The organism is Halopiger thermotolerans (assembly GCF_054654555.1).
Map to the genome: position 1 here is coordinate 457,463 of NZ_BAAIEU010000003.1, position 57,671 is coordinate 515,133.

Annotated in this window: 48 protein-coding genes, 1 tRNA gene and 1 pseudogene (2 of these 50 running past the window's edge); 27 read left to right on the forward strand and 23 right to left on the reverse strand. The window is 61.4% G+C overall.

Annotated features, from left to right (window positions below; genetic code table 11):
- The 6 genes from ACYQ26_RS07320 to ACYQ26_RS07345 form a co-directional block, all read right to left on the reverse strand.
- Window positions 1–318: the 5' portion of a TrmB family transcriptional regulator gene (locus ACYQ26_RS07320; RefSeq protein WP_459808218.1), read on the reverse strand. 819 nt of this gene lie to the left of the window's left edge; only the first 318 of its 1,137 coding nucleotides appear in the window; its start codon is at window positions 316–318; its stop codon lies off the left edge, out of view.
- Between the two features lie 74 nt (window positions 319–392).
- A complete protein-coding gene (locus ACYQ26_RS07325; RefSeq protein WP_459808219.1) occupies window positions 393–3,047 on the reverse strand; it encodes a glycosyl hydrolase in 2,655 nt (884 codons plus the stop codon).
- Window positions 3,048–4,079: 1,032 nt separating this feature from the next.
- A complete protein-coding gene (locus ACYQ26_RS07330; RefSeq protein ID WP_459808220.1) occupies window positions 4,080–4,229 on the reverse strand; it encodes a DUF7563 family protein in 150 nt (49 codons plus the stop codon).
- 338 nt (window positions 4,230–4,567) lie between these two features.
- Window positions 4,568–5,503, reverse strand: a complete 936-nt coding sequence (locus ACYQ26_RS07335) for an NAD-dependent epimerase/dehydratase family protein (protein WP_459808221.1) — start codon at window positions 5,501–5,503, stop codon at window positions 4,568–4,570.
- Between the two features lie 171 nt (window positions 5,504–5,674).
- A complete protein-coding gene (locus ACYQ26_RS07340; RefSeq protein WP_459808222.1) occupies window positions 5,675–6,598 on the reverse strand; it encodes an NAD-dependent epimerase/dehydratase family protein in 924 nt (307 codons plus the stop codon).
- Window positions 6,599–6,742: 144 nt separating this feature from the next.
- Window positions 6,743–6,907 (reverse strand): HVO_A0556 family zinc finger protein, encoded by a 165-nt coding sequence (locus ACYQ26_RS07345; RefSeq protein WP_459808223.1) that lies wholly within the window; start codon window positions 6,905–6,907, stop codon window positions 6,743–6,745.
- A gap of 160 nt (window positions 6,908–7,067) precedes the next feature.
- Between ACYQ26_RS07345 and ACYQ26_RS07350 the strand changes: the two genes are divergently transcribed.
- A complete protein-coding gene (locus ACYQ26_RS07350) occupies window positions 7,068–8,300 on the forward strand; it encodes a glycosyltransferase family 2 protein (protein ID WP_459808224.1) in 1,233 nt (410 codons plus the stop codon).
- Between the two features lie 541 nt (window positions 8,301–8,841).
- On the opposite strand, the pseudogene ACYQ26_RS07355 reads toward ACYQ26_RS07350, so the two are convergent.
- A pseudogene (locus tag ACYQ26_RS07355) lies at window positions 8,842–9,812 on the reverse strand (nucleotidyltransferase family protein).
- A gap of 140 nt (window positions 9,813–9,952) precedes the next feature.
- Window positions 9,953–10,381 carry an NUDIX hydrolase gene (locus ACYQ26_RS07360; protein WP_459808225.1) on the reverse strand — a complete coding sequence of 143 codons (429 nt, stop codon included), beginning with the start codon at window positions 10,379–10,381 and terminating at the stop codon, window positions 9,953–9,955.
- 418 nt (window positions 10,382–10,799) lie between these two features.
- Here ACYQ26_RS07360 and ACYQ26_RS07365 point away from each other — a divergent pair, with 418 nt between their 5' ends.
- On the forward strand, window positions 10,800–12,065 hold the full coding sequence (locus ACYQ26_RS07365) for a MarR family transcriptional regulator (RefSeq protein ID WP_459808226.1): 1,266 nt from the start codon (window positions 10,800–10,802) through the stop codon (window positions 12,063–12,065).
- Between the two features lie 245 nt (window positions 12,066–12,310).
- Here the strand turns inward: ACYQ26_RS07365 and ACYQ26_RS07370 are convergent, their stop codons facing one another.
- Window positions 12,311–13,447 (reverse strand): glycosyltransferase family 4 protein, encoded by a 1,137-nt coding sequence (locus tag ACYQ26_RS07370; RefSeq protein WP_459808228.1) that lies wholly within the window; start codon window positions 13,445–13,447, stop codon window positions 12,311–12,313.
- A 148-nt stretch (window positions 13,448–13,595) separates the two neighbouring features.
- Between ACYQ26_RS07370 and ACYQ26_RS07375 the strand changes: the two genes are divergently transcribed.
- Complete coding sequence (locus ACYQ26_RS07375) at window positions 13,596–14,882, forward strand: sulfatase (RefSeq protein WP_459808229.1); 1,287 nt, start codon at window positions 13,596–13,598, stop codon at window positions 14,880–14,882.
- Window positions 14,883–14,884: 2 nt separating this feature from the next.
- Entirely contained in the window at window positions 14,885–16,009 is a 1,125-nt protein-coding gene (locus ACYQ26_RS07380) for a glycosyltransferase family 4 protein (protein WP_459808230.1), read from the forward strand.
- A 29-nt stretch (window positions 16,010–16,038) separates the two neighbouring features.
- Here ACYQ26_RS07380 and ACYQ26_RS07385 read toward each other — a convergent pair whose 3' ends face one another.
- The gene (locus tag ACYQ26_RS07385) at window positions 16,039–17,640 is read right to left on the reverse strand and encodes an alkaline phosphatase family protein (protein ID WP_459808231.1); all 1,602 of its coding nucleotides are present in this window, start codon (window positions 17,638–17,640) and stop codon (window positions 16,039–16,041) included.
- 95 nt (window positions 17,641–17,735) lie between these two features.
- Between ACYQ26_RS07385 and ACYQ26_RS07390 the strand changes: the two genes are divergently transcribed.
- On the forward strand, window positions 17,736–18,833 hold the full coding sequence (locus tag ACYQ26_RS07390) for a glycosyltransferase family 4 protein (RefSeq protein WP_459808296.1): 1,098 nt from the start codon (window positions 17,736–17,738) through the stop codon (window positions 18,831–18,833).
- Here ACYQ26_RS07390 and ACYQ26_RS07395 read toward each other — a convergent pair.
- Window positions 18,821–20,230, reverse strand: a complete 1,410-nt coding sequence (locus ACYQ26_RS07395; protein ID WP_459808232.1) for a sulfatase — start codon at window positions 20,228–20,230, stop codon at window positions 18,821–18,823. The two genes, ACYQ26_RS07390 and ACYQ26_RS07395, sit on opposite strands and share 13 nt — an antisense overlap.
- Window positions 20,231–20,418: 188 nt before the next feature.
- On the opposite strand from ACYQ26_RS07395, the gene ACYQ26_RS07400 reads away from it, so the two are divergent.
- The 4 genes from ACYQ26_RS07400 to ACYQ26_RS07415 all read left to right on the forward strand — a co-directional run bounded on the left by ACYQ26_RS07400 (window position 20,419) and on the right by ACYQ26_RS07415 (window position 26,114).
- Window positions 20,419–22,227 (forward strand): hypothetical protein, encoded by a 1,809-nt coding sequence (locus ACYQ26_RS07400; protein WP_459808233.1) that lies wholly within the window; start codon window positions 20,419–20,421, stop codon window positions 22,225–22,227.
- A gap of 170 nt (window positions 22,228–22,397) precedes the next feature.
- The gene (locus ACYQ26_RS07405; protein WP_459808234.1) at window positions 22,398–23,837 is read left to right on the forward strand and encodes a flippase; all 1,440 of its coding nucleotides are present in this window, start codon (window positions 22,398–22,400) and stop codon (window positions 23,835–23,837) included.
- Window positions 23,838–23,952: 115 nt separating this feature from the next.
- Window positions 23,953–25,122 (forward strand): nucleotidyltransferase domain-containing protein, encoded by a 1,170-nt coding sequence (locus ACYQ26_RS07410; RefSeq protein ID WP_459808235.1) that lies wholly within the window; start codon window positions 23,953–23,955, stop codon window positions 25,120–25,122.
- 86 nt (window positions 25,123–25,208) lie between these two features.
- A complete protein-coding gene (locus tag ACYQ26_RS07415) occupies window positions 25,209–26,114 on the forward strand; it encodes a hypothetical protein (protein WP_459808236.1) in 906 nt (301 codons plus the stop codon).
- A 27-nt stretch (window positions 26,115–26,141) separates the two neighbouring features.
- On the opposite strand, the gene ACYQ26_RS07420 is transcribed toward ACYQ26_RS07415, so the two are convergent.
- The 5 genes from ACYQ26_RS07420 to ACYQ26_RS07440 all read right to left on the reverse strand — a co-directional run bounded on the left by ACYQ26_RS07420 (window position 26,142) and on the right by ACYQ26_RS07440 (window position 29,785).
- A complete protein-coding gene (locus tag ACYQ26_RS07420; protein ID WP_459808237.1) occupies window positions 26,142–26,303 on the reverse strand; it encodes a putative RiPP precursor in 162 nt (53 codons plus the stop codon).
- Window positions 26,304–26,391: 88 nt separating this feature from the next.
- Window positions 26,392–28,338 (reverse strand): asparagine synthase (glutamine-hydrolyzing), encoded by a 1,947-nt coding sequence (asnB, locus tag ACYQ26_RS07425; RefSeq protein WP_459808238.1) that lies wholly within the window; start codon window positions 28,336–28,338, stop codon window positions 26,392–26,394.
- On the reverse strand, window positions 28,335–28,781 hold the full coding sequence (locus ACYQ26_RS07430; protein WP_459808239.1) for a lasso peptide biosynthesis B2 protein: 447 nt from the start codon (window positions 28,779–28,781) through the stop codon (window positions 28,335–28,337). Before ACYQ26_RS07430 ends, asnB begins: the two co-directional genes overlap by 4 nt.
- A 7-nt stretch (window positions 28,782–28,788) precedes the next feature.
- Window positions 28,789–29,076: a PqqD family protein gene (locus ACYQ26_RS07435; RefSeq protein ID WP_459808240.1), complete on the reverse strand. Its 288-nt coding sequence runs from the start codon at window positions 29,074–29,076 to the stop codon at window positions 28,789–28,791.
- A 130-nt stretch (window positions 29,077–29,206) separates the two neighbouring features.
- The gene (locus ACYQ26_RS07440) at window positions 29,207–29,785 is read right to left on the reverse strand and encodes a metal-dependent hydrolase (RefSeq protein ID WP_459808241.1); all 579 of its coding nucleotides are present in this window, start codon (window positions 29,783–29,785) and stop codon (window positions 29,207–29,209) included.
- Between the two features lie 142 nt (window positions 29,786–29,927).
- On the opposite strand from ACYQ26_RS07440, the gene ACYQ26_RS07445 reads away from it, so the two are divergent.
- Entirely contained in the window at window positions 29,928–31,706 is a 1,779-nt protein-coding gene (locus tag ACYQ26_RS07445; RefSeq protein ID WP_459808242.1) for an ABC transporter ATP-binding protein, read from the forward strand.
- Window positions 31,707–31,786: 80 nt separating this feature from the next.
- Here the strand turns inward: ACYQ26_RS07445 and ACYQ26_RS07450 are convergent, their stop codons facing one another.
- Window positions 31,787–32,839 carry a DUF1616 domain-containing protein gene (locus ACYQ26_RS07450; RefSeq protein WP_459808243.1) on the reverse strand — a complete coding sequence of 351 codons (1,053 nt, stop codon included), beginning with the start codon at window positions 32,837–32,839 and terminating at the stop codon, window positions 31,787–31,789.
- A 304-nt stretch (window positions 32,840–33,143) separates the two neighbouring features.
- Here ACYQ26_RS07450 and ACYQ26_RS07455 point away from each other — a divergent pair, with 304 nt between their 5' ends.
- Window positions 33,144–34,040, forward strand: coding sequence for a DUF7982 domain-containing protein (locus ACYQ26_RS07455; protein ID WP_487247245.1), 897 nt, complete (start codon window positions 33,144–33,146; stop codon window positions 34,038–34,040).
- Window positions 34,041–34,110: 70 nt separating this feature from the next.
- Here ACYQ26_RS07455 and ACYQ26_RS07460 read toward each other — a convergent pair whose 3' ends face one another.
- Complete coding sequence (locus tag ACYQ26_RS07460) at window positions 34,111–34,392, reverse strand: DUF8044 family membrane protein (protein ID WP_459808245.1); 282 nt, start codon at window positions 34,390–34,392, stop codon at window positions 34,111–34,113.
- A 391-nt stretch (window positions 34,393–34,783) separates the two neighbouring features.
- Here ACYQ26_RS07460 and ACYQ26_RS07465 point away from each other — a divergent pair, with 391 nt between their 5' ends.
- The 4 genes from ACYQ26_RS07465 (at window position 34,784) to hemE (ending at window position 39,435) form a co-directional block, all read left to right on the forward strand.
- Window positions 34,784–35,341, forward strand: a complete 558-nt coding sequence (locus tag ACYQ26_RS07465) for a DUF7344 domain-containing protein (protein WP_459808246.1) — start codon at window positions 34,784–34,786, stop codon at window positions 35,339–35,341.
- Between the two features lie 267 nt (window positions 35,342–35,608).
- Window positions 35,609–35,746, forward strand: a tRNA-OTHER gene (locus ACYQ26_RS07470).
- A gap of 273 nt (window positions 35,747–36,019) precedes the next feature.
- Entirely contained in the window at window positions 36,020–36,274 is a 255-nt protein-coding gene (locus ACYQ26_RS07475; protein WP_459808247.1) for a hypothetical protein, read from the forward strand.
- Between the two features lie 2,144 nt (window positions 36,275–38,418).
- Window positions 38,419–39,435 carry a uroporphyrinogen decarboxylase gene (gene hemE / locus ACYQ26_RS07480; protein ID WP_459808248.1) on the forward strand — a complete coding sequence of 339 codons (1,017 nt, stop codon included), beginning with the start codon at window positions 38,419–38,421 and terminating at the stop codon, window positions 39,433–39,435.
- A gap of 57 nt (window positions 39,436–39,492) precedes the next feature.
- Here the strand turns inward: hemE and hemH are convergent, their stop codons facing one another.
- Both hemH and hemG read right to left on the reverse strand, forming a co-directional pair.
- On the reverse strand, window positions 39,493–40,566 hold the full coding sequence (gene hemH, locus ACYQ26_RS07485) for a ferrochelatase (RefSeq protein ID WP_459808249.1): 1,074 nt from the start codon (window positions 40,564–40,566) through the stop codon (window positions 39,493–39,495).
- Between the two features lie 144 nt (window positions 40,567–40,710).
- Window positions 40,711–41,973: a protoporphyrinogen oxidase gene (gene hemG / locus ACYQ26_RS07490; protein WP_459808250.1), complete on the reverse strand. Its 1,263-nt coding sequence runs from the start codon at window positions 41,971–41,973 to the stop codon at window positions 40,711–40,713.
- Between the two features lie 285 nt (window positions 41,974–42,258).
- On the opposite strand from hemG, the gene ACYQ26_RS07495 reads away from it, so the two are divergent.
- The 4 genes from ACYQ26_RS07495 (at window position 42,259) to ACYQ26_RS07510 (ending at window position 46,188) form a co-directional block, all read left to right on the forward strand.
- Window positions 42,259–42,624: a helix-turn-helix domain-containing protein gene (locus ACYQ26_RS07495; RefSeq protein WP_459808251.1), complete on the forward strand. Its 366-nt coding sequence runs from the start codon at window positions 42,259–42,261 to the stop codon at window positions 42,622–42,624.
- Window positions 42,625–43,980: 1,356 nt separating this feature from the next.
- Window positions 43,981–44,784, forward strand: coding sequence for an aldo/keto reductase (locus tag ACYQ26_RS07500; protein ID WP_459808252.1), 804 nt, complete (start codon window positions 43,981–43,983; stop codon window positions 44,782–44,784).
- A gap of 163 nt (window positions 44,785–44,947) precedes the next feature.
- A complete protein-coding gene (locus tag ACYQ26_RS07505) occupies window positions 44,948–45,415 on the forward strand; it encodes a hypothetical protein (protein ID WP_459808253.1) in 468 nt (155 codons plus the stop codon).
- Between the two features lie 563 nt (window positions 45,416–45,978).
- On the forward strand, window positions 45,979–46,188 hold the full coding sequence (locus tag ACYQ26_RS07510; RefSeq protein WP_459808254.1) for a hypothetical protein: 210 nt from the start codon (window positions 45,979–45,981) through the stop codon (window positions 46,186–46,188).
- A gap of 79 nt (window positions 46,189–46,267) precedes the next feature.
- On the opposite strand, the gene ACYQ26_RS07515 is transcribed toward ACYQ26_RS07510, so the two are convergent.
- From ACYQ26_RS07515 to ACYQ26_RS07525, 3 genes are all read right to left on the reverse strand, one after another.
- Window positions 46,268–46,588 (reverse strand): hypothetical protein, encoded by a 321-nt coding sequence (locus ACYQ26_RS07515; RefSeq protein WP_459808255.1) that lies wholly within the window; start codon window positions 46,586–46,588, stop codon window positions 46,268–46,270.
- 126 nt (window positions 46,589–46,714) lie between these two features.
- Window positions 46,715–47,239, reverse strand: coding sequence for a DUF6789 family protein (locus ACYQ26_RS07520; protein ID WP_459808256.1), 525 nt, complete (start codon window positions 47,237–47,239; stop codon window positions 46,715–46,717).
- A 195-nt stretch (window positions 47,240–47,434) separates the two neighbouring features.
- On the reverse strand, window positions 47,435–48,199 hold the full coding sequence (locus ACYQ26_RS07525; RefSeq protein ID WP_459808257.1) for an IclR family transcriptional regulator: 765 nt from the start codon (window positions 48,197–48,199) through the stop codon (window positions 47,435–47,437).
- Between the two features lie 277 nt (window positions 48,200–48,476).
- Between ACYQ26_RS07525 and ACYQ26_RS07530 the strand changes: the two genes are divergently transcribed.
- The 8 genes from ACYQ26_RS07530 to ACYQ26_RS07565 form a co-directional block, all read left to right on the forward strand.
- Complete coding sequence (locus ACYQ26_RS07530; protein ID WP_459808258.1) at window positions 48,477–49,502, forward strand: zinc-dependent alcohol dehydrogenase family protein; 1,026 nt, start codon at window positions 48,477–48,479, stop codon at window positions 49,500–49,502.
- Window positions 49,503–49,519: 17 nt separating this feature from the next.
- Entirely contained in the window at window positions 49,520–50,923 is a 1,404-nt protein-coding gene (locus ACYQ26_RS07535) for an extracellular solute-binding protein (RefSeq protein WP_459808259.1), read from the forward strand.
- 15 nt (window positions 50,924–50,938) lie between these two features.
- Window positions 50,939–51,886: a carbohydrate ABC transporter permease gene (locus ACYQ26_RS07540; protein ID WP_459808260.1), complete on the forward strand. Its 948-nt coding sequence runs from the start codon at window positions 50,939–50,941 to the stop codon at window positions 51,884–51,886.
- The gene (locus tag ACYQ26_RS07545; RefSeq protein WP_459808297.1) at window positions 51,886–52,761 is read left to right on the forward strand and encodes a carbohydrate ABC transporter permease; all 876 of its coding nucleotides are present in this window, start codon (window positions 51,886–51,888) and stop codon (window positions 52,759–52,761) included. The genes ACYQ26_RS07540 and ACYQ26_RS07545 overlap by 1 nt, the downstream gene beginning before the upstream one ends.
- 167 nt (window positions 52,762–52,928) lie before the next feature.
- Window positions 52,929–54,101 (forward strand): ISH3 family transposase, encoded by a 1,173-nt coding sequence (locus ACYQ26_RS07550; protein ID WP_459806326.1) that lies wholly within the window; start codon window positions 52,929–52,931, stop codon window positions 54,099–54,101.
- Window positions 54,102–54,295: 194 nt separating this feature from the next.
- Complete coding sequence (locus ACYQ26_RS07555; protein ID WP_459808261.1) at window positions 54,296–55,474, forward strand: ABC transporter ATP-binding protein; 1,179 nt, start codon at window positions 54,296–54,298, stop codon at window positions 55,472–55,474.
- A 3-nt stretch (window positions 55,475–55,477) separates the two neighbouring features.
- The gene (locus tag ACYQ26_RS07560) at window positions 55,478–56,749 is read left to right on the forward strand and encodes an AGE family epimerase/isomerase (protein WP_459808262.1); all 1,272 of its coding nucleotides are present in this window, start codon (window positions 55,478–55,480) and stop codon (window positions 56,747–56,749) included.
- 10 nt (window positions 56,750–56,759) lie between these two features.
- Window positions 56,760–57,671, forward strand: the 5' portion of a protein-coding gene (locus ACYQ26_RS07565) for a mannonate dehydratase (RefSeq protein ID WP_459808298.1). Its footprint extends 33 nt past the window's final position; the window shows 912 of its 945 coding nt (coding positions 1–912); the start codon lies at window positions 56,760–56,762; its stop codon lies off the right edge, out of view.

The window sequence follows — 57,671 nt, forward strand, 5'->3', positions numbered from 1 at the left end:
GATTGCCGGTTGCTCCCACCGATCCTCGATGGCGTCTGCGGCCTTGTTCATCAGCTTTCCGCGCGAGCGGAGTTCGCTGAGGATCTCGATCGGTTCCTTGGGACGGGCGTGGAGTTTGTCCTGATCGAACGTCTCGACGTACCCTTCCCCCTCAAGTGCGCGAAGGACGTCGTAGATCTGCGATACCGGGACGGAGCACTGCTTGGCGACCTCTACGGCCGGCATCATCCCCTGCTCGAGAAGCGTGATGTAGGCGTCGGCCTGGTACGCGGTCAATCCCGCGTCCTGCAGCGCGTCTCGCAGCGGATCCCTGTCCATGCCCGCATCACTGGCGCACCGATTAATCAGTCTTTTGCAACGTCTGACTCGAGCGCCGGTGACGCTGTGAGGCGTCAGTACTGATGGGTGAACGCGTCGGAGACGTACTGGGTGCCGGCGCCGTCGTCCCAGACGAACCGGACGTCGATCGAGGCCCCGTCGTCGGAGGCGTCTCGAACGTGAGTGTGGGCGTCGCCGTCGGCCGTCATGCGGTAGCCGACCCAGCCGTTGCCGTTGTCGAACTGGATATCAGCCCACGAAGCGTCGTTGTTCGGGACGAACTCCCAGTAGCTGTCGGTGCCGTCGTCGGTAACGGTGGCGGTCCAGCCCTCACCGGCGTCGCCGGAGTAGGTCTGTTCGCCGCTGCCGCCATCGTTGCCATCGTCGCCACCGCTTCCGCCGTCACCGCCGTCGTCGCCGCCACCACCGCTGCCGGTATCGTCGCCAGTTGTCGTTGCCATCGAATTCGCAGGGACGAACAGTTCGGTACCGTCAGAGAACGTCACGGTCGTGCCGGTGTTGTCGGCGTTGTAGGCGACGTAGGTCCGCTGCGTGCCGTCGCTGAACACCTGATAGAACGGCGTATCCGCAGTGACGGTCCCGTCCGGCGATCCCATCTCGTGGAGGTTGTAGAGCCAGTGGTACGTCTGAGCGCGCGTGTGGCCAGCTTCGACCTCGTAGCTATTCTTCCGCGCTTCGAACTTGTCGACGGCGTCTTGGCTGTCCGAAAAGGCACGATACATCCACATGAGATCCGGCCAGTAATCGAACTGGTCGGTTCCCTTGTTCGCGACAAGTTCGTCGTAGTTCTCGGCGGGTCCCGCGTCGTCCCAGCCTAGATGCAAGGAGTAGCCGGCGAATGGCAGCCAGTTGATCCCGTGGATTGCCTCCTCGTCGGCGGTCCACCAGGTCGCGTAGGCGTAGCCGTTCCCCCACACCATGCCGGCGGTGTCGTAGTCCCACGAATCCGGCTGGCTGTCGTCGTCCACATCGAACCAGTACTCGTGGACGGCGTGGAGTTCGGTTGTGTAGAGGTAGACGCCGAAGTCCCGTAACTCTTGATTGCCGGTGTACTCGCCCCACTCGATGATCGCCGCGTACGCGTTGAGCGCTTCGGAGGACGACTCCTGATTGTTACCGTCGGCGAACTCGGCGCCGCCGCCCTCTGCCCAGGAGTGGCCGCAGTATGGACTGAAGTTCCGCGCGAACGGGAACATGTCGTCATCCCGGCTTGGGTTCGCGTAGTCGCGGATCAAATGTTCGACCATGCCGCCCCACTCGGCGTCGGCCGCCCAGTCAGGGTTCGTGCGCGCGATCTCGGCAGCTGCGCGGACGTAGTAGCCGTAGTGGAAGTGGTGATCGGACAGCGACGAGGCCGATCCGTGGCTCTCGGGATAGCCTAGCAGCGATCCCCAGTTGTCGTCGTAGTAGAACAATTCCTCCGAGCCGCTCTCGGCCTGGAGCCACCCCTCGAGGTGACTCCGCAGCGAGCCGGTGATCGCGTCGCGTTTGGTGGACATATCGAACTGCTCGGCCAGCGCCTTGCTCTCGACCAATCGGCCGTAGTCCTTGCCGACGTTGTACGTGTCGGGCCCCTCGATCGAAGTGTCGATTTCCTGAATGTACCCCTCGAGTTCGCCGACGTCGTAGCTCCCTTCGTCGGGCAGGTACGGCAGCATGCCACCGTAGTCGTAGGTCGTCGAGAATGACGACCCGGCGACGGCGCGCATTTCGCCCCGAGGCGACGTGTAGGTCGGCCCGAGCGTTTCGTCGTCGCTGTACTTCCACTGGTGGGGATGCAACGCGGTGATCGTCCCCGTCGCGGTGCTCTCGGGTTTGTCGTCGGTCTCGAAGGTGTAGGTCGTGTGGACCGCGGCGTTGGCCTCGTCGTACTCCCAGTCGACGCGCGTGTCGGTGACGAAGTTGTACGCGTACGATTCGGCCGTCTCGAGGAACCCGGGTTCGGGGAGGACCGCGACCGAGCAGTACCCCGCACCGCCGAGATCGTTGACGAGCGTGTCGGTGCCGACGCCCGACCAGCTCGTCCCCGACGGCGCAAAGAGCCCGTAGTGGTGGCCGTCGATCGTGACGCCGAGGACGTTCCCCTCGTCCGCCCAGACGTCGGGCGCCGCGTCGAAGGTGATCTCGGCGCCGCCGCCCGCGTACTCGCAGAACACGAACGGGGAACCCTGTGCAAACGTCGCCCGCAGCGTCGTCGCGGTTCCGTCGCCCCAGACCGCGTCGACCGACCAGTCGCCGTGATCGTCGAGACGCGCGTCGGCGAACCCGTCCGCGCCAGCGTGGCCGATCGTCAGATCGCGCCCCTGGTTGTCCATCACCGTCGTCGTACCGTCGATCCACTCGGTCGGATTCTTCACGAGGAGTCCGGCCTCCTCCGCCCGGAGCATGAGCGGCTGGGAGAACATGTTCTCCGAAAACGCGTTCCAGACCAGACTCGACCACCAGTCGTTGGTCGGAACGGGCGCGTCGCCGAAGCGCGACGTCGTCCAGATCGCGTCCTGCGGTGCCGTCGCGCCCGCGGGCAACGTCGTCGTGTAACTGCCGTTCCCGACAGAGACGTGATCGCTCGCGCTCACCGTCCCGGTCGCACCGACCGCGCCGGCGGCCGAGGCCGCGCCGATCAGTTTACAGTAGGTGCGCCGCGAGACGTCGCTCGAGTCCGGTTTACTGTCTGTTCCATCGTCGTCGGACGGGCGTTCGTCGTACATACGTATCGACCGATAGCGCCGTTGCGTGACCCGCTCGGGGACTCCCTCGTCGTCACCGTATCGCCGCGCGGAGGGGAGCCGCCGGTAACACGCTGTGAGTCGCTACCAACACACACTTTCTGGAAATATCTATTATATTTTTCTACTAGATATAATGGGTAGCTACGGCGGTAAAAGCGACTCCGACCACCGCTGTCCGTTCGACCGCCGACGGTAACAGTAGCTGAACGGCAGACTGCCGCGTCGATCCGTCAAAACGACGAACTGGCTTCGTAACCCCTCTGATTAACTACTTGATATCAGTACCTACGGAATATTATAATTCATTTTTCCGTTACCGAGAGTGAGAAATCGGAAGCCTTGGCCGGCACGAAAAAGACAATACGCTATCATGTACGGACGGAATAGACAAATAGAGTAAATGTCTCCCGCCCTAGGGGACCCAACGGATCGAGGACAAACGGATGGCTGCGGCGAGCATCGTCGGCGTCATCCCGATGGCGGTGATTCGTCCTGGTGGCCCAAGCGCATCGTCAGCGGACTCACGCAGGGGGCGCTCGAGGAGTAAGCGAGATCGAGCGATCGGTTTCGATTCGTCGGGGTCTACAAGACGGTCCAGTACGAGGACCGGAGCGCACAGAAACGTTCATCGATGATGCATCTATCGTCCGTCACGGCGTACAGCCCGCCTTCGCAGCGATACCGTTGCGAATGTTTTTACAACTGTACGTCCATAAACAACCTCGAGTGGTATCCGTCGTCATCAAACTTGTCGATCACTAGTATGAACTCGAAGCAACGTCGTTCGATATCCTTGAAGAAATAATGCTCGAGGCGCTGCGACCGCAACACGGTATTCAACGCCTAGTCACTAACTAGGACGGCAAACGGAAACGGACGAGAAAACGGCGACGGGACGAGAGTTTCAATCTGAATTCGATACCAGAGCGGACTAGACGTGTCCAGACGGACACGAGGGACTCCCTGATCGAAGCGCCCCGGTTCGTAGACGGACGGCATCAACCCGCGACGTTACTGGGAATCCGATTGAACGCCGTCGCCGGACGCTAACTCGCGATAACTCATGCAGTTGGGACAGCCGTTTATCTCCCCGCTGTTAGTCCCGAACACCCGGACGAACCGACTGGTAACGTGCGCACCGCAGCGATTACACTCGTTCATGGCCTGATCGACGGTTACTGGCAGAAATGTCACGACAGCTGTAAAAGTGTTGTTGATACGCGTCCGGGACTAGAACGACAACCCGATCGAAATCGCTCGCGATCGAAACTAGGCTCCGGGCATCGAGCGACCAAACTGAGCGATCGAGCGCCCGCCGCGAAACCGATTGCGTCTCGAGTGCGGGTCAGCAGACTGCGCTACCGTCGCGACCACAGTCGACAAACAGATCATTTGAGCGCCGATCGATACCTCGAGGGCAGAGTACGTCGGTCAAACCGTATATTTGCCTGCTGTGGGATCCGGCGAAAACGTCGCGCAAATCTCGGTGGCGCAGCGGCTCAGTCGAGAAGGTCGAGTTCCTCGAGGAGGTCCCGCGTCGCCCGTCGAACGGCGGCGTCGCTCTCGTGGGTCGGCTCCCAGCCGAGCGACTGGAGTTTCTCGATCGAGAGTCGCATCTTCGGTATGTCGCCGGTCCAGCCGCGGTCGCCGCCGGTGTACTCGTAGGTCGGATTGATTCCCATTTCCTCGCTGACGATGTCCGCGATCCTGGTCACCGACGTCGTCGTTCGCGTCCCGAGGTTGTAAATAGCGAAGGGACGCTCCTCGTTTGCGAGGACCGTCGACATCGCGTCGAGACAGTCGTCGATATGCAGGTACGACTTCTCCTGGCGCCCGTTTCCGAGGATCGTCAGCGCTTGCGGATCCGACTGCAGTTTTTCGATGAAATCCGGGATAACGGCGCCGCGCAACCGGGAGCCGACGATGTTCGCGAAGCGAAACGTCCGGACGATCAGATCGTGCGAGTGGGCGTACGTCGAGCACAGCCCCTCGTCGGCGAGTTTGCTCGCCCCGTAGACGCTGATCGGCTCGAGCGGCCCGTACTCTTCGGGCGTCGGCCGCGGCGCTTCCCCGTACACCGTCGACGTGGAGGTGTACACGAGCTCCGGGACGCCGGCGTCGTCCATCGCCTCGAGGACGTTGTAGGTCATCCGGGTGTTGGCGTCGAACTGCGCACGCGGGCGATCGCTGTTAACCGCCTTCGACGCGGCGAGATGGTAAACCCGATCGACGTCCGCCGTCAGGACCCCCTCGAGGGAGTCGGGGTCGGTGAGGTCACGCCGGACGAACGTGGCATCGTCGGGAACCCACGCTTCGCGGCCGTTCGAACAGTTATCGACGACCGTCACGGTCGCACCGTCGGAGAGCAGTCGGTCGGTCAGGTGCGATCCGATAAATCCGGCGCCGCCGGTAACGAGTACGTGCCGATCTGGCATACGTAGTCACTGTTCTGTCAACTATTAAATGGTTCGTCAACGGAACGCCCTAGACGACCGCGGTTCGATCGCCGAGTTCCCTAGACCGGGACGTTGACGAGCGGCAGCGACTAGTCTACGACCGAAAGCGAACCGGCCCGGCGAAATGAGCGCCGGGTAACGACGCCGACACTACGACGACCGATAGGGCGAGCAGACCCGTTCGATGCCGTCCGAAAGCGTAATCGTCGGCTCCCAACCGGTCTCCCGGCGCATCTTGCTAGCGTCGGCGCACGTGTCGTGGACGTAGACGTCCGTCGGAATCGGATTCTCGACGTACTCCGGTTCGATGTCGGTTCCGAGTGTCTCGTTGAGGCGGTCGACGAGTTCGTTGAAGCTACAGGACGAGCCGGTGCCGAGGTTATAGATGCCCGTCAGGTCGTGTTCGGCTGCCAGCTCGAGCCCGCGAACGACGTCGTCGACGTGCGTGAAATCGCGGGTTTGCGTTCCGTCTCCGTAGATGACGGGCGACCGGCCGTTCGCGAGGTCATCGGCGAACTGGGCGATCACGTTCGCGTACTCGCCCTTGTGGGCTTCGGCGCCTCCGTAGCCCTGGTAGACCGAGAAAAAGCGCATTCCGGCCGTGTTCATGCCGTAGTGGTTCGCGAAGTACTCGCCGTACCGTTCTCGAGCGAGTTTCGACGCTTCGTACCCGGTGTTGACGGTGACGGGCATATCCTCCGGGGACGGCTCGGTCCGGCTCCCGTAGATGGACGACGTGGACGCGTACACGACCGTCTCGCAACCGTCCGCGTGCGCCTGGTCGACGGTGTTTACGAACCCCTCGACGTTGACGCGGGCGCCCATCGTCGGATCGTCTTCGTGCATCGCGTACGAGGAGAGCGCCGCGAGATGAAAGACGACGTCAACGTCCGTGGGAAGATCGTCCGCGAGAACGCTCACGTTCTGGAACTCCACGTCGGAGTCGAGGTTCCGTTCAGTGCCGAGATACTCGTCGTCGACCGCGATAACGTCGTTGTCCGCCGCGAGGTGATTCGCCAGATTGGACCCGATGAATCCGGCACCGCCGGTGACTAGGACGCGTTTGTCCTCCATACACTCGCCTACGGATGGGTCCCATGTGAATCTACGGTCGGAACTAGGTGGTACCGTGGGAACTCGGCAGCGGGTACCAAATATTCGAGCGCGTCGTCTCGGTCAGCGACACGCGACCGACTCCGCGCTCACAGAACGACGCCGCTACCAGACTTGCGCGTTCGGAGTGTGACAGTTCTCACAGACGACGGCCGTGTTGCCTTTGTATCGCTCCTGGACGAGCTGCCCGTCGTTACAGAACGAACACTGACTTCCTTCGAGTCCTTCGATCACCGGATGACGAAGGGACGGACCTTCTTGCTGGCGCATGGCCAGTACGAATTCCTCACTCGCTCCACAATAATGTTCGTATTAGAACAACTTCCCGATATATACGATTGGAGGTCGAGATGTATTTTCTCATACTAGTGTGGAATATCGTTAAGAGGTGGCCGTTCGATATGCGTCCCGTAAGACCACACCTAGAAAGATGTCTTCCAGACATGACTCAGTCGTCGACCGGGATCTATCATCCGAAACGGGGAGTACGGTGCTCGGCGAGAAGCGATCGGCGGACGACCTCCTCGTCGATCGCGAGAGCGACCTCGAGCCGGCGATAAGTATCGTGATGCCGACCCTGAACGAAGAGGAGGGAATCAAGACGTGCATCGGTTGGGCGAAAACGGCGATCGAGGAACTGCAACTGCCGACCGAGATCATCGTCAGCGACAGCTCGACGGACCGGACGCCGGAGATCGCACGCGAATTGGGCGCGATCGTCGTCACGCCGGATCGCGGCGGGTACGGGTACGCGTATCGGTACGCGTTCGAGCGCGCGCGAGGGGAGTTCATCGCCATGGGAGACGCCGACACGACATACGATTTCAAGGCGCTTCCGCGGCTCCTCGAGGAACTCGAGGAGACCGGCGCCGATATGGTACTCGGCAGTCGGCTCGAGGGCGAGATCAAACCGGGAGCGATGCCCGCGCTACATCAATACGTGGGGAATCCGCTCCTGACCAAATTCCTGAACACCTTCTACGACGCCGGCGTGAGCGACGCCCACAGCGGGTTCCGGGTCTTTCGGCGGGACGCCCTCGAGACGATGGACCTCGAGACGACCGGGATGGAGTTCGCGAGCGAGATGATCATGGAAGCCGGCGCGAAGGACCTCGAGATCGCGGAAACGCCGATCGTCTACCACGAGCGGGAGGGCGAGGAGACGCTCGAGAGCTTCCGGGACGGCTGGCGACATGTGCGCTTCATGCTGGTCAACGCGCCCGGCTATCTGTTTTCGGTGCCGGGGCTACTGATGACCGCGCTCGGCGCGTTGATTCTCGGACTCACCTACACCGGGACGACGATCGGCGGAATCACGTTCGGCGTCCACTCGATGCTCGCGGGAAGTCTCCTCACGATCGTGGGTTATCAAACCTCATCGCTCGGGATCTTTGCGGCGGCGTCGAGCGATCCGATCCGGAAGCCGGAGGATCCGATCACGGAGTGGGCGGTGTCGTCGTTCTCGCTGGAGTACGGCGCAACGGTCGGCGTCGCGCTGTTCGGGATCGGCGGCGCATACGCCGGGAGCCTCGTGTACCGGTGGATCGCGTCCGGATTCGGCTCGGTCTCGTTCACCCTCGGGTCGATCCTCGCGTTCACCCTCATCGTGATCGGCCTGCAGACGGTGTTCTCGTCGTTCTTCCTCGGGGCAGTCACTCGGTGATCGCTCCGACGAATCGTCCGAGACGACGCCCGACGATGCGCAGTCGTCGGCTTTCGCATCGCTTCCGTACGCTGAAGGTCACCTCGATCTCGGCCGTCGGCCGGCTAGTATCCGCCAGTCGATCCCGGCGTTCCGGGACAGACGCGATTTCGAGTCCGATCGCCGGGCTGGCGATCGAAAGAGGAGACGATGAGTGACGAATCGTATCCGTCCTATGAGCAGCGTCCGTTTGGATGTAGACAGCCCGACTCTCGACGGTCGCGGTACGGTCAAAAGCCGGGTTTGATCCGTAAATCCGACGTTCCTATTACGATCGTACATTCGTAAATACAGAGGGCCGTTTCCAAATATCGAGTTTGGGACGGGTGAGACCCAGGCGACGTCGATACGGAAGCGAGGCTGTCAGCGACTCGTCCGTCGTTACGAGAGGAAAACAGCGATCGATCGCAGACCGCGGAATACGAACGTGGGTAAGCGGTGGAAGCCGCCGACTACCGTCCGACCGGCAGCGGTTGCGATCGGCGCCGATCGAGACGACCCGTCACAGCGACAGCGGCGTGAGTTCCCGCTGCCGTCCGATCATCGTCGAACGGAGATCGACCGCCTCGACGTAACTATCGCGACCGACGATCGCATCACGGATCGTCGTATCTCGAATCGTCGCGCCCGGGAAGACGACGGCGCGCTCGAGTTCCGCGTCGATCACGGTCGCATCGTCGAGAATCTGAACGCCGCCGCCGATTTCGGAATCCCGAACCGTCGCGGACTCGGCGATCGCAGACGAACCGTCTAGCTCGAACGCGACGGCGTCGAGGTAACTCTCCGGCGTGCCGATGTCGTACCACGCGCCGTCGAAGCTAAACGCGTAAGTCGGGGTGCGATTCTGGAGCCACTGGACGAACCAGCCGGGTTCGTCCGGGTTGTTCCCGTCTTCGAGGTACGTGTCGAGGAGATCGATCGACTCGGCCGGAAAGCCGTAACACGCGATCGAGACGAGCGAGCTGGCGGGCGACTCGGGCTTCTCTTCGAAATCGCAGATCCGATCGTTCTCGAGTTCCACGACGCCGTAGGACCTGGCTTTCGCTCGGGAGCCGACGTCGTAGGCGGCAACCGTCGGCTGCCTTTTTCGCGGAAGAAATCGACGAACTCGCTCACGTCGAAACTGATGTAGTTGTCGCCGGCGATGACGATCGTATCGTCGGCAATTCCCTCTCGGTCGACGAGTTGGGCGAGCGCGCTCATCACGCCGAACTTCTCGTCCTCTCCGGTCGTGTTCTCGATTGAGAGCGTGGGTTTCTCGAAGGGGGACGATGCGAGGTATCGCTCGAACGTCGCCGCGAACCGTTCGTTCGTGGAGACGTAGACGGTGTCGATCCGGTCGTCCGATTCGAGCGATCGGAAAATTGGGTCGATCACCGTCGAGCCGTCGAGCGGAAGGAACATCTTGGGACGGTCCTTCGTGATCGGCCAGAGTCGCGTTGCGTATCCGCCGGCGAGGACGATCGCATCCATAGATTTATTGACTTCTCCGAGATATTTAAATTGTGAAGTTCGTGTGAGTGGTTATCATCCAGCTATGAAGGAAAGGCGAACCCGCCACCGGTGAGAATCTCGTTCATCGCCGCTGTAGACGAGGATGTTGACGGAGACGGTTATCCAGAGACGGAGGGTTCGCGTGCCTGATCGATTCGTCGCCGATTCGCCCGGCGAACCGCAGTGGCGTTAGATTTCGCGAGCGTCGTCGTCGCCTCGGCGGACGACACCCACTTCGAGTCGGCGTGTTCCTCGCTCAGCCGCACCGGCCGGCGGTCGGTGCGACAGAGATAGTAGACGGCGAACCGACCGTCGTTCTCGTCGTTCCGCCACGCGGTCGCGTGGACGATGTCAACGACGTCGACCTCGAGGAGGGTCTCTTCGCGCAGTTCTCGCCGCAGTCCGGACACGACCGGTTCGTCCGGGCCGAGTCGGCCGCCGGGGAGCTCCCATTCGTGATCGGTCGAGCGCTGCAAGATCAAGACGTCGTCGTTCGAAAACACGACTCCGCGAACGCTGACAGTTGCCGTGAGTAACTCCTCCGTCATGGTTACCCCTGCGATAGATGTTTTCATAAATATTTGGGCGCACAAAACTTCGGTGCCGGACCCGTTCGCCGGATGCGATGACGGTCGAGACTAAGGACCGCGTTTCGTAAGTCGGCGACGATCACCGAGAGCGGCAGCTTCCGGCGACGAACGCGTAGCGGAAGCGGTCGGGGAAAGACGGTGACCACGTCAGGACGAGTGCGCCCACCGGAATTGCCTCGTTCCGTCGGGCAACGAGAGGAACGGCCCACGATCACGATCCGTCGCGGGAGTCCGGTGGGCGGCATCCCGTAGACGCGTAAATAAGCGGTAGTACTATATGCTCTCGAAAATGTTTTCTGTGTGACGGTTGAGCAGATTGGGGCGACCGGTAACGCTCCGGTCACCTCTGGGACCAGCCATCAAACCGGGGGAACACATGAGTAACTCACAGCAAACGACGAATCAGACGACGAATCGCACCGTCCCATCGTCGAGCACCGGCGTCCCGCGAGCAGTGATTCACAAGCAGATCTTAGACGTCGCGGAGTCGGCGCCCGATGCGTCGATGACCGCGATCGCCGAGGAAGTAAGCGGGGCAACCACCGAGCTCGTCGAGAAGGTTCTCGAGGAGTACGGGGATCCAGGACGGGCCGCCGACGCTACTCCCGACGAACCGATTGACCTCGAGGAGCCGCCCGACGACTCGGTAGTCCCGGCCCCGGACGACGAGTCCGACGACTCGACCGTTGACGAGCCCCCGTCCGAGTCGAACGACGATCCGTCGGACGGCTCGGTCTCGCTCGAGTTCGACTCGAGTCGGGCGACGGCCGACTGCGGGGATTCGGGCGACTCTCCGGCGCCGTCGCCCGGCGCGGAATCACCGCTTGCAAACGACGACGATGACGACGACGAGCAGGCCGCACTCGATGACGCGGAGAGCGACGGCGAGGCCGTGACCGAAACCGACTCCGAAACGGATTTGGACGACTCGGACGACCCCGACGTTCCGGATCCGTCGTCCTTCACCGAAGCGCAACTGGAGACGCTCCGAGCGGTACACGAGCGACCCGACGCGACGCAGGCGGAGCTCGCGTCGATGTTCGGTATCACCAGTGCGTCGGTCAGTCAGCGCGTCAACTCGATCGACGGGTTCGAGTGGGACGACCGACGGGCGTTTACCGCTGCGCTGTTCGGCGACGAGCCGGACGCGGGCGAGAGTCGGACCGACCCCGACGACCGGGACATGACGGGAGCCGACGGCAGACCCCGCGTCGTCGAGTCCGACTCGCCGGAAGCCTCGAGTGAAAACCATTCGGAGTCGGCGAGCGAGCGTGAGCCCGTTCGGTCCGAGCCGGGTGAAAACGACCGGACGTGCGCCGAGGCGCTCGCTGACCGACTCGCGGCGGTGACGGCGCGAGTCGATCGGCTCGAACAGCAGCTGGCGGATCAGACGCAATCGGTGGCCGAGTCCGCGTCACAGCCGGCTGCTGGATCCGTGTCCGAGTCCACGTCACAATCAGCGGACGAACCCATGTCTAATTTCGTATCACGACCGGCCGACGAATCCATGTCTGCGCTCGCCGACCCCGAACTCGCACACAAGGTCGTCCACGCGTGCATGCAGTCCGATCGGATTACCGAAGACGAAGAGTTACGGATCATCCGATCGATGATGTGCGCCGACTCTGAATCGGCACGCTGAGACGGCGTTCGCGTCGAGAGACCGCTCGCGGAGCAGCAGAAACCGACGAATGCGCCTCAAGAGCGCGAGGGTGGCACGGGAACAGCGAGGAGATCGGCGTCGATGACGACATCGACACACCCTAGGACGACTAGGCCGGCACCTAGGCTAAGCCCGGAGGCGGCGACGATGTCGGAACGCATCGTCGTGACGACGCTTCGCCCGACGGAAGACGGTCGCCGACTCCCCGACCCGAAGCCGCACGGTTACCACTCACCGTTTATCGCCCGCCGGTAGCGCCGTTCCGCCTGTTCGGTAACGGTGTCCCAGTCAAATTGTTCCGCGCGACGCGTGGGATCCGCAGCGGGTCGCTCGCCCTCGAGCGTTCGCTTCAGAACGCGAGCGACGTCGGCGGCCGTCGGTGACGCGAGAAAGCCCGCGTCGCCGATCACTTCGGCGGCCGCGGACTCGGGATGATCGGCGGCGATGACGGTACAGTCGGCGGCCATCGCCTCCGCGAACGTGATTCCGAACCCCTCGCGCGTCGACGGCGACGCGAAGACGTCCGCAGCGCGCATGTGCGCGAGTACGTCGGCGTACTCCTCGAGGAAGCCGAGCATCGTCACCCGGTCGGCGTGCTCGAGGGACCGGACCTGCCGCTCGAGGCGGTCCCGCTCCGGCCCGTCGCCGATGATCCCGAGGGTGACGTCGGGCGCCGTCGCGGCGACGCGGTCGAACGCCTCGAGCAGTAAATCGACGCGCTTGTCCTCGATGAGTCGGCCGGCGTAGAGCACGTCGAACCCGTCTCGAGCGGGGTCGGTCGTTTCGATCTGCGCGACGTCGATCCCGTTCGGGACGACTTCGATCGCGTCTCGCGACGGGCCGAGTTCCGCGAGTCGATCGGCGGTGACGCTCGAGACGGCGATCGGGTAGTGCGGCGCTCTGGCGGTGAGACGCTCGACGGCCTTTCCGAAGGGGGCGAGCCGGCCGAGGTAGTCGTCCCAGTAATCGAGCCACACCTCGTGCCAGGTCGTGATCAGCGGGGTGTCGGTCCGGAGGGTCGTTATCTTCGACGCGAGGACGGGAAAGTAGGGGAACAGCGACGCGACGACGACGTCGTGTTGCTCCGCGTTTCGACGGAGTGCCGGGAGCAGTCGCGCGGAAAACTCGAGCGCCTCCGTGATCGACCGTCGCTCGTCGGCGTAGAGGTCCCGTGGCGGCGCGACGCCGTACAGCGTGACTCCCTCGTGATCCGTCACTTGCGGGCCGTCCCAGAAGTGACGGCCGTAGACGGTGACGTCGTGTCCCGTCGCGGCGAGTCGAGTTCCGATCTCGTGGATGCGTTTTTCGGCACCGCCTTTCACGAACGGAAACACGACGTTCGAGACGAACGCGATATCCATGCCGTCACCGTCGGAACACGAACACTAATGCCCTTTTGAACTGCGGGGGCCGCTAGTATCGGCAGCTCGAGTGTGCGGGACGCTAGTCCCGAGCCGAATGTCACCGAAGAATAAAACTATAAAGAGACTGTTCCCGTCTCACACGGCGATGACAGTGAACTGTGACCACGTCATTTTACTCTCTGCGGACGCTCTCCGAGCGGATCATCTCTCGTGTTACGGCTACCACCGGGAGACGACGCCCGTCCTCGATGAGCTCGCCGCGGAAAGCCTCCGGTTCACACGGGCGTACAGCGCGAGCTCGCACACTCGCGAGGCGGTGCCGGCGTTGCTGACCGGCGAGTATCCCGATACGGCAATCGATGCCGACTATCGGCTGGCGACGGAGACGATCGCGTCGACGCTGTCCGACCGCGGGTTCGAAACGGGCGGTTTCCACTCGAATCCGTTCGTCTCGCGCGCGTACGGGTTCGACCGCGGTTTCGACGAATTCGACGACGATCTCCACTTCGGCAAACACAAACTCGTCGCGCTGGCCCAGCGCGCGTTCGATAAACTTCGGAATCGCCACTACGCTCGAGCAGAGGAGATCAACGAACGGGCGCTCGCCTGGATCGACTCGGTAGACGGAACCGATCCGTTCTTTCTGTGGAACCACTACATGGACACGCACGGGCCGTACGAACCGCCGGAACGGTACCAGCGCCGGTATCACGGCGAAGCGATTTCGGACGGGAACGCCCAGTCGCTCTACCAGCGGGCGATCGACGATCCCGACTCGATTACCGACGCGGAACGGCAGTTACTGATCGACCTGTACGACGCCGAAATCCGATACAACGACGAGCGGATCGGGGAGTTTCTCGCGTCGTTGCGGGAGCGGGACCTGCTCGAGAGATCGCTGGTGATCGTCACGGCCGACCACGGCGACGCGTTCGGCGAACACGGCTACTACGAGCATCCCCGCTATCTGCACGACGAGATCACGCACGTTCCGCTCATCGTTCGTCCGCCCGGCGGCGCGGACGGGACGGCGGTGTCAACGCCCGTGAGTACGCTGAGCGTCGCATCGACGATACAGCAATTCGTCGGACTCAGCAGCGACGGCCGATCCTTGCTGTCGACGGACGCCGACGGCGTCGAATCGGAGCGACCGGTCTTCTCGCAGGCCCGCGGCGAGGGGGACCACGACCACGTTCGGCGGTACGCGATCCGGACGGAGAACGGCGCGTGCTTCTGCGAACGGGATCGAAACACCGGCGCGCTCGAGTTCTCGGACTGTGCGGACCCGTCGCTTCGCGACGAACTGGAATCGCACGTCAAAGAGCGCGTGCAGCGAGGTGACGACGACGGAAAGACGGCGAAAGCGGACGCCAGCGGCGACGTCGACGAGGAGATCGAACACCGACTAAGTGCGCTCGGATACAAGGACTGACCATGCGAATCGCGATGATTCAGGACGACTGGTGGCCCCGAACCGGCGGGGGGCCGGTCCACGTCAAAGAGCTCTCGGTCGCGCTCGCCGAACAGTTCGATCACACGGTCGACATCTACACGCGAGCGCTCGAAAAAGACGGGCGGTCACACACGAACGCGGAAACGTTCGCCGGCGGAAACGTGAGAGTCCATCGGCTCAAGCCGTCGACGGAGTACTGGGACGCGGTCGGTCGACTGTCGTCTCTCGCCACCCCGGTTCCACACCTGGCCACGGAACGGTTCGATATCGTCCATGGGCACACGTTTTTGCCCGCGGTCCCGACCCGCGTCGGGGGAGCCCTCACCGACGCCGCGAGCGTTTTTACGGTCCACGGGACGGCGCTGACGTCCGGCGTCGGCCGGGACGAGTCCGTCCTCGCGACCGTCAAACGGCGCCTGGAACGACTGTTCGTTCTCAACTTCGACTACGACCACGTGATCTCGGTGAACACCGAGCACCTCGATCTCCTCGAGGGGTATCACGACGACGTTTCGTGCGTTCCGAACGGCGTCGATCTCGATCGGTTCGACGTGAGCGTCGATTCGCGCGACGAGATCCTGTTCCTCGGCCGGCTTGCGCCGAAAAAGCGAGTGAGCGACCTCATCGCCGCGTTCGATCGGCTCGCCGACGAGTACCCCGAGACGGACCTCGTTATCGTCGGGACCGGACCGAAGGGCGAGGCGCTACGGTCGCAGGTGAAAGACGCGGGGCTCGAGGATCGCGTCCGCTTCGAAGGTCGCGTCTCGGACGAGGCGATTCCGCGGTACTACCGTCGGGCCCGACTTTTCGTCCTGCCGTCCGTCTGGGAGGGCCACCCGTTGACGCTGCTCGAGGCCTGGGCCGCCGAAGTGCCCGTGGTAACGAGCGACGTCGAAGGGATCGCCGAATTCGTCGATCACGAGGAGACCGGATTCCTCGTCCCGCCGGAGTCGCCCGCCGAACTCGCGGACGCGATCCGGTACGGGCTCTCGAATCCGGACGAGAGCGAAGCGTGGGCCGAAAACGCGTACGAAGAAGTGAGTACCGAGTACGCCTGGGAGGGAGTTGCCGCCCGAACGAACCGCATTTACGAACGGATCGTCTGACCGGATACTGCTCGTACACCGCGGTGCCGTTACTCCATATAGCCGAGGTTCGCGAGTCGCTCCTCGACATCGGACGCGTCGTCGCCCGATCGGGCGTCCGCGTATCCGTCCGCGAGGGTATCCCAGTTCGCGCGCTCGACGGCCGCCTCCTCGTCGAGCAAGACCGTCCCGTCAGTGTCGGTATCCACGGGGATTCCTAACGCCGCGGCAACGGTGGGCGCGATATCGTAAATCGCCGCCTCGTCGCACGCGAGTTCGCGATTCGACAGCAGGATGCCGTTCGGCTTGTGATTTTTGTGGGGGTTCCGCCGGAACGTGTCGAGAATAGAGCCGCTCACGTCGTACCGGTAGTCCCGCGGAACGAGGACGATGTCGGGGGCGTCCTCGAGGCGATCGCCCTCGTAGACCTCCTCTTTCGGACGAACCGCCTCAAAGACTAACTCGCCGTCCGGATCGCGAACCCGCTCGAGGTCCTCGATAAGCGCGGCGCGTACCGCCTCATACTCGGCTCGCGGAACCTGGCCGTTCGGATCCCGTCCCTCGACGTTCAGGTGAACGCCGAGGCTGTTAAAATACAGTTGGAAGGCTTCGGACTCCGCGTGATCGACGACCTGGTTTTGGGCGGCGACGAGAGCGTCTTCGGGAAGGAACCGTTCGACCGCGTCGGCGATTCCGATCCTCGAGAGCAGGCGGTGAATGCGGTGGGGCGAGAGGCCGACGCTCGTCAAACCGCCCGCGATCGCCTCAATCGCGTTCGCCGACAGGGGACGGCCGCCGTGGCCGTCACCGTCCCGCTGGAGTTCCTTCTTCCGCTGGCGGAAATACTGCGTCTCGCCCGTCGACGTCTCGCAGTACCCGCGTGTGGCGAGCCAGGAGTTGACGTAGAACGTCCACTCGTAGTCGCCCATCCCGTGGTCGGAGACCAGAAAGACCGTCGGATCGTCCTCGCCGAGCTCGAGGATATCGCCGACGAATCCGTCGACCGTCTCCAAGACGCGGCGGACGTTCTCCGGGTCGTCGAAGTCGTGAAACACCGAATCCGTCACCTGAAACTGGACGGCCAGCAGATCCCAATCGTAGTGGGCATCGAGAAACCGAGCCGCGTCCCGTCGATGACGGGCGACGTCGACGTACTCGCTGACGGCGTCCTCGTCGGCGCCATACTCGGGATAAATCCTGTATTCGCCGTATTCGGATTCGTAGTCGTCTTTGAGGTGGCGTGGATAGAAGGCGGTATCTTCCCGAGCGAGGTAGCCGGGGACGACCGCACCGTTCTCGAGTTCCGATGGCGGATGCGTAACGGGATAGTTGACGACGATCGGCGTGCGGTTTTCCGCATCGGCTATCTCGAACAAGTACGGCGCATCGACGTCGGATCGATCGACGAGGCGCTTGTCGTATCCGTCTCGCGTGAAAAAATCGAAGACGCCGTGCTTGCCGGGATTCCGACCGGAAAGCAGCGACGGCCACGCGCACGGCGTCCACGGCGGATGGGTACTGCGCAGGTCACACGACGTGTCGTCCGCGGCTAGCCGATGAAGATTCGTCAGCGAGTGCGGCGTCAGCCATCGGTCTATTTCCGACCACCCGAGTCCGTCGAGTCCGATGAGAATGACCGAGTCACGTGCCATATTACATACGTACGCTCGAGGATATCAATGAGATTTTCGGTCGGAACCAAATGTATTTTACGTCGTAGAAAGAACCCCGGAACGGTGATCGATTCATTAGGGTATACGTACTAAGCGGGCAGCTCGGCGCCGGCGGCGTCCCGAAGGTCATCTACAACGTCGCGACGAATCTCCGGGAGAGCGTGGACGAAATCCGTATCGCGTACCTCGGCGGGAACGACGATAGCGTCGCGAGATTCCGCGACGCCGGTCTGGAAGTCGAATGCCTGGGAGAGAAGTTTCCCGACGTTCGCCATCCAGTGCGTCTGAATCGAAGCCTCCGGGAGTTCGCGCCGGACATCGTGCACACGCACATGGGCGCCGCCTCGCTTCTCGGTCGGAGCGTCGGCCGGCTTCGCGATACGGCGATCGTCTCGACGATGCACAATCTGTACCGGGAGCGGGCGGTCACAGCGCGCGCGATGGACTATCCGACGAGCCCTCTCGCGGACGCGATCGTTTCGGTATCGCGCTCGGTGCAGCGGTCGCTTCCCGACGGGTTCGGGCTCGGCGCCCGGTCCACCGTGATCCACAACTGTATCGACGTCGACGCCGTCGTCAGGCGTGGCGAAGCTACCGGCGACGACGTCGCGTGGGCGACCGATATCCCGGACGGTCCGTTGATCGCCTGCGTCGCGCGCATGAGCGAGAAAAAGGGCCAACACCACTTGATACGGGCGTTCCAAGACGTACTGGACGAGTATTCGAACGCACAGTTGGCGTTAACCGGGTGGAGCGAGTACAAGCGGAAACTCGTCGAACTGGCAAAGAACCTCGAGATAGACGATCACGTTCACTTTTTAGGGAAAGTGCCGAACCCGTATACGGTGTACAGTGCCGCGGACGTCATCGCGTTCCCGTCGAAGTTCGAAGGGTTCAGTATCGGGATGCTCGAGGCGATGGCGTTCGGCAAGCCGATCGTCGCCACGGGAATCGGCCCGTTCCGCGAAGCGCTCGGAGCGGACCACGAGTACGCGGCTCCCGAACACCCGCCCGACTTGGCCGACCTCATCGTAACGTACCTCTCCGACGACGATCTGGCCGCCGAAAGGGGACGGAAAGCGAGAGATCGCGTTCGAAATAACTTTTCAGGATCGGTCGGCGCCGAGAAACACTACCGACTCTACCGAGAACTCCGCGGTCAATCGACGTAGCCGAGCTGTTCCAGCCTGTCTTTCGCCGCCTCGCTCACGTCCGACGTCTCGTTGACGAACTCCGTGCTCTGCGTCCGGTTCGTCTCGATAACGTCGTTCATGATCGAGCGAAGGTGCGTCGCTTTCTGTGGCTCGTCTTCGATAACGTTCGTTCGTTCGTCCGGGACGCGAAAGAGGACCTCCTGTGACGATGCCAGCTGGCGAAGCAGGGAGAACACCGTCCGAGACGGTTGACTGGTGACGTCGGCCACCGAGACCGGCTCGGTATCCGTTTTGATGTATTTGTAGTCCTCCGTTCGGACGGATCGGTATCGAACGTTTCCGCCTAGCGTCGGGCTGTCCGAGTAGACGTATTCGTTGATGGGGCTGTGGCTTTCGACGAGCGAAAGCAGCGATGATCCCTGAACGGGGAGTTCCACGTCCGGAACGAGATCCACGATGGTCCCGACGACGTCGATCGTTTGCACTAACTCCGAGCACTCGTCCCCCGCCCGCGTCGATTCGGGCGGTTTGAACACCAGCGGAACGTGCAGCAGTTCCTCGTATGGGATCACCGCTTGATGGCCGACGTATCCGTATCTGTCGACGATTCTAAACGTAGACGCAAAGCCGGGAAAGAGCGTGCTGATCGTCGCGGACAACCAGTCCGGGATCTGCTCTAATCGGCCGTGTTCGGACAGTAGTTCGCCGTGATCACCGAGGAAGAACAGCGCCGTATTCTCGTACTCGCCGATGGACTTGAGATGCCGGACGAGCCGGCCGAACTGGCGATCGGAGTATCGGATCACGTCGTCGTACAGATCGATAACGGTCTGTGCCTGGTCGTACGTCGTCCCTTTCAGTTCGGGTACCGTTCCGTCAATTTCGACCGACTCGTCCGTGAACTCGCCCGCTCGAGGGAAAAAGGGGTTGTGCGTCCCGAGGGACCAGATAAATCCGAAGAACGGGTCGGAGAATCCGGACCCGACCCAATCGACGAAGCGATCGGTACAGAGCTTCGCGGTGTCCGAGTCGTGCGGATCGTGGTCGTCGAAGATCTCGTCAAACACGTCGAATCCGGGGTGAAAATTGCGCATTCGAGAGACTTGATCCACCGTCGAAAAGGCCCCCGTTTCGTAGCCTTGCTGGCCTAGTTTGGTCGCTAGTCGAGGAAGGTCATCGGGAACTCGGTCCGCCACCCGTAGTGCACCGTGCGTCTCCGGGTACAGTCCGGTAAGAATCGACGCGCTGGACGGCGACGTCCAGATCGCCTGCGAGAAAGCGTTCGAGAATCGAACGCCGTCCTCGCTAACCCGATCTAGGTGCGGCGTCGTCTCGCGGTCGTACCCGAAACAGGACGTATGATCGGCGCGGAGGCTATCGGAGACATACACGACTATATTCGGGCGGTCTGTCATTTTCGGTTCGTTTCTCGGAGAACATATTTATGATTGGCTATCTCCAGAACAAGATCAGTATTATACGGAGTTAAAATATAAGAGAGTTCCAATCGAATATCCGCGATAGTGATTCCAGTCCGGCGGAGCAAAATCGACGGACGCGATTTGCTACTAGATCTCGGATACAGTCGCAGCTAATACTCACTATGGGAGAGAACTCGAGGACGGACGCGGAAAAAATAGTGATTATCGGGTGCTGTCTCGCCCTCAGTATCGGAACGCTGGCCGCAGTCCTTACGCCAGCGACGGGGTACGAGCTCTCGATCTACAGGTCAACTCCGGCGATAGTTTGGGCGTCACTCTTGTGCTCGTTAGTAATTCCGGTCGTCCTAGCGTTCGTGGCGACATCGAGACGAATTCGAGTCGTCGGAATCGGTATCAGTTGGGCGGCGGCAGTAGTCCTGACCGCCCTCCCGTATCTACGCGGCTATTGGTTGTACGGGCGGTTCGATCCGCTGAACCATCGCGGAATCGTTATCGATCTCACGCACAATATCAACCCGCTCGAGACGACCATTTATCCGAACATGCACATTCTCACCCATTCGATTTCGACGATCACCGGAATCGACTCGAATCGTGCACTCCTACTGATACCCCCACTGTTCGTGCTCGTCTATTGCTTCGGTATCTATACGATAACTGCTCGCGTCTCTCGCACAACGTTGAGTCGTACCATTGGAGCAACGGTCCCGCTGACGTTCGTTTGGCTTATCGGAGTCCGACATCCGAAGGTCGTACCCGCACCGACCGTCGCAGCGTTGCTGTTGCTTCCCTTCGTTCTCTTCGTAGTTATCCTGGCGTATCAGCAGACTACGACCGGGTCACGCATTACCGCGATCGGAGTACTGGTGGCGTTCGTGTTCTACCATCCGCAGCATACGGTCGTTCTCCTCGGGGGACTGCTATTCTTACTCGCTGTGAAGAAAATAGATCTCCCCAGCCGAAGACCGACCACCACGTCGACGACCATCTTTTCGTTAGCGCTGATAGAGGGTGTCGTAACCATATATTGGCTGCTCTCGCGCCCGCAAATAGCGGGCACCATACGAGGAACGATACTGAGTCTACAACGGAGCGCATCGGTCAGCAATGCAGCACCGGCGGAGTCCGGCCTTCAGATGGTCGGCGGAAGCCTCCTTGAACTGGCGATAAAGGTCCTCCTCCCGAAAGGGATACTCGCACTGTCCGTGGCGGTACTCGTTGTTCTGTATCTCTATCGGGGAGAGACGGCGCTATTCCGACTGCCGACGGTATGGCTTTTGATCGGGATAGCGTGTTCAGCGGTCGTTTTCAGTCTCCTTTTCGCGGTTATCGGAATGCGAAGCCAGATGTTCCGGTATATCGGGTTGCTCTCGACGCTCGCGGCGATTTCCTTCGCTATATTGGGCGGCGAGTACCGCCCCCGGTTTCCGAACGCGTTTCGCGCTGCGATCGTCGCGATAATACTCGTTGCAACGCTAGCGACCGTGCCGATCACGTACCAGTCAGGGTACACGTACCAGCCAAACAATCAGGTGACCGAGTCATCCGTTAGCGGCTACGAATTCGCGTTTGAGAACGGTAATGCAGACGTGGGTGAAATACATACCATCGAAAACCGGCCCAGCCGATTTGTACACGCGATATACGGGAAACACCATAGCAAGCAATTAGGGCACATCAGTTGGCAATCAGAACGAAGCATCGTACTACCCCACTTTCGAGCGACGACGCTAAACGAATCCGGATACCTGATGATAACGGATTACGCGGAAGAACAACACGTAGAGCTGTACCGAGGACTACGCTACTCCGAGACAGACTTCGATCGAGTTGCCGCTTCCTCGGACCGAATCTACTCGTCAAAGGGCGCGACGCTTTACCGGACCGGCGTTCGTTCGAACAGTTCGCAAGACGCGGATGCGTTCTCAACTCCGACAGCGGAGAGGAACAGTGTCCGAGTATCGAGATAGGATACCTACGCGCTGGTTCTTAGCGATATGACGATATTCCAGTTTCTCCGACTGAATCACTATTCTCCGCGAGCTGTAGATTTACGGTTATTCTATCCGCCCCCTTGAAATATTACCTGTGACAAGAGATGTGATTATACTTTTTGTTCTGTAAATTATACTCGAGGAGTATGAAATCGGGCCTCCCTACGGACATTATATCGAATCTAGTTATTGAATTTCTGATCAGGCTCCGAGGACTGATATTCATACCGCTTATCACCGCGACGCTCGGGATAGCGGCATTCGGCGTCTATTCGCAACTACTCGCGATAACGCGACTGCTACAGTTGATATTCGGCCTCGGACTGCATTACTCGTTGATCCGCTTCGCGAAGTCGAACGAAGACGAGCTCGCCGAGATCTATTATTCCATCATGGTGCTGTCAATTATAAGCGGGGTGGTAGTCTACGGACTCCTCTACTCGTTTTCGCCGATGCTTTCGTCGCTCACGCTCGGCACTGCCGAGTACGCGACCGTACTCCGAATCGGCGGCTTCCTCGTCGTAACGAGGATACTCTTAAAGCTACAGGAGGATTTCTACAGATCCCGATCCCACCTCAAGAGATACTCCCTCATTCGCGGCGTTCAAGCGTACGGGATTATCGGGATCGTTCTCGCCGTTCTGCTCGTATTCGACGGCGGCCTCGAGGAACTCTTTCTCGGTATCGTCGGCGTCGAGGTGCTACTAGCGGGGATACTGCAGGTGTTGATCGCGAACGACATCGGGTGGTCAGTCCCTCACTTCGAGAAAACGGGTGATCACCTTCGATACGCGCTTCCGTTTGCGTTTTCGCATCTAGCAAGCAGTATTTCGGGTCGGATCGACCGGATACTCGTGGGATCGTTTTTAGGGCCGGAGGCGGTCGGCGTCTACTCGGCGGCCTACCAGCTAGCAGTTTCGATCACGATCTACACGTTCCCGATCCGGAGCGTCTACTTCCCGGAGATAAGCGAGTTGTTCGAGAACGGGAGAACCGACGAGATCGAGTTCCTCTTGGATACCGGGAGCAGGTACTTTCTGCTCATAGCGGTGCCGAGCATCGCCGGACTGTACACGCTTACACCGGATCTGGTAGCCGTGTTACTGGCGAGCAGCGCCGAAGTTCCGTCGAACTATCTCGTCGCGACGATCGCGGTCGGGATCGCCCTCCGAGGGCTCGACCGGATACTAGCGACGACGCTGAATGCCGCGAAGAAAAACGTACTAGCGGCAAAAATACGGTATCTAGGTGCCGGCCTGAACACGGTCATGAACATACTACTGATACCCATCTTGGGAGTCTTCGGGGCGGCAGTGACGACGTCGCTGACCTACGGTCTGACGTGCGGTCTGGTTTTCGTCTTCGTTCGGAGAGTGATTCCGATCAGCTTCCCCTCACTGACGATACTCCGTACTACGTTTGCGGCTCTCCTCATGGTAGCGGTACTGGAAACGGGGCTCGTCCACTCGATACCGGCGAAGATCATCGCGGGAGTCATCAGCTACGTGATAGCCGCCTTCGCAGTCGGAGAGCTGACGAAAGACGACGTCGACAGGTTCTACAACGAACTAGTAGCGACGAGATAATCGATAGCGAACGGTTCCGTTCGATACCGCTAATTCGAGGTGGTCGGCCCGTCGTTGCCGTACCGCACTCTTATCACTGGTATCGCACAATAGACAGGCAGACCGTCGCACAGCTATGACCGAAGAAGGGTACGAAAGTCGCTTCGAACCGGAAGAACGATTCGTCGTCCGCTGCGTGAGGCGGGCGCTCGAGTCCGACACAGACGCGGTAGCTCGCTCCGAAGACGCGCTCGATTGGGACGAGGTGCTTACGATTACCGGGAGTCACGGCGTCAGTTACCTCGTTTTAGATGCGGTCCGTCGTCGGGACGACGTGCCGCCGGAGCCGTTCGAGCGACTCAAGTTACAGGTACAGCGCCGCTCCCGTCGAAACCTTCGGCTGGTCCAAGAGTTGGTGGACGTCGTTCGGTCGTTTCGAAATCGAGGGATTCGAGCGATTCCATACAAGGGACCGGTCATCGCCGAGCGTGCGTACGGCGATATCGGCCGACGCGAATTCGGCGATCTCGACGTACTCGTTTCGCGCGATGCGCTCCCCGAAGCCAGGTCCGTGCTGTCCGAACGGGGCTATCAGCCGCGGTACAAGTTCACCGCTGCGCAGGAGTGGGTCTACGATAGAGTGAGCCGAGAGTATCCGCTGCAACGCCCGTCGACCGACACGGAAATCGAACTGCACTGGCAGATCGTTGACCAGTACTTTCCGACCAAGCTCACCGTCGAATCCGTCTGGAGTCGACGCGAATCGCTGTCGATCGCCGACAGCGAGTTGCCCGTTTTGTCGCCGGAAGATCGGCTGCTGATGCTGTGTGTCCACGGGACGCGACATCGGTGGGAACGACTCCAGTGGCTCTGTGACGTCGCGGCGTACGTACGAAGGCGTTCGGTCGACTGGGAAACCGTCGACAGACGCGCTCGAGCCCATCACTGCGAACGAATGGTGTATCTCGGACTCGCGACCGCGGACGAGCTGCTCGGCGTCCCACTTCCCGACGACGTTCGGCGGAAAATTCGATCGGATCCGGCAATTCCCCGACTGCGATCGCACGTGTACGGTACGCTCTTCGGCGGGAAGAACAATTTCCGGATGAAGCGGTACCAGTCGCGAACGCTGCATCGGACCCGAGACAAACTACGACTCTGGCTCGGGGGAATCTGTACCCCCACCCCCGAAGATATTACGGCCGTGTCGCTTCCGCGGCCGCTCGCTCCGCTCTACGTCGTCGTGCGCTGGCTACGGGCGAGTCGAGGGTTGCTGTCGCGAGTGCAGGAGTCGCGTGGAACGTGACTTACTAGGCGCCCTCCGGAGACGACGCCCGCCAAACGTATAGGTGACTGTGGGTCGCACAGGCAAGACGACGATAGCAGATAGTAATGGTTCACCACACCGCGTACGACCTGACGATACGCTCGGACTTCCGACTGCCCGAATTACCGCTCGTCGAGGGACGGTCGAGCGACGCGGACGTAGACGTAGAGATCCGCCGCGGAAACGTCGATCCGGTTCCGGAGGCCGAAAGGGAGGCGGATTGCGGCGGCCGGCACATCGAAGCGACGCCGGACGCAGTCCGGCTGACGTACGACTCCCTCGGGTCCGTCCTGATCGAAAACGGCGAGCGGATCACTTGCGATCCGCTCGAGGAGCGCGTCGTCGAAAGAGAGCAGTTCTACCGGCTCATCGAAAACGAACTCTTGGGGCTAGTCCTCCACCAGCGAGATCACCTAGTACTCCACGCTAGTGCCGTCTCCGTGAACGGCCGGGCAGCGGTGTTTCTCGGACCGAGAGGCGCGGGGAAATCGACGACCGCGGCCGCGTTCAACGCGAGCGGGTATTCGATCCTCGAGGACGACGTCGTCGCCGTCCGATTCGATTCGAACGGCCCCACGGTACTACCGGGCGTGCCGCAACTGCGGTTGCGGCCGGACGCAGCGGCGGCCCTCGGCCTCGAGGACAGCACGACGCCCTCCTCGGATTCGTGGTACGAGAAACGACTGCTCCAGATCGACGAGATACCCGATCCCGCGCCGTTAGCCGGCTGTTACGTGCTGCGGGACGGCGACGAACTCGGCCTCGAGGCGATATCCGGACCGGAGTCGGTGTTGGAACTCGTCTCGAGAACGTACGCGCGAGGGCTTCTCGGCGATACGGATCAGTTTGGAGTTCACTTCCAGCAGTGTCGACGGGTCATCGAGACCGCGCCGATCAGGATAGTACGGCGACCCGAGGATCACGCGCGTCTCCCGGAGCTAGTCGAGGTAGTGGTTACCGATCTCAAGTAAAACAAAATAGCATCGGTAGTTACGGTGTTACGTCGGAGCGGGGTCGGTAGAGCCGAGGAGCGGGGTGTTCTCGCTCCACTGGTCGGACGCGACGCCTTCTTTGTTCACCTGTTCTGTGACCGATTCGATCGAGCCGTATTCAGTCAGTTCGGGCGGACTGTACTGACTGCTGTCTTGGTTGCCGGACATCGCATCCTGTAAGTATATCTGACATTACTTAATTCTAACTGACGTGTAGAATTAGTAACCGGTCGTGGCGGTCGGACGGAGAACGTTCCTAGCCGTCTACGCTCGAGGAACGCAGGCCAGACGTGTGGCGCCTACTATCGCTGCGAGACCGCCGAAACTGCCAATCGGCGACGGTATCCGCGTCGAACCACTTCGAGAGCGAGAGCGCTCGAAAGAGCACTCGCGCGTCTCGGATGTCAGCGTGTTCCGGGAACCGGTCGTAGGTCGTTCGCAGTTCCTGCTCGTCGAGATACGCCGTTAGCGGGCCGGGATCGTCGACGAGTCGGTGAAGGGCCTCCCGCTCGAGCGCCAACGAATTGCGGAACCCCTCGCTCATGTCGGTCTTCCACGGACGCGTTCGGATTTGGTCCGGCAGGAGGTCCCGAAGCGACCGCCGAACGATCGAACGCGTCCAGCCGTCCGAAAGCTGCTGTGACGGGGGCATCGCGAGGGAAAACTCGACGAGGCGCGTATCGGTGAACGGATACCGCGGCTCGACGCCGAACGCGGCGAACGCTAGATCCGCAGTCTCCAGGCTCGCCGTTATCAGTCCGGAACACAGGGACCGGCGCTGGCGTCGGCGGGCCGTTTCTCGGAGGACAGAGACGCCCAAATCGGTCGCTTTGAGTCGGCGTCGCAGTCCGATTCGATCGACGAACGCCGAATCGAGGGTCGGGTTCTCGGCCGCTTCTAGGACGGGGTCGCCGCGTAATCGCGAGCGCAACCGATCGATCGGTTCCGGGACGAGCGGCGATACCGCATGTCGAACGAGCAGGTGTCGGGGCGAAGCGCCGACGACGTCGCTCATCGCTCGAAGCTCGTTCCAGAGCCGCCGCCAGCGCCCCGTCCGCAGTAACTCCGAGAGAAAGCCGAGTCCGTATCCGACGGCGCTGTCTCCGAGCGCGCCCTCCAGCAGGACGTCGACGCCGTCTTGATCGGCGCGTTTCACGCGCTCCCAGATGGCGTGATGCATCGTATCGTGAGGCGGTAGATCGTAGTGACGAAACATCCGCTCGCAATCCTCGAAGGACCTGACGTCGTCGAGGAACACGTAGTTGGATTCGATCCCGCGCCGGGCGGTCACCGATTCGATGAACTCGCGCTCGTCGCTCGAGGGAGCGTCGTCGTAGACGTTCGAGAACGTCGGTAACGGTTGGTCCGACGGGAGCAGGGTCCGCGCCATCACGGTGATCGACGACGAATCGAGCCCGCCGCTGAGCGACGTTCCGACGGTGCCGCTCGTCCGAAGGCGACACTCGACGGCCTGCCGAAAGAGGTCGCGGAAGCGACGCTCGTAGGCCGAGTCCGACTCGAGCGAGATCGTTCGCGTCGAATCGAGGTCCCAGTACCGGCGCTTTTCGGCGTCGGTGCCGTCGACAGTCAGCGTGTGAGCGGGCGGAAGCCGCCGAATCGCCCGGTAAAACGTCCGCTCTTTGTCGTCGAACCGCCCGACGAGAAAATCGCCGATCTTCACCTCGTCGACGGCGGCCGAGACCTCCGGGTGAGTCAGCAGCGCTTTCATTTCGGACGCGGCCGCGAAGACGTCGTCGCCGCGGTGAACGTACAGCGGTTTGACGCCGAATCGGTCGCGTGCGCAAAAGAGAACGTCTCGGTCGCCGTCCCAGATAACGACGGCGAACGATCCAAGTAACCGTTCGGCGCAGTTCCGACCCCACTTTTCGTACGCGGCCAGGAGCAGTCGGCTATCGGGGACAGGGTGTCCGGCTTCCCGCAGCCCGAGCTTCTCGCGCAGTTCACCCCTATTGTCGAGGCGAGCGTCGGCGACGACGACGAGGTCGTCCTCCCGAACGGGCTGGTCATCGAACGTCGATTCCGGCGTCGACTGGAGGTGCTGATGGCCCAATGCGACGTTCCCGTCGCACCAGAGCCCGCTCCCGTCGGGACCGCGATGGTCGATCCGATCGAGCATCGCTCGAGCGACGCCCCGATCGAGACCGGTCCCCTGACGGTCGAACAGTGCGACGAAACCGCTCACAAGTTGGTCCCTCGGTTCAGGGGCGGTAACGGTTCGTACTGTGAGAGGTTCTCCAGCTCACCGATCAGGATCTCGCCGTCGAACTCGAGCCAACTGTGCGCTTTCACGACGCCGTCGGCGCCTTTCGTGACGCCGATCCGGTGGTCGGGCGTGAACGCGTAGAGGCGGAGGAGCGTTTCGGTCGTCAGCGACCGGACGAGACACCGCCTCGAGCCCGGCAAGTGGCGGTCAGCCGCCTCGGTAGCTGAAACGATTCGGGCCGGCGCGGGATCGCCGGGAATCGCTACTGCCGCGGCGTCGCTCGCCCGTAACAGAACCCGCCGTACCCGTTCGAACCGAATCGCGCCGAGTACCGGCGGCAACGAGAGCAACAGGGCGGCCGCAGCGAGCACTCGAACCTGATCCCCGACCGAATACGAGAGAAACGAAGGCGTTCGCCCCATGCGTGAGCTATGCCGTCTCGAACCGAACGAGGTTCTGCTCGTTCATCTCGACCAGGACGTCCTCAATGTCGGTTCGACAGCGGTCGGGAGAGACGTCGTACGTCGCGGTCACTGCATCGCACAGTTCCGCGATCGTACGCGGTCGCTGTAACGACTCCCAGACAACCGTCCCAACCTCGTTGAGCCCGTAGTATTTCTCCGCGTCCCGGTGGAGGATAACGGTCTCACCGTCGATCGTCGTTGCCAGGCAGTTCTCCGTTCGGCTGACTCGCGTCGATGCGGAAAGGTTGGTCACGTCTAGTACCCCCGATATAGGAGTGATATCGATTCCCCGACTATTAATCCTTCTGACGTGGTTCGAGATCGCGTCAGCAATTCGGAAACTAGGACACCGGGACCGCTCGGAAATCGTAGGATGCGTCTCGCTACGCTCTGCGGGTTATCCAGTTTCGAATCGTTCGAGCGCCGGGAAACCCGTCGAGTGCCCAGACGGTAAGGACGACGACAGCGAGCAGCAACTGGACGCCGAACTGGTCGAACAGCAGCTGCCGCCAGGGGAACGCGCGGAGCATTTGCACGTGGGCGACCCACTGTTGAAGGTGGTCAGCGAAGCTATCTGACGGATACGTCGGGGGAGAGAACAGGGGCCAAAGGAGATAGCGGGCGGGTTCGAAGTTCCCTGCGAGCAACGGACGCCACGCGTCACCGAGCAGATGAGTGAAGACGCCGATCGAAGCGGCGACCGCGAGCTCACCGCGGCCGTACTTTTTGCCGACGAAAAACAGCAGCAGACAGATCGGGACGGTCGTCAACAACGAGTGACCGATGGCTCGCCCGTCGAAGACGTCGAACCACCAGTTGAGCGGTTTATCGACGAGATCCGGCGCCTGCGTACCGAGTGCGAGTGCGAGCACGGGTAGCTCCCGTGGCGGGCGATCCAGACCGACGTGTGTTCCGACGGTGTAAACGAGATACCCGACGCCGAGATGGCCCCACGGAAGCATTGTCGTCTTCTCGCTAGTACAATTCGGCTACTGTAAGCTTTCGCATCCGCTCGACCTAGTACTTCCACTAGCGAGGGGACGGCTCGAGGGCGGTACTGTATTTTATTTAAATCGCTTTCGTGGTAGACGCTACGCAAAACACATGTCAGGCGACATCCGCGAAAAAGCGGCCGCGATCCGCGAGGCGATGCTGTTCCGTCCGCTCCTCGGAACCGGAATCGTCGTACTGAGTCTCGCGACGGCGCTCCTCGAGGGGATCGGACTCGGGTTTTTGCTCCCGATCGTCGAACTCGCCCGGTCGTCGGCGCCGCCGAGCGACGCGGACGGAATTCTCGGAGCCTTCGTTCGACTCTATTCGTTTTTCGGCCTCCCGTTCACGCTCGAGTTGCTCATTCTCGGGGTCGCAGCGGTCATGGGGGTCCGGTTCGTGCTGAGTTTCCTCACCGCGTGGCTGCAGTCGGTGCTCAGTATGAGCTACCAGCGCCACCTCCGGCAGCGCCTGTTCGACGCGTTGGTGTACGGACCGATCGAGTACATCGACCGAGCCGGCTCCGACGAACTCCTCAACAGCCTCATCACGGAAACGAACCGGGCCGGGGGGATCGCTATGGCGGGGTTCAAGATCGTCGAGGTGACGCTTCGCGGCGGGATCTACCTCGTCATCGCTGCGCTCCTCTCCTTGGAGCTGACGGCGGTCGCACTCGTCGGACTCGGGCTCAGCACGATAGCGGTCCGGTACGTCCTCGAGCCGGCGTACACGGCCGGCGACGACATCGCCACCGCGAACGACCGCATACAGACGATCTCCCAGACCGCAATTCAGGGAATGCGCGACGTCCGGCTGTTCAACATGCGATCGGCGCTCGTCGACCGCATGCGAAGTGTCCTCGACGACTACGAAACCGACAGCGTGAGGCTCCGGCGTAACCAGGCGGCGCTGAACAATCTCAATCGATTTTCGAACGCCGCCGTCGTCTTCGCGCTCGTCTACGCCGGGTTCAGGTACACGAGCCTCACGCTGGCGCAACTCAGCGTGTTCCTCTTTGCGGTCTTTCGACTGTCGCCCGTCGTGAACCAGATAAACACCGCCCTCTACCAATTGGACGGCCAATTGCCCCACGTCATCCGCGTCCAGTCGCGGATCCACGACCTCGAGTCGAAGAAACTGAGCGACGACAACGGTGACCGCCACGTCGAATCGATCGACCGGCTCGAGTTCGACGACGTCTCGTTCGCGTACGAGGACGGCGAGCGAGTCCTCGAGTCCGTTTCGTTCGCCGTTTCCCGCGGGGAAACGGTCGCGCTCGTCGGCCCGTCGGGCGCCGGGAAATCGACGGTCGTCTCGTTGCTCGGTCGACTGCAGCGCCCCGACGCCGGTCGAATTCTTGCCGACGGGACGCCGATCGAAGCGTTCGACGTCACGCAGTGGCGGCGACGAATCGCCGTTGTCCGGCAGGATCCGTACCTGTTCGACGGCACGCTCCTCGAAAACGTCAAAGTCGGCAATCGGGGCGCCCCCAGAGCCGCGGTCGAGCGAGCCTGTGAGGTCGCTCAGGTGACCGAATTCCTTTCGGAGCTCCCGGACGGGTACGAGACCGAACTCGGCGAGGACGGGGTGCGGCTGTCCGGCGGGCAGCAACAGCGCGTCGCGATCGCGCGAGCGCTCCTGAAAGACGCCGACCTGTTGGTGCTCGACGAAGCGACCAGCGAACTCGATTCGAACATCGAACGGGACGTATATGCAGGCATCAACGCGCTGGAGGACCGGTACGCGACGATCAGTATCGCGCACGACCTCTCGACGATCGACGACGCCGACCGGATCTACACCCTCGTCGACGGAGCCGTCGTCGAAAACGGGACCCACGAGCAACTCCTCGAACGCGACGGGCCCTACGCCGACCTCTACGCGACACAGTAAGCGTCGTGAAGCAACGTCATCGAACGACGAGGACGCGGAACGAGGCGACCGGCGAAGCGATCTCGAGCGGTCGAACTGGATTACGCCTCCGCGACGTCGACCCAGAGGTGGACGTGATACTCGGCGGTCGCAATCGACGGGTCCGCCGGGACGGCGTCGCTGCCGCCGGGGTAGAGCAACCACACGAAGCGGGTGTTCTCGGCCGTCATCGTCGGTTCGAGTCGATGTCGGTGGCGCCAGGTCTCGTTGTGAGCCAACCGCGTCTCGAATCGGTCGAGTTCGCGTTGTCGTTCGACGATCGTCTCGTTGCCGTCGACGGTTACGGCCTGCTCGAGCAGGACGACGGTATAGTTGATCGTTTCGTACTCGTGGTTGTCCACGCCGACGGTGATCGGGTGGGACTCCCCGGGGGAGAACTCCGTGGAGTAGTTGTCGGCAATCAGTTCTCCGTCCTCGGTTTCGGAGAGCAGGTACACGGCGGAGTACTGTTCGCTCTCCTGCGAGACGACGACCGCAAACGAGACCGTCCCGGCGGCGAGGACGACGGACGCGACGAGCAGGACGTTCAGGATCGTCCCGCGACGCGACGGCGACTCGAAAAGCTCGCTCCGACCGGCGCGATACCACTCGCGGTACGGGACGCGAAATCGGTCTTCCTCGGGAAGCCGCCGCCGTCGAACGACGGCGATCGCGGTCATGCCGATCGTGAACCCGGTCAGCGCGAGCATGATCGGGAGTAATCGAATCCCCCACGGAGTGAAGTTGAGGGCGAGCCCGATCAGCGGAACGACGGCGAGGCTGCCACCGAAGGAGAGCGCGACGCGCTCGAGCCGATCGATTCCCGACCGGTGGAGCAGACTGAGTCCCCAACTAGTCTCTCGAGACGGTCCACTAGTCGCCGACGCCGCGATAGCCGTCCCGTCTTCGGGAAAGAGCGCGGCGACGGAGACGTACCCGGGAACGAATAGAACGAAGACGAGCCCGAGCGGGATCCGAAGCGGCGTCGCACGCAATACCGGCACGAACACGGCGCCGTTGACGAGCCCGGTGACGACGACGGCCGCTGCGAGATCGGCCGGCAGCCTGCGCGCTCGGTTGGCAACGTCGAACCGCTGGATTCGTCGATCCTCCATTCGGTGCGGGGTATGGTTACTAACCGTGAAAAATCGGTCGATCGTCCAAACTATCGGTTTCAGTCACTCCGACGGAAACTGCGCAAGATCGGAAGCTCGGGAACCGGTAATTTCAACACGGATTGTACAAAATTAGTGAGGTGCGAATCAAACGTAACGGGTCCGGATGGCGAACTGCCCTGTCCGGAGAGATGGAAATATCCGACGCGTTACGCGGCCGTCCCGACCGAGTCGATCGACGACCGGTGAGCGTGACCACCACCGTCGCACGCCGCCGCGAAGTCAACAGAACGGGATGATCCCAATGAGTACGTCACAACCCACCGAACGATCGGAGACGGATGGCGGATCGAATACCGCTTCAGTAGCGGCGACGACAGCTCAGGCCGACCGGTTCGACATCACGTCGCGAATCGAATTTCTCGGATCCGAGAATCCGTATAAGGAGTACGTGCGAACGCGGAAAGCCTACCGGCAGGCGGCTCTCGCACTCGCGACGGTCGGCCTCGCAATGCTTGCAGGGGGCGTACTGCTACCCGCCGAACGCACCGTGCTCGTCGCGCTCGGGGCGATCGGCGTGTACGGAGCAGTGCTCACGTACTACGTAACCCCCGAGCGGTTCGTCGCTGCGAACGTGGCCGAACGCATCTACAGGACCACCGCCGATAACTGGTCGACGCTCGCGGACGCCCTCGATCTGCAATCCGTTCGCATTTATCGACCCGGAGACGGAACCCGATCACCTCGGCTGTGCGTGCCGCGACGCGAGCGCGGACGGACGCCGAACGCGCCCGGTCTCGAGGAACGGCAGGACCAGATTCTCGAGCCGATCGGCGCGGCGCTCGTGAGAGAGATCGAACACACGCTCTCGGGCGAACTCGCACAGAAACCCGCACCGCTCTCCGTGCAGCTCTGTGACGGGATCACCGACCAGTTCGAACTCGCATCTCGTGCAAATCCCCACTTCGATCCCGAATCGAACTGCGTCACAGTCGCGATCTCGGATAGTACGGTTGGACCGCTCGACCGATTCGATCATCCGATTCCGTCGATTCTCGCGACCGGACTAGCGACGGGGCTCGATCGACCGGTGAAAGTGGACGTGACCAGCGCGGACGGTCAGGCCGATTGGTTCGTCTCCTGCCAATTTTATGCGAGCAGTGCGGACCGGAATCGGATCGGGGGCGCCGACGAGGACTAGTGAAGCGCCTGGAAAGACGCGAGCGGGTGAGTCCCGCGAAGTCGACAGGGACGCGTGAGCGGTCAGCCACTCATACCGGAAGGATTTCCGGCGGGAGGATAGCGACGAGTCGGCGAACGACGAGTACCGTAAATCCGACCAGTCCGACTACGATAACCCAGATCAACCGCTGTCGCCAGCGCGGCGTCACGCTCACCGGGGCCGTGAGTTCGGTGACGACTAGGAACCCGATCAGCGAGAACAGAAAGAGCAAATCGTACGTAAGCGAATCTACGGCGGCCAAGAGGAGAACGACGCTCAGTAGCCAGGCCAGCTGTGCGTAGATAAATCGCTGTCTGCGAAGCGTTGGCATCGAGTTCGAATGTCCGTCGAGCGGCGTGATAAAATTCGGGTTTCGATCGTGAGGATCGTCGTCAGCTGACCATCGCGACACCGCGTTACGACCGGACCGTCGGTATTGAATCCACCATTTCCGCCGTGGCAGACCGGACGGCGACCGATTCGCCGATTCGACGGACGAGTTATCGAGCCGTCCGCCGAACGTCGGCGAACTGCTCGCAGCCGGTCGGACGAGCGCTGCGAGCGTTACACCCCGACGAGAGCTGTCTCTGCCTCGGCACTTATCCGTAGACATCGCTCTTGAGACCCTATTTCGTTATTCAGAAACCTTAAAATTATATCTATCCACCTATCCAAAAGAACTATTACAGGAGAATCAAATGAAAATATAAGGTTTGGAACGGATGGCTTCAACGTACGCCGACGGCTGGCTTATCGAGGTACTCGCAAATAACCGGCGGCGGATAATCATACGCAGGATCAACGAGCGAACCGAAGACGAGATACCGCTCAACGCGATCGTGGAAGATATAATCGAAGCAGAGGAAAACCGCGGTAAAGACCGAGTCTCTCGGAACAGCGTGCGCGTCTCGTTACGACAGAACCATATCCCGAAACTCGTCAAAAACGACGTGATCTCGTACGCCGAGGACGACGACGTGATCAGTGCCGCCGAGCGATACGAGACGGTAATCGATACGCTCGCTTACATAGAGAGATCGGTCGGAAAAGCAGAGCGAACCGAAGACCGGTCGCGAGATACCCGGTCACCTGCGGAGTTCTCTTACACCGCTCGAACGAGCCCCGAAGAGGTGGGCGCCGATTCCCCCGAGTCCCGATCGACCGTTCGTCCCTCTAAACTGATCCCAGACTTCACCGTTGATCCGTCCCTGATGGCGAATATAGTGCTACTCGAGACAGTGACGATATTTATTTTAGTGATCTACATTATCGTATCGTAATCGATTTCGGAGCGAATCTGAGACAGTGATCGAGTGGCTGTAATGACCGTTATACTCGTTCGTTACATACGTACGATTGTAACCCCAAATGAGAGATTTGGATACAAATCGGTCCGGAACGGGACGATTTCCGGCACGGTGTCCGAGTGACGCTACGTTCCAGCAGCGATCCCGCAGGGGATACCAAACGGTTTGAGCAACGGCCAGCGCGATATCGTCGCCAGATTTTTGGTAATAGCAACCTCCAGTTCGGGCGGCGGTTCGCCAGGGTATGTAGTTCAGTCGGAAAGAACAGCTGAACTGCTGAGAGCGTAATCGAGGCGTGAGTCCGCGCGGCGCGCCGCTACCGGGAACGAGGAAAACCGTTGGTCAGCAGGCCCAGGGTTCGAATCCCTTGCATACCCATTGCCCGGGCGCAGATGAGCGTTCACCTCGCCGCTATCGGTCCCGACGCTAGTCCCGTGAGCCTAGGCGCCCAGTCGGCCAACGAGAGAAAACGATTTACACCTCCCCGATGACGACCAGTCGGATGGCTCACCGTTCCGTTTCCGAACACGACGGCCTCGTACAACCGCCTCGAAACCGCTGGTTGGATTACCGGCCGACCGTAGAGAACTGGACGATGAAAGGCCCGAAGCTGACCGCACTCGAACTTTCCCTATCAGAGGAGCGACACAGATGACTAACGATCTCGAAACGTTCCTCGAGTCTCACGCTGATCTCGAGCAAACTATGACTGACGGAAAGTTGACGATCGCTTGGACGGCACTGTATCGCTTTGACGCTGACCTCGCCGCTGCAGTCCCGACGGATCCGCTCGCCGTCCATGACGAGATCGTCGCTGCGCTCGGAAGCTGCGATGCAATCGACGGGATCGATCCCCGCGAGCTCGACGTCACTATCCGAGGCGTTCCCGGCGGTAAAGAGGTGTGATACGGTAGTTCCGAGTACAGCATCGGCAGAAGCGGTAGAACGAATCGATCGCGGAGACGAGGCGCTCGACGGAATTTTTGAAGCTACTGCCTTCCATAACGGCCTCGATTCCCACACCGGCCATAAGTCGTTTTGGTATGAGAGATAATGACAGGGTTTATTGCGACGGAGCGGAATTACCGTACCGGCGAGGTCGGGAATCTGCCGTGACATTCGGCACGATCCATACCTCGCTAAAAACGGTATAGAGATTCCCTTCGCTGGGACCTCTCTAAAACCGCAATCCACTCCCCCCGGATGGCGGTCCCGCCGGTCATCGACCGGCATTTCATCGGTCCTGCACACGCTGCGATTATACTAGTCTATTTGACTTCCAAGAAAGAAGGGGCGTTTCCAATAGAGTTATTTTCATTCGTGATAACCGTCCAATCGGCGGGGTAGAGAGTTGCTCGATGCCTCGACAGCTTCGCCGACGCTGAAACCAGTTTACCCGCCACGGACGGTGGAAACCCCTCCCAGTTGACACACCACACCGCATCACCACGCCTGCCCCCGGAGGGACGACGTCGCCAGGATTTCTTCCTGGTGCGCCGCTACCTCTTCGTCCCGGCCGATCCGTTACCGAACCAACGCGCCGTTCACTACCGTTCGTCTTGGTGTCGACCACTGGCACTGGCCATCGTACGCAGTGAACGGTCGTGAGTTGGCCATAACCGGTATTTCATCGGCCCCGGAATAACCGCCGATGCTCAAAAAACGCCCATCGGGTGGGGGCTTCTCGGAGGAATAGTAATTTGCACATTCATTGCAGTAGTGATACATATCAACGAGCACGTCCAAAGGAGTGCTCGGTCAAGAGGTTTCGAGAAATAGTAATGGAAAACGGCGGTCCACGGCTCTCCAACGACCGGTGTGAATAGGTGGTTCGAAAGCACGGAGAACAGTTGCCGACGCCCGTGTTCGACGACGGCGTCCCATCGCTGCGTTCGTACCCCGCTATAAAGCCGAAGGAGCGGACGGAACGGGACCGTGCGGCGGTCCAGAACGAGCACGCGGGTTCGATCGACAATTGCGTCCGATCGGAAACCGGACCACGAACGGAGAACAGACCGATCGGACGCGTTAGAGATATCGAATTCCATCGCGGCGGCTACTGATCTGAGCGAGCTCCGCGATGGGGCCGACCGCATACCGACGATCACTCTCACGGAACGGGTAGTTTACCACGCAGAACGATCCTCCAGTTTCCGAGGTACGGAAGAAACGAGACGAAATTGGTTACAGACTTATGTTGACCGATAATTGTATTTCTTTTTATAGTAGTGGAGAGTACCGAAACTACGGCACGACACACGCATTTCCCGTCACACGACGGTACAACCCTTTCGCAGCGGACCGACCCCTTACAGATGTATGACTGTAACAATGGTCGATCAATGAGTCGATGGGGAGACGGCTCCGCCACAGCGGTGCCGTCGCGGGGAAACTGCTCGTGACGGTACAGTGCGCTAATGACGTGCCACTGTATATTGACAGATAGAGGTGGAGACGATATCTGAAGGACGTAATCACACAGCAGAAGCCGCTTCCGGCAGAACTCTAGACTGACGTCGTACATCGTACTGATCACACGTTCAGGAATACATCCCGCACGTTTTCCGTTTAGTCAGTACTGTTCTCGATGACGCTGATGACCCGCCGGACCGGACGTAAATAGGGGTTATTAATCCACGGATAAAGCCGATCGAGCGAGAACGTCCGGAACTGAAAATATCGTCGCTTCCGGATCGGATTGTGCGAAAGAGCGGTACGACCGAATAGCCAAGCCGCCGGAAACTGACGAGTGCCGTACTCGAGGCACGATCTCCGCACCGTCGTTCGGGAGGAGCGACGTGACGCTTCAGTGCGCGAGCGCGGTGCTCGCAGCAACGGGCGCCAGAAGACGAGTCCGGTCGTCGACATCGAGAACGACGCGTTCGTCTCGGCGGCAATTGAGGGAAGTATGATGAACTCGTTCGAACCGACACGGTCACCGGGATGATCGACGACGGCGGTTCCCTCGTCGCATCGCGGTCGTGACCGTCGGTCGTACGGTTTCGCCGCGTTTCACAACAATTAGGCACCTTCCCTCCCAACCGAGGGCTATGAAACAACTGTTCATCGACGCGGCCCGGGGCGAACGGACCGAGCGGCCGCCGGTGTGGATGATGCGACAGGCCGGGCGGTATCTCCCCGAGTACCAGGAGCTCCGGGAGGACTACTCGTTTCTCGAGGCGATCTCGACGCCGGAGGTCGCCGCCGAAATCTCGCTGCAGCCCTGGGAGCGGTTTCGTCCCGACGGCGTCGTCATGTACTCCGATATTCTCACGGTGCTCGAGCCGCTCGGGTTCTCCTACCACCTCGAGTCCGGCGTCGGCCCGGTCGTCGAGAATCCGGTCGAGTCGCCGGCCGACACGGACCGGAATCGCGGCAACGTTCGCGAAGAACTCGACTACGTCGGCGCTCTCCTCGAGCGCCTGACGGCGGAACTGGGCGACCAGGCGGCGGTGCTCGGCTTCGCGGGCGGGCCGTTCACGCTCGGCGCATACGTCTGCGAGGGCGTCTCGTCGCGGACGTTCATGGCGATCCGCCGCCTCCGCGCAGAACACCCCGAGGCGTTCGAACGGCTGCTCCGGGCGTTTACCGACGTCCTCGTCGAGTACGTCACCTACCAGGAGGAGGCCGGCGCGGACGCGATCCAGCTGTTCGACACCTACGCCGGACTGCTCTCGCCGGCGGACTACCGGGAGTTCCTCCTGCCGCTCCACCGGGAGATCCTCGAGGCCGTCGACGTGCCGACGATCGTGTTCGTCCGGAATATGAGCGGCAACCTCGAGTTGTTGGCCGACAGCGGGGCCGACGTGGTCGCGCTGGACTGGACGGTCGATATCGGGCAGGCTCGCGAGGAACTCGCGGACGAGGGCGTCGCAATTCAGGGGAACCTCGATCCGGCGCTGCTGTACGGGGAGCCAGATACTGTCCGGGAACGCACGCGTGACGTCATCGCGGCCGCCGGCGAGGGAGGCCACATTCTCAACCTCGGCCACGGCGTCGATCGGAACACGCCGGTCGAGAACGTCGAGGCGTTCTTCGAGGCGGCGAAAAAGGCGGACGACGCATAACCCGGTTCCGTCTCGAGAGGTGACTTCGATCCAGTATTCGGCGTTACCGATACGATCTTACTGCGGCTCGAGGCCGGCGTTCATGCAGTACGTCCCGGGCTCGTCGCGACACTGACACTGCCGGAGGTTGTAGTACGACGGCTCGAAGCCCGATAGGAACGGCTCGACCAGCTCCGAGAGCAGTTCCGGGAAGCGGGGATCGTCGTGGGGAACCGGCACTCGGTGGAGGTCGAGGCCGACTTCCTCGGCGTCCTCGCGGAGGTCGATATCGAGTTCGACGAGTGTCTCGGACTGCTCGTGCATGAAGCTCATCGGTTCGACGACGACGCGTTCGGCCTCGTCGTTGCGGCCGATCGACTCGACGACCGCCTCGGTCTCGGGCTCGGTCCACGAGATGTCGCGGTTCTCGTGGTTCTGGTAGCCGATCTCGTAGTCGTCGAGGCCGAGCATTCTGGCGAGCGCCTCGGCGTGTTCCTCGACGTACTGGTCGTACCGACTCCCCTCCTCGAGGTACTTCGTCGGCGTGCCGTGGGCGGAGAAGACGAACGCGGTATCGGAATCCTGCAGGTCGAGTCCCTCCTCGTCGGCGAACGCCGTGATCGAGTCAGCCCTGATGCGGTTGTAGACCGGCGATCGGTGCCACCCGGTGAGCGAGGCGACGTCCGGCTCGTAGCCGTCGATCTCGTCGATGGCGGACTCGAGGGAGTCGATCGACGAGACCGTCGTCGAGGGACCGCACAGCGGGTAGATCGGCACGGCGACGACCGAATCGATCCCGTCCTCGGCCAGTTCCTCGGCGACGTCGGGGATCAGCGGTTCCATGAACTGCATCGCGCGGTACACCTCGACGTCGTCGTCGTGGCCGCGGTCGGCGAGTTCGGCCGCGAGCGCCTCGGCCTGTGCGTCCGCTTGCTCCTGCAGCGGCGAGCCGCCGATCTCCTCGTACTCCTCCATGAGGCCGGGCAGACGCCGCTGGGCCAGTTCGCGCGAACGTTCCCACGCGGCCTCCTCGGAGTCGGCCTCCTCGAGCGAGGCGTTGTCGTAGAAGATCCGCGTGAGGTAGTCGAGCACCACGTCCCGGTCCGGCGTCGACGGTTCACCGAAGTTCAACAGGACTATTCCTGTTTGCATGGACGGGGGTTAGGATCCACCCGGTATAGATACTTCGAACTCGGCAGCACAGGACAGTGTTGCCGGCGAAAACGGGGATCGACGAATTAGCATCGGGTGGGATTGGGACGCGGTTCGTCGTCCGGACGCAAGACCGAAGCGATGTTACTCGGCGATTTCGTCGGCGAGTCGCTTGGCGTTTCGGATTCGGCCCGGAATGCCGGGCCGGCCGACGTAATTCGCACAGAGGTGAACGCCCGACGGCAACTCGAGGTCGTCCATCGCGGTCCACGAGCGATCGTACGCGGGCATGCCGGGATTCCAGCGGTGGACGTGAATCGGCGTCGCCGCGGCGCCGGTGATTCGCTCGAACGCCTGCGCCGCGACCGAGCCCAGTTCCTCGTCGCTGCTGTCGGACATCTCGGGGTATCGTCCCGGGTCGATGTAACAGGTGAATACCCCGTCGCGATCGAGGAAGCTCGCGTTCCACGTGAGCCCGCTGATCGGGACGTCCTCCGTCGACGGGACGAGCGTGCCGATCCCCTCGCCGTCGAACGCCGACTCGAGGAAGACGACGCCGATCGGATTGTAGTTGAACCGCTCGAGCGTCGCCGCAAGGTCCGCATCCACGGGCTCGAGCAGGTCGGCGCTCGTCCCTGCCGGCGTCGTCACCACGACATCGTCGACGGTCTCGCGTCCGTCGTCCGTGACGAGTTCATACCCGTCGTTGGCCGCCCGAATTTCGGTGACCGGCGTCTCGAGGGAGATCGCGTCGGCGTGTTCCTCGTACAGTCGCTCCGACAGTTCGCCGAGGCCGTTCTCGAACGTACAGATCGGCGGCGTCTCGCGGTCCGAGAGGACCCGCCGAACGATCGCCGCGAGGATGCTGCCGTCGATGCCGGCGTTCTCGAGCGCGCGCCCGAGCGAGTACTCGACTAACATGTCCTGCGGGTCGGTGCCGTACAGGCCGCTGTACAGCGGCCCCATGAATCGGCGGGCGGCCTGGCGGCCGAACTTCCGGACGAGGAACTCGTCGACCGTCTCGTTCGGCCGCGCCGGATCGGTAAGCGGCTCCTTCAGAATCCGCAGCTTCCCCAGCGGACTCAGGAGATCGGTCGTCAGGGCCTCGCGAACGGACAGCGGAACGACGCGCAGCTTCCCGTCGTAATAGATGTACAGCGGCTGCTCGTCGTCGCCTCGTCGGAGTCGATCGTGAAGGTCGAGCTCATCGACCATCGCCTCAATGCCCGGGGTGAGCCGCAACCGCTGCGGGCCCAGTTCGACGACCCGACCGTCGACGCGCCGGCTCCGCATGATTCCCCCGGGTTCCTCCCGCGCCTCGAACACGACGACGTCGACATCCCGATCGGCGAGGGAGTGGACGAGCGACAGCCCCGAAATTCCGGCGCCCACGACGCCGACGGTCATCGGCTATCACCCGTCGATCGGCTCCGGGGCGCTCCCGCGCGGCGATCACCAACGCGACCTCTCACTCTCATTCTCTCTCGAGTATTGCTAACTCGGAGATATAACGATTCCGTTGTCGAAGGCAGTCCTCGAGGTCCGGAGTCGGCGTAGACGATGCCGATTCGCAGACCTATCGGACTCGACTGAACGACGACTCGGATATAAATCGTGAATATGATCAGGTCGGTATTCAGGTCGCGGGAACGACCCGGCACCCGTATCCGGAATACGATCGAAGAACCGCATATGACCGACACAGTCGACGATCCGACCGCGTGTGCCCGTGCCGAAAGGGACGGCGAACTCGGCTGTAACCCGGAGCTGCTCATCGAACTGCTCAACGACGACGACGCGAGGGCGATCTACCTCCACCTCGAGGAGCCGTCGACGGTCGGCGATTTGGCCGACGAACTCGATCTGCCACAGTCGACGGCGTACAGAAAAGTACAGAACCTCCACGAGGCCGGCTTGATCAGCCGGCTCAACGAGCGCTCCCGAAGCGGCGTTCCGTCACACTACGTACAGGCGATCGACCACGTTACGGTGACCTACGACGATCCGTTGCGGATCGAGTGCGTTCGAAAGGGTATGACCCTCTATTGCGAACCGTAGGACGGGCGATTTCGATCGTCTCGTTTCGAACCGATCGTCGATTGACCGGCCGTTTGTCCGTTTCGCGATGGGTGTGATCGTTATGCGTCGTGGTAGTGTCCGTATTGGTCAAGTTACCCTGTCGCTCAGAAACCGCTTTTCGGTCACGTTTTGATCACCACGATTAAACCAACCGCACAATCCGAAGCGGGAGAGGTCAGTCAGACAGCCGTCATCATCGACGGAAAATACCGTGTCTGAGGGCTCGTGTTTCTCGGTCAGCCGCTACAGGACATAGTAGCTGGTCGGTATCTCGTCATCCGAAGACTGCAACATCGAGTATCAACCGCGAGTCGAGCTTTATTGTATCTAACCCCCAAGACTATCCACCTCTGATTTTGACGGGTATTTTATTAATAGTGGCCGACTACAATGTCGTGTCCTCCTGGAGATTGGAGGAAAACAATGGGGGTTTCGCCTCCTATCGCTGTAATCTTGCCCTCAATCTACTCCGAAAGGCCGTAGGGGAAATGATCCAGCTTCGGAGTATTGTCGATCACGCGCTGACCCGCGCGGCCAGCCGGGATGCGCTCGGCGTCATCGACGTCAGCGGCGACCCCATCCGCGACGTCTACAACGAGGATCCATAACGGAACTCGAGGATCCTCGGACCCTCGATCGGCGGGTTAGCCACGAAACAGCTAACGGCGAATCCGGGTCTTCGCACACCGATTGGCGGTTGCGAATGGTCGCAACGGAGGTGCGAGTGATCCGCTTCGCCATACGTAGTCGCTTCTGCTATTCCTGCGTTTAATCGCGCTGGGACAGGCGGGAGCAGTGTCGTGTGGGGAGACGGCTTGTGATACCGTTTGTCCGGTAATCGCGGTATCCTCTTATTCGTTCAGTGCGCTTCACGGCTCCAGCTACAGCTGAACAATACTGGTGTTTCAGGCCTAACGCTGAAATGTGCGTCGCCGATAGCAATGCAGAATGCTTCGACAGGATACGAAGACCGACGACCGACGGAGGAACGAACGAGGCCGAGGCGGCAGCCTGCTTCGGAAGGGCTTACCCGTCGCGGCCGCGTTCGTCGCGGGTTATCTGCTCCGACGGCGACTCGACAATGCCAGGAATACGACAGAATCGAACATCGATCACGGCGGACTGGCAGAAATCGTGTCACAGGTACGCCAAAGGACAGCGTTTAGCGGCAACGAAGTAGCCGCTACCGAGGTCCCAATCGACGGACGCGGTACCGCGGAAAGCACCCCGAACGAGCCAGAGGCGGACTCCGCCCGGACCGCGATCCCAGCTGCTGTCGGGACCGCCGACATTGAGCGAGCAATTACGTCCCTTTCCGCGCCGACAACTCGAGGAATGCCGATGCTCGGCCTCGGTACTCACCACCACGCGTCGTACGACGAGTGCCGCGAAACCGTCCGACAGGCGCTTCGGACGGGCTACCGTCACATCGACACGACCGTCCGGCGCGAAGCCTATCACAACGAGTCCGCCGTCGGCGACGCCGTCGACGCGTCCGAGGTCGACCGCGAGGAGCTCTTCGTGGCGACGAAAGTCGACCCCGCTGACCTAGACGCCAGGCGCATCCGAATCAGCGTCGAGGAGAGCCTCGACCGACTCGGAATGGAGTACGTCGACATGCTGTATCCCCGCTCGCCGACCGAGGAGTACGAGGCCGACGAGACGCTGGCGACCTTCGGAACCCTCCACGAGGAGGGACTCGTCGAACGGATCGGCGTCAGTAACTTCACCGTCGACCACCTCGAGGAAGCGCTCGAGGTGTCCGAAAAACCGATCTTCGCCAACCAGGTCGAGATGCACCCCCTGCTCCCGCAGGAGGAACTTCGGGCGTTCTGTGCTCGAGACGACGTCGACGTGGAGCTCGTCGCGTACTCACCGCTCGCCCGCGGCGCCGTCGAGGACGTAGACGAGATCCGAGAAGTGGCCGCCAAGCACGGGGCGAGCCCCGAACAGATCAGCCTCGCGTGGCTCCGTGAGAAGGGGGTAAGCGCCGTTCCGAGGGCCACGAGCACGGCGCACCTCCGGGAGAACTGGCTCAGTCTCGGCGTGGACCTCGACGACGAGGACGTGGCGACACTGGACGGCATTGAGGAGCGCCGACGCATCGTCGATCCCGCCGACGCGCCGTGGAACCGCTGATGCGTGATCGGCTATAGATCGCCTCCCGATATCGCCGACGGGCAGTAGGTCCGTCGACTGTCGATTGCCGTGAACGGAATTTCTCCCTTCTGGAGGTGTGTTCCTGCCCGCAAACGCCGGTAGAACGGTTTTTGGCAGCGAGGCTCTAGCGGGATCTGGAATGATGAAACGCTCAATGCTAAGCGGAGCGGTCGGGTCCTCGGAGAACGAGATGGACGAACAGATTCAGGAGGCAGTAGTCGATGCGATCACGGAGTCGAACGACAAGACCGTCGAGATCAAGCCGGCGAACGAGTCGAGCGGTCGAAAGATGCTTCCGCTACTGCTACTCATCGGCGGCGCGTTCGCAGCCGGCTACTTCCTCCGAAAGTCGCAGAAACCGAAACAGAAGTTCCAGAGCGTGGCGAGCGAGACCGCTGACCGGACCAAGCAGATGACCGAACAGGCCGCCGACACGATCCAAGAGGGCGGCGAGACGGTGGCCAATCGCGTCGAGGAAGGGTCGCAGAAGGCCGGCGAGCAGGTCCAGCAGACGGCCGAGAGTGCGGCCGAAAAAACCGAACAGGCCGGCGAGAAGGCGGCCGAGAAAGCGGACGAGAGTGGCTCGGGCGGCAGTTCGTCAGGCAGTTAGAATGACGGCGAGGACGGGAACCTGAATTTACACTTTCTATCCCACAACAGGTGCTACAGGTCGATATCCTGTCGTCGAAACACTACGATATCGGGGCACTGTCTCGTTTCGCACCGCCACTGGCGTCTGTCCGTTGAGTAACTAATGCGGTTGCTGTGTCATAGTAATGTACGAACTTTGCAAGTCACTCTCTAACACTCGCCCGACTGTCGACCCACGCTTTCTCTGTCGACGGATTCCCTTCCAGGTGGTCACGATGACTAGCGAAGTGCAGTGTATCCGCTATATCACAGAGCCGGTCAAGAAAGAAACTACTCGCATGGTTCTTCTGGCGCCTCCGCTGCACCACTTTCCAGATCGTCGACGTTCGATTCAGATATCGTCATTACCATCATTACTGTCGTCCATTGGTCGAAGGCTACGCAGACAACCGTGTCGTCTGTCGTTAATGCATACCCGTATGACCTGAGCGCCATGTCGAACTCGAGTAATTCCGGCTACCTGCGAGTCGTATAGCCAATTCAGGGCGCGTACTTATCGTTGTCAGACGCATTAAATTTGGTATGAGTGAGCTTACCGATAGTCTTATGATACTACTGATCGCATCTGTCGCACTCGGAGGAATGCTTGTCGGCTGGTTAGGCGGATTCGTGGTGCCAGCACTTAGCGGATGGTCGGACAATATTGGGATGGCTGTGATAGCCGTCCTCTTCGTTGCTATCCTTATCGGGATCTGGTTCGAATTCGATCATATCCGCGCCGATCGCGACTGATCCATACCCTCGCTACTCACCGTGATCGGCTTCCGTGTCCGCTGTACCATTGATGGACTATTTTATAAGTGCACTATAATCAAACATGCTCGCTACCTTGGTCTCGTTCTGTGATCTTCGTATCCCCGATCTCCCCTACGGGGATCCACTTATCCGTTTCAGTACCGTGCTTGTATCTTCGAACTCGAGGTCGTTCCCATTCGCCATCGGTGTACGTCGCACTGATCTCGTATCGAGTTGTTTCTGTCTCGTCTTCTTCTTCGATCTCGATTCGGAGGTGGTCTTCAGGAACATAGTCAACGGATCCGGCTTTACCTTCGACTGAGGTGCCGTTGAGGAGCGTCACTCGGAGTTCGTCATGGACATCAACCTCCGTTAGCGTATCTATAGGGTCTGTCATAAGCGTTCAAACCCATTTTGAGAGTATAATTTTAGACGGCGCAATATCATGCACCCTCATCGATCAAGTATGGCAAATCGAAGGCAGGAGGTCGACGATCAAGGATTGAATAGGCGGGCGAAACAGTCAATCGTAGACTTCGCCGAAGCGTTCGCGGGATCCGAACCACGTCCCAAGCGTTACGCCGTAAATTGCATGTCCAACGTGAAATACGAGCACTTCATCGTCCTCTAACTTTCGATCGAGAAGACGCCGAAAGATGATGCGATGACCAAAGACGGATAACGCGAGCCCGTACACGAGCCCAGTAACAAGGCCTAAGCGCTCTCGGTCGAAGCGAGTCTGGCGATCGAGGACGGCAAAGACGGGGCCGAAGATCACTCCGCCACCGACGCCGTAGAGAAAGTGGAGAACTAACCCTTGAACGAGATACTGATCGGCTTCTCCACCTTCGACAAACTGGGCCCAAAACTCGGCTGTCGGTGGAAGGGCACGAAAAATCGGCCACCGATACAGCGTCATGACGGCCGTTGCGATAAATCCTCCTTTCAGTCCACGAATCAAAGCGCGAAAGAGAATCGAAGGAGCCGGGAGTAGTTGCTGCTTTTCCTGACCGGAGGGACGTCGCTGAGTACGGCTTTGGGCATTCATACCTCACTGATCTTTTGTAAAGCGGTTAGCCGTAGTGCTGGAACTTTCACGGTCTTCCGAAGGCAAGTTAGAAAACATCTTTCCGTCGATTGCTGTGTGAGCCATGAGACTGATTTAACCCCCCGGCCCGAGTCAATCAGGACTCGAGTTTCTCGACTCGAGCTCGTCCGCGGAACGCGATGACGGCCGGCGCGACTACTTCGTTAGGTCGACCTGTATCGCCTTCGCCGTACTGATCACCTGCCCGGTGATGTCCTCCTGCAGGTAGCGACCGGACAGTCGATCCGACGGTCCCGCGACGCCGATCGCAGCGGCCGGCGCGCGCTCGTCGAGCCCAACGGTGGTTCCGACGCCGACGACCCCGTCGGTCTGTTCTTCTCTGGAAAACGCAATGTCGTTCTCTCGGATTGATCGGAGCTCCGATTCGAGGGACCGTTCGCTCGAAATCGTGTTGTCAGTCACCGATCGCAGGCCGCGTTTCGAGACGATCTCGTCGAGACGATCGTCGTCGAACGTAGCGAGAATCGCCTTCCCGGGCGCGGTAACGTGCAGCGGAAGCGCGTCGCCACAGATGTAGTCCGGCGACCAGGAGGTCCTTCCCGCGGCCATGTACATACAGATACCGAGACCGTCCTCCTCGACGAACAGCGTCACGACTTCATCGGTCGTCTCGGCGAGGTTGTCGACGTGCGATCGTGCCACGCGGTAGACGTCGTGGTTCAACCGAGTCCGCTCGCCCGGCGCGAGCAGGCGGAGCGACGGCCGATATTTCCGATCGGCTTGCCGGACGTAACCGAGTTCCGAGAGCGTTCCCAAGTGGTTGTAGACGACCCCTTTCGAGAGGCCGACCGCCTCGGCCAGTTCGGTGACGCCCATCGGTCGATCCGCTTCGACGAGAGCTTCTAGTATTTCGAACGAATGTACCGTCGCTTCGACAGTTTTCGGACTCTCACTCGACATCGATTGCGTCGCGATAGACGGCCGAGCATCATAAAATTGTTTTCCAGAGCGAAACAGCAGCGCTCGGGATGGCTCGCTGGGAATCCAGTACGATGCACATGATCGTTAATTATGTGAATTGTTTCCAATACGTTATCAGCGAACTGCGGACTGTTTTCCAGAGGGAAACAGAGAGGAAGTCCATATTTTTCCGCTTCTGTGGCTCAGAGCGGCCGATTTCTATTCTTCACGAAACGCTTAACAGCGACTTCTGGATTCGAGGAGAACAGACGGTTCGATGAAATCGGCAACACTCACGGACGTCAACTCGGTAGAGATCGACGAGCGGCAACGGCCGGAGCCAAACGGCGACGAACTGCTCGTCGAAGTCAACGCCTGCGGCGTCTGTACGACGGACGTGCACATGTACAGCGGGTCACTTACCGTCGACTATCCGATGACCCCCGGTCACGAGAGCGCCGGCGAGGTAGTAGCGGTGGGGAACGACGTGGACGCCTTCGAGGCGGGCGATCGCGTCGCTATCAATCCGTCTATCCCGTGCCAGGAGTGCCGAGCGTGTAAATCCGGTCGCGAAAACCTCTGTCGGGATCTCACCTCGCTCGGCGGCGCAGCCACCCACATTATCGAGGGAGCGTTCGCGGAGTACGTGACGGTTCCCGCCGGCAACGTCGAGGAGATCGGCAACCTCGAGTACCGAACGGCCGCCTTCGCGGAACCGCTCGGGTGCTGCGTCAACGGTATCGACCAGATCGACCTCACCAGCGGCGAGACGGTCGTCGTCGTCGGCGCCGGTGCGATCGGCCTATTGCTCACGCAACTGCTCCGGGTTAGCGGCGCGGGAACCGTGGTCGTTTCCGAACCCGAAGACGAGCGACGCGAGATGGCGCTCGAGGTGGGTGCAGATTACGTCGTCGATCCGACGGACGCGGATCCGACGGCGAAGATTCCGGAACTCGTCGGCCCGGTCGACGTCGCCATCGAAGCCGTCGGGCTGCCCGACACCATCGAGCAGGCCCACGAACTCACCGGACCGGGCGGTCGAACCCTCGTGTTCGGCGTCCCGCCGGAAGACGCGACGGTCGACATCTCGCCGTTCGACGTGTTTTACGAGGAGCGGGAAATCGTCGGTACGTACTCGCTGACCCCGGACTCGTTCGCTCGATCGGTGGCGCTCCTCCAGAACGGCCGGATCGACACGGAGACGCTCGTCACTGACGAGTTCTCGCTGGACGGGCTGGAACGGGCCTTCGAACAGATGGAAGACCGGGACGGGCTGAAGAAGATAATCTACCCGAACCGGTAGCCGATGATTCACCAACAATGACCGACACATCGTACGATCGACGATCGGTGCTGAAAGCGGCCAGCGCCGGCGTTCTCGCCGGGATGGCCGGCTGTACCCGCGGTGGCGAGGCCCGTTCGGAAAACAGCGTCGAACTGCTCAGCGTTCCGAACGATCAGCTTCCGCTCAGCGAGTTCGAGAACGCGGACATCGACTGGAAGCAGTTCGAGGGATCGACGGTCAATATCGGAGCGGTCCAGCATCCGTGGGTCGACGCGATCAGACCCGCGACTTCGGTCTTCGAGGAGCTCACCGGTATCGAGGTCGAGTGGAACGTCCTCCCCGAAAACCAGTTCCGAACGAAACGACAGACCGACGTCAGCACCGGTGCCGGGCAGTTCGACGTCTTCTTCATGGACCAGGTGGTCAACCAGTACCGCGAGGCGGGCTGGCTGCAGCCCCTCGATCAGTACTTCGACGACGACAGCCTGTACGACGAGGCGTGGTACCAGCCGGACGACATCTTCGAGGCGTCGAAGTGGCAGGCTCAGGGCGGCCCCTTTACCGACGAGTGGACCGGGCTCCCGATCACCGTCGAGGTCCAGACCCAGTTCTACCGGACCGACCTCTACGAGAAACACGGCCTCGAGGTCGCCGAGACCCTCGAGGAGTTCCAGCAGAACGCGGCGACGATTCAGGAGAACGAATCGGACGTCGTCGGGACGGTCGGTCGCGGTCAGAAGGGGTACGGAATGAACATTTTCGTGCTGAACACGTTCCTCCGAGAGCACGGAGGGAAGCTCTGGACGGACTTCTCGGACGATTCCGGCCTCGATACGGAGGCGGCTATCGAGGCTACCGAGTGGTACGTCAACCTGCTCCAGAACTACGGACCTGAGGGAGCGGCCTCCCAGTCGTGGTCCGACGCGCTGACGACGATGCAGGAGGGCCGCGCCGGCCACATCGTCGCGGACGCCAACCTGTTCTGGCCGGGGCTGACGGGGTCGGACTCCCAGGTCGCTGAGGACGTCGGCATCGCGAAAGTGCCGCGGCCGGCCGACGGCGAGTTCTCCCCCAACGCGTACACGTGGCAGCTTTCGATGGCGAAAAACGCCCGTAACACCGAAGAGGGGTTCCTGTTCATGCTGTGGGCGACCTCCGAACCGACCACGACCTGGATGCACCTCCACACCGACGCGTCGTTCTCCGTGCGCCAATCGATCTGGGAGAACGACGAGTTCCGCTCGCGCGTCGGGGAGGAGTTCGCGCAGGTCTCGCTCGAGTCGTTGCAGGCGGCGAGCCCGGACCCGTTCGACCGGCAGTATCCCCGGTGGGGACAGCGCTACTCCGAGGAACTGCAGCGGGCGATAGACGGCCAGAAGTCCGCCGAGGATGCGATGCGTCGCGCGGCGGACGTGGCGGAGAAGATCTACAGTGTGTAAGCGATCACGAAACCAATGAGCTCACCGACACAAACGCAAACGGAACCGACACGAGAGACGAGAGCGACGGGGATAGCCAGGCTACGGGAAGTCTGGAACGAGCACCTCCCGGTCTGGTTTACGGCACCGATGGTGCTGGTGATGGTGCTGATCACCATCTTCCCCGGTGCGTACAACCTCTATCTCAGCCTGATCGACGAACCGACGCTGAACGTCTTCCAGGCCGAGTTCGTCGGCCTGCGGAACTTCCAGGCGGCGTTCGATCTCGCCGGCGCGACGCACTCGTTCGTCATCACGATCACCGTCGTCGTCAGTGCGTTGCTCTTAGAGACCGTCCTCGGATTCGGCCTCGCGGCGCTCGTTACCGGCGTCGATTCGAACCGGCTGCAGTCGTTTTACCGAATCCTGTTTATCATCCCGATGGCGGTCGCGCCCGTCTCGCTCGCGACGATCGGCCGGATCATGCTCAACGGCGAGGTCGGCATCGTTCCGTACCTGATCGAGACGGTGACCCCCTTCGCCGCGCCGGCGTTCCTCTCGGAGCTGCCGCTGCTGACGGTGATCCTTCTCGATACGTGGAACTGGACGCCGTTCATGTTCATCATCTTCTATGCCGGCCTCTCGTCGGTCCCCGAAACGCTGCTCGAGGCCTCGCGGGTCGACGGGGCGCCGCTGTGGCGGCGCTACGTCCACGTCGTCATCCCGTACATGAAGCCAGTCGTGTTCGTCGCGACGCTCGTCCGGATGATCGACCTGTTCCGGACGTTCGGCGTGGTCTACGGGTTGACCCAGGGCGGACCGGGCACGGCCACGCAGCTGGTGAGTATCAACATCTACGAACAGATGTTCATCAACGTCCAGCCAACCGTCGCCGCCGCGATCGCGGTCGTCTACCTCGTCATGGTCATTGCGCTGTGTAACATCGTTATCGCGAAAGTCGGCTTCGAGGGGGTGTGGGACTGATGGCGACCACGGACGTCGATCCCGGCTCGTCCCAGCGCCTCGACAAAGAGACGCGCGAGACGGTCGTCACGGTCGTTCGACATGCGATCCTGCTGACGTGGTCGTTCATCGTCCTGTTCCCGCTGTACTGGCTCGCCTCGATGTCGCTGAAGCCGCCCAGCGAAGTGAACGCGCTGCCGCCGGACTGGATCTTCCTGCCGACGGTGTACAACTACATCCAGCTGCTCCAGAATCCGGACTTCATCGCCGCGTTCGCCAACAGCCTGATCATGGTGTCGGCGTCGGTGGTCCTCGTGCTGCTGATCGGGGTGCCGGCGGCGTACGTCCTCTCGCGGTACGACGTCCCCATGGAGCGCGACGTGCTCGTGTGGATCCTCTCCTCGAGGATGCTTCCGCCGATCGCCGTCGTGCTCCCGTTTTTCATCGTCTACCGGGAGCTCAACCTCTTCGACACGCGGATCGGGATGATCCTCATGTACGTCAGCATCAACCTCTCGCTCGTGATCTGGGTGATGAAGGCGTTCTTCGACGGTATCCCCGAGACGCTCGAGGAGGCGGCGCGAGTCGACGGCGCGACCCGGTTCCAGGGTTTCCGGAAGGTCGTCCTACCGGCGGCCAAACCCGGGATCTTCTCGGTCGCGATTATCAGCTTCATCTTCGCGTGGATCGAGTTGCTGTTCGGCCTCGTGTTGACGAGTTTCGACGCGGTGCCGGTGACGCTGTTCGTCTACTCGTTCATCGGCTCGCGGTCGATCGAATGGGGCATGCTCGCGGCCGCGTCGATGTCGATGATCGTTCCGGTCGCGATCTTCCTCGTCGCGGTCAACAGGTACCTGGCCGCCGGACTCAGCTTCGGCGTGGTGTTGAAAGAATGATCCAGCGCACGACCTCGCACGGACGGGACGCATCGCACGCGAACGAGACCCTTGCAGCGGGGGCAAACAGCTGCACAACGGAGGCTCGATAATCGGTACTTCCCGACTGGTGTGAGAGCTGGAGCTAAAGCGTTGGTCTCATGAGGAAGATGTCTGGTTGAGTGAATGTGTTCAGTATCCCTCAGCCAGACGGTGTTCTTTCGGATTCGGACGTGAAAGATTTAGCGGAAGACGTCATCTGCCAGCTCCCCTTGCCAGGGATCGAGGGCTCGCCCCTCGATCCCGGCGATATCTGGGCTGTTGTCATTCTTGCAGCAGTCAATCAGACGTCCATCTGGGAGACGTGCAAGGACAACGACAACGCTGTCTGTGACGATACTGTCATGGACTGGCTACATACGCTCAACCGGGAGTGGCTTGAGCGGGTTGCTAACCGCCTTCTCAGAGAGTTAGCGATGACGATCCTCGACCCTGATCGGTCGAGGATCGTCTCCATTGACTTCGTCGATAACCCCTACCACGGAACGTACGCCGATGAAGAAGGTGAACTCTGTCGCATGCACGCGAAAGACGGAACAACGACGTGCCACCGGTACTGCACGGCGTATCTCGTCTCGAACGGAAAGCCAGTGACGTTGGCGATGACGTACGTCCGTAGTGATGAGAAAGAGGCCGACGCGGTCGAGCGCGTCCTCGACCGCGTCGAGGCCTATCCCTTCGAGATAGAGCTTCTGTTGGCTGATCGCGGCTTCTACAACGAACGTATTCTGCGCCGCTCACGGGAGGTTGCTGCGACTGTCGTTCCCGTCCAAAAGAAGGGCAAGCGCATGAGGAAGAAGCTGGATACGCACTGCTCGTACATGACAACCTATCGGATGTACAAAGGCCGCGAGCGGGAACTGGAATTCCCGCTCGCGGTCGCTGTGTCATATCACGCCGGAGATCGCGGGAAAAGTGGCGAGGTCGTGCGAGGCTATGTGGCGTGCGATCTGGCCGATCGCACGCCGAAACAAGTCGAACGGCTCTATCGGAAACGGTCAGCGATCGAAACGAGCTACCGTGTATTTCGCCAAGCACGAGTGGTAACGACGACACAAGACCCAATCATCCGCTTCGCGTTCGTCCTGGTTGGATTCCTGTTGGAGAACCTCTGGCTTGTGCTTCGATGGGCGGTCGTCGCCCGCCCCCAGCGGGGCGGGCGCGACCTGCCCGAGGAATTCACGTTCAAGACGTTCTCTGACTGGATCAGACATGCATTAGAGGAAGAGCTAGAGCGGACTTGGGAGATCGAAATGAACGGAACAGGTGTGCCAGAAGCATACGCGCCGGCCGCGGGCTGACGCCAGCCCGCGGCCTTGGGCAAGCTCCTGGTGAGCAACAGCATTCGCCTAGAACAGCGTATCTCAGCCTTCTTACTTCACTTCTCCTCATGCGTGGATTCTACTTCCTGTTCACTCAGTTACCACACCGGCATTCACTCTGTTCGTCCATGACTCAGCACAGTTCACGAAGCGACGTTCGGGAAGTACCGATAATGGCAGAAATCACGATCGACGACGTGACGAAACGCTTCGGAGACAACGGGAACTCGGTGGTCGCGGTCGACGACGTCTCGCTCGAGATCGACGACGGCGAGTTCGTCGTGTTCGTCGGCCCGTCGGGCAGCGGGAAGTCGACGCTCATGCGGATCGTCGCGGGACTGGAAACGCAGACGGAAGGCGACGTCGCGATCGGCGATACGGTCGTCAACCAGCTGGGACCGCGTGCGCGGGACATCGCGATGGTGTTCCAGAACTACGCGCTGTACCCGAACATGACAGTCGAGGAGAACATGTCCTTCGGCCTGAAGATGTCGACGGATATGTCCCCGAGCGAGATCGAAGCAAGCGTGACGTCGACGGCGGAGACGATGGGAATTGCGAACTTGCTGGACAAGAAGCCGGGCGAACTCTCCGGCGGGCAACAACAGCGGGTCGCGCTCGGTCGCGCGATCGTTCGCGATCCGAACGTCTTCCTGATGGACGAACCGCTGTCGAACCTCGACGCGAAGCTCCGGACGGAGATGCGAACGGAGATCAACCGCCTCCAGAACGACCTCGGCGTGACCACCCTCTACGTCACGCACGACCAGACGGAGGCGATGACGATGGGCGATCGACTGGTCGTCCTCAACCAGGGCGAACTCCAGCAGGTCGGCACGCCACTCGAGTGTTTCTACCGGCCCGCGAACCGGTTCGTCGCCGGATTCATCGGCTCGCCCTCGATGAACTTCTTCGGCGGGACCGCGAGGGGTGGCACGCTGCAGTGTGACGGGTTCGGGTACGACCTCTCGGACCGGATGCAGGAGAGCGTCGGCAGCCACGGCGAACTCGATCTCGGCATCCGCCCTGAAGACGTCGAACTGCACGACGAGCCGGTCGATCGGAACAGCTTCGAGGTCACCGTCGACGTGGTCGAACCGATGGGAAGCATCTCGTACGTGTACTGTCGCGTCGAGGGCCAGGAGCACGACGACACGTTCGTCGTCGAAGTCGACGGTCAGCAGCCGATCGCCGAAGGCGAGACGCTGTACGCCCACGTTCCGCCGGCGGACGCACACCTCTTCGATCGGGCGACCGGCGAGACGCTCCACCAGCGCAAGCTTGACACCGAGATCGGAGCGTTGACTGCCGAGCAGTCGCAGAACGCCGAGGCGACCTCGAGCCAGCTCTAACGTATGACGACAAGCGAGTTCCCGCCAACCGCGCATCGCGGCTGCCTGCTCGCGACGCTCCGGGTGCAGTACCCGGACGCGCTCGCGGATCGCGGTTTCCGCCTGTTGCACCCGGAGTCGGGGGACCCGTACACGGACCACCGGCGCCACCTCGTGGCGACCTGCCGGTCGATCGCGAACTTCGCGGTCGGCGTGATCGTCGACGGCCCGGACTGGTGTCTCGACGCTGCCGAGCACGGACTGGCCTTCCTCGAGGAGGCACACCGCGGCGACGAGGGTGGCTACCACCTCGTCGTGGATGCAGAGGGCACCCCGATCGACCGAACTCGCTCGGCGTACGGGCACGCCTTCGCCCTCCTCGCGTACGCACGGGCAGCCGAGGCCGGGATCGACGGCGCCGAGGACGACCTCGAGGCGACCCACGACCTGCTCGAGAACCGGTTCCGCGACGCCGCCGGGATGCTCCGGAGCGACTGCGATCCGGACTGGACCGAGCGGGAGGCCTACCGCGGCCAGAACGCCAACATGCACGCATGCGAGGCGTACCTCGCCGCCTACGAGGCGACCGGCGAGACTGAGTATCTCGATCGAGCGCGCCACATCGCGCGGACGATTACGGTGGATCTTGCGGCGGAAACTGACGGGCTGCTGTGGGAGCATTACGCCGACGACTGGACCCACGATTTCGGATACAACGAGGACGAGCCGCGACACCAGTTCCGGCCGCCGGGGTACCAGCCCGGTCACCACGTCGAGTGGGCGAAGTTCCTCGCACTGCTCGATCGGTACGAGACCGCGATCGACGCCGGTGCGGACGACGAGTCCGCGCCCGGGAACGGCTGGTACGACCGCGGACTAGAGCTGTTCGATGCCGCCGTCGACGCCGGGTGGACCGAGACCGGCTTCGTCTACACGCACGAGGCGGACGGGACGCCCATCGTACCCGATCAGTACGGCTGGGCGCTGGCGGAAGCCGTCGGCGCCTCCGCAGCGCTCGCCGAGCGGGCCGTCGCACGCAACGATACTGATGCGGCAGACCGCCTTCAGGAGTGGAACCGGACGTTCCTCGAGTGTGCCGACCGCTATCGAGGCCCCGCCGGCCTCTGGTACGAGAAGCGCCTCGCAGCCGACGACGGCGACGGCCTCGTCGCCCCCGATCCGCCGGGCGTCGAACCCGATTACCATCCCGTGAGCGCCTTCTACGAGTGTTGGCGCTCCGCGCACGAACGCCAGTCCAACAACCGACCGTTCGCGACCGCTACTACAGATGACTGACAGATACGACATGGATCCGACCGTACTGCTCCCGCCGAAGCCGGATCGGCGGTGGACCATCGCCGAGCAGCTCGGCCTCGACACGGCCGTCGTGCGCTTCTGGGGCGTCGACGACTGGTGGGAGTACGACACCCTCCAGCGCACCGTCACCCGCTTTGAGGACCGCGGCTTCTCGCTAGATGTCGTTGAGGATCGTCCGCCGATGACGCGGACGGTCCTCGGGGAGGAGGGCCGCGACGACGAAATCGAGACGGTAAAGAACCTGATCGAGAACATGGGCCGACTCGGGATCGACACCTACTGCTGGGTGTGGACCGAGAATCCGATCGGCATCGTCCGGACGTCGGACTCGGTACCCGGTCGCGGCGACTCCCAGCGCATCGGCTACGACCACGAGTGGATGGAGCGCGCGCCCGACCACGAGGCCGCTGACATCACCGAGGACGAACTGTGGGAGAACCTCGAGTACTTCCTCGAGGAAGTCGTGCCCGTCGCCGAGGAGTACGGCGTCAATCTCGCCCTGCACCCGGACGACCCGCCGACCTCGCCCGTTCGCGGCGTCCCCCGGATCGTGCAGTCTCTCGAGGACTACCGGCGGATCCTCGACTTACACGATAGTCCGCGCCACGGCGTGACGTTCTGTCAGGGGAACTTCGCCGCGATGGAGGGAGACACGATCGACGCGATCCGCGAGTTCGGCGACCGGATCCACTTCGTCCACTTCCGGGACGTCGAGGGCGACGAGCGGAAGTTCGTCGAAACGTGGCACGACAAGGGCCCGACCGACATGAAAGCCGCTATCGACGCCTATCGGGACGTCGGCTTCGACGGACCGATTCGCCCCGACCACGTCCCGCGAATGGTTGGCGAACAGGATCGCGACGACGCGATGGCCGGCTACACCGACATGGGGCGGCTATTC

Excerpts from the sequence above, each read along its gene's own strand:
- ACYQ26_RS07555 (WP_459808261.1), top strand. The coding sequence starts at position 54,296 with ATGGCAGAAATCACGATCGACGACGTGACGAAACGCTTCGGAGACAAC.
- hemH (WP_459808249.1), bottom strand. The coding sequence starts at position 40,566 with ATGCAAACAGGAATAGTCCTGTTGAACTTCGGTGAACCGTCGACGCCG.
- ACYQ26_RS07415 (WP_459808236.1), top strand. The coding sequence starts at position 25,209 with ATGGTTCACCACACCGCGTACGACCTGACGATACGCTCGGACTTCCGA.
- ACYQ26_RS07545 (WP_459808297.1), top strand. The coding sequence starts at position 51,886 with ATGGCGACCACGGACGTCGATCCCGGCTCGTCCCAGCGCCTCGACAAA.
- ACYQ26_RS07495 (WP_459808251.1), top strand. The coding sequence starts at position 42,259 with ATGACCGACACAGTCGACGATCCGACCGCGTGTGCCCGTGCCGAAAGG.
- ACYQ26_RS07525 (WP_459808257.1), bottom strand. The coding sequence starts at position 48,199 with ATGTCGAGTGAGAGTCCGAAAACTGTCGAAGCGACGGTACATTCGTTC.
- ACYQ26_RS07330 (WP_459808220.1), bottom strand. The coding sequence starts at position 4,229 with ATGAACGAGTGTAATCGCTGCGGTGCGCACGTTACCAGTCGGTTCGTC.
- ACYQ26_RS07370 (WP_459808228.1), bottom strand. The coding sequence starts at position 13,447 with ATGGATATCGCGTTCGTCTCGAACGTCGTGTTTCCGTTCGTGAAAGGC.
- ACYQ26_RS07345 (WP_459808223.1), bottom strand. The coding sequence starts at position 6,907 with ATGCGCCAGCAAGAAGGTCCGTCCCTTCGTCATCCGGTGATCGAAGGA.
- ACYQ26_RS07520 (WP_459808256.1), bottom strand. The coding sequence starts at position 47,239 with ATGAATGCCCAAAGCCGTACTCAGCGACGTCCCTCCGGTCAGGAAAAG.
- ACYQ26_RS07325 (WP_459808219.1), bottom strand. The coding sequence starts at position 3,047 with ATGTACGACGAACGCCCGTCCGACGACGATGGAACAGACAGTAAACCG.
- ACYQ26_RS07380 (WP_459808230.1), top strand. The coding sequence starts at position 14,885 with ATGCGAATCGCGATGATTCAGGACGACTGGTGGCCCCGAACCGGCGGG.
- hemG (WP_459808250.1), bottom strand. The coding sequence starts at position 41,973 with ATGACCGTCGGCGTCGTGGGCGCCGGAATTTCGGGGCTGTCGCTCGTC.
- ACYQ26_RS07445 (WP_459808242.1), top strand. The coding sequence starts at position 29,928 with ATGTCAGGCGACATCCGCGAAAAAGCGGCCGCGATCCGCGAGGCGATG.
- ACYQ26_RS07430 (WP_459808239.1), bottom strand. The coding sequence starts at position 28,781 with ATGGGGCGAACGCCTTCGTTTCTCTCGTATTCGGTCGGGGATCAGGTT.
- ACYQ26_RS07460 (WP_459808245.1), bottom strand. The coding sequence starts at position 34,392 with ATGCCAACGCTTCGCAGACAGCGATTTATCTACGCACAGCTGGCCTGG.
- ACYQ26_RS07360 (WP_459808225.1), bottom strand. The coding sequence starts at position 10,381 with ATGACGGAGGAGTTACTCACGGCAACTGTCAGCGTTCGCGGAGTCGTG.
- ACYQ26_RS07335 (WP_459808221.1), bottom strand. The coding sequence starts at position 5,503 with ATGCCAGATCGGCACGTACTCGTTACCGGCGGCGCCGGATTTATCGGA.
- ACYQ26_RS07530 (WP_459808258.1), top strand. The coding sequence starts at position 48,477 with ATGAAATCGGCAACACTCACGGACGTCAACTCGGTAGAGATCGACGAG.
- ACYQ26_RS07465 (WP_459808246.1), top strand. The coding sequence starts at position 34,784 with ATGGCTTCAACGTACGCCGACGGCTGGCTTATCGAGGTACTCGCAAAT.
- ACYQ26_RS07510 (WP_459808254.1), top strand. The coding sequence starts at position 45,979 with ATGAGTGAGCTTACCGATAGTCTTATGATACTACTGATCGCATCTGTC.
- ACYQ26_RS07440 (WP_459808241.1), bottom strand. The coding sequence starts at position 29,785 with ATGCTTCCGTGGGGCCATCTCGGCGTCGGGTATCTCGTTTACACCGTC.
- ACYQ26_RS07515 (WP_459808255.1), bottom strand. The coding sequence starts at position 46,588 with ATGACAGACCCTATAGATACGCTAACGGAGGTTGATGTCCATGACGAA.
- ACYQ26_RS07395 (WP_459808232.1), bottom strand. The coding sequence starts at position 20,230 with ATGACAGACCGCCCGAATATAGTCGTGTATGTCTCCGATAGCCTCCGC.
- ACYQ26_RS07375 (WP_459808229.1), top strand. The coding sequence starts at position 13,596 with ATGACAGTGAACTGTGACCACGTCATTTTACTCTCTGCGGACGCTCTC.
- ACYQ26_RS07455 (WP_487247245.1), top strand. The coding sequence starts at position 33,144 with ATGAGTACGTCACAACCCACCGAACGATCGGAGACGGATGGCGGATCG.
- ACYQ26_RS07560 (WP_459808262.1), top strand. The coding sequence starts at position 55,478 with ATGACGACAAGCGAGTTCCCGCCAACCGCGCATCGCGGCTGCCTGCTC.
- ACYQ26_RS07405 (WP_459808234.1), top strand. The coding sequence starts at position 22,398 with ATGAAATCGGGCCTCCCTACGGACATTATATCGAATCTAGTTATTGAA.
- hemE (WP_459808248.1), top strand. The coding sequence starts at position 38,419 with ATGAAACAACTGTTCATCGACGCGGCCCGGGGCGAACGGACCGAGCGG.
- ACYQ26_RS07540 (WP_459808260.1), top strand. The coding sequence starts at position 50,939 with ATGAGCTCACCGACACAAACGCAAACGGAACCGACACGAGAGACGAGA.
- ACYQ26_RS07340 (WP_459808222.1), bottom strand. The coding sequence starts at position 6,598 with ATGGAGGACAAACGCGTCCTAGTCACCGGCGGTGCCGGATTCATCGGG.
- ACYQ26_RS07400 (WP_459808233.1), top strand. The coding sequence starts at position 20,419 with ATGGGAGAGAACTCGAGGACGGACGCGGAAAAAATAGTGATTATCGGG.
- ACYQ26_RS07350 (WP_459808224.1), top strand. The coding sequence starts at position 7,068 with ATGTCTTCCAGACATGACTCAGTCGTCGACCGGGATCTATCATCCGAA.
- ACYQ26_RS07410 (WP_459808235.1), top strand. The coding sequence starts at position 23,953 with ATGACCGAAGAAGGGTACGAAAGTCGCTTCGAACCGGAAGAACGATTC.
- ACYQ26_RS07535 (WP_459808259.1), top strand. The coding sequence starts at position 49,520 with ATGACCGACACATCGTACGATCGACGATCGGTGCTGAAAGCGGCCAGC.
- ACYQ26_RS07385 (WP_459808231.1), bottom strand. The coding sequence starts at position 17,640 with ATGGCACGTGACTCGGTCATTCTCATCGGACTCGACGGACTCGGGTGG.
- ACYQ26_RS07365 (WP_459808226.1), top strand. The coding sequence starts at position 10,800 with ATGAGTAACTCACAGCAAACGACGAATCAGACGACGAATCGCACCGTC.
- ACYQ26_RS07420 (WP_459808237.1), bottom strand. The coding sequence starts at position 26,303 with ATGTCCGGCAACCAAGACAGCAGTCAGTACAGTCCGCCCGAACTGACT.
- ACYQ26_RS07450 (WP_459808243.1), bottom strand. The coding sequence starts at position 32,839 with ATGGAGGATCGACGAATCCAGCGGTTCGACGTTGCCAACCGAGCGCGC.
- ACYQ26_RS07475 (WP_459808247.1), top strand. The coding sequence starts at position 36,020 with ATGACTAACGATCTCGAAACGTTCCTCGAGTCTCACGCTGATCTCGAG.
- ACYQ26_RS07500 (WP_459808252.1), top strand. The coding sequence starts at position 43,981 with ATGCCGATGCTCGGCCTCGGTACTCACCACCACGCGTCGTACGACGAG.
- ACYQ26_RS07505 (WP_459808253.1), top strand. The coding sequence starts at position 44,948 with ATGAAACGCTCAATGCTAAGCGGAGCGGTCGGGTCCTCGGAGAACGAG.